We start from the raw sequence: 53,720 nt of genomic DNA on the forward strand, positions 1-53,720 counted from the left end.
TGCAGCCGCGCGAGGTGGTGAGATACGCGCTCGGTACCGGCAGGCCGCGTCGGCGGATCGCGGCGATAATGTCGCGGGCGGGATGCGGCAGCGTGTCGAGATCGGCCGGCGTCGCGCGGGGATGTTTGACAATGCCGCCATCGGAGCGCCGCACGAGCGAGGGAACCGCGTCCAGCGCGCGGCGCCCCTCGATCGCGTCGGCCAGCCGCGCCATCGCCGCTTCGCCTTCGCCCTCGACGACGGCGTCGATGAACGGAAAGGTCTGAAGCAGCAGCGCCGAGATCGCCGAGGCCAGCGGCCCGCCGAAGACGACGAAGGTTTCCGGCCGCACTCGCTTCAGGGTTCGCGCGGCGGTCAGCGCGCTCTTCAATTGCAGATCGTAGAGCAGTGAGAAGCCGGCAAGGTCGGGCGCGAAGGCGGCGAGCCGGTCGATCAAGGCCGCGTCGTCGAGGCCTTCATTGCCGGCGCCGATGACGGCCACCTGGCGGCCGTCCCGGCGCAGGGTCGCCGCCAGATACTCGATGCCCAGAAACTCGCGCGACAGGGTGTAGTCGGTGCCGAAGGTGACGATGTCCCGGCAGATCTCCGCGTAGCTGCGCAGCATCCGCTCGCGGTGTTCGCGGTCGGGATCGTCGGTGAAGGGGTCCTCGCGCGGCCCGACGAGGGCGACCCGAAGTGGGGCGCCGGCCATCTAGGCCGTCGCGGCGCCGACCAGCGGCGTCGCCAGTTCGTCGCGGTGCCGGGCGAGATAGCCGGCCCACAGCCGCACCGAGGCGAGGGCGGGGTCCATCAGCGCTTCATCCGGCACGTCGATGTTCAGCTCGGTCTCGACATTGAGGATGAACTCCAGATAATCGACGGACGTCATCCCGATCACACCGAAACTGTCGGTGCGCAGATCAGCGTCCCGCCGGACCATCTCGTTCGCAGCGCAGAGACTTTCGAGGATTTGCGCCAGTTGCTCCTCCAGCTCGCGCGCCGCGATCCCGTCCTGACTGGTTTCCATGCCGCTCACCCCTTCCTCGGAAACATCCAGGTAGATGCTATCTCTGGTTGCTTCAATATACAACCGGAGGTAGCGTAGCGGCATGAGACCTGCGGTTCGATGATTGCGGTTCAGACCGATCGCCTCCGGCGCGCCTGGGGCCGTTCGATGCTGCGCGAATTCGCGGCCAAGCAGCAGATCGTCGATCGGGATCATGTCTTTTCGGATCTGATATCGGAGCGCGACGGTCGGCAACTCGGCGTCCTCGCCGTTGCCTGCGAGGCGCTGGCCGGCGGATGCTTCGATGCGCGCGCCCTGGCGCGTCTGCTACTGGACGAGGAGACACGCTTGGATATCTGCGCGGAACGGCTTGCCCAGGCGGCGCCGGGCGCCGGGGCGGAGCTGGCCGGCATGGCACTGGCGCTGGTCTATCTGCCCTTCCCGATCCCCGACACATTCGCCACCCTGGCGTTCGAGCCCCTTGATCTACGCCAAGTGGCCAGACGCGTCGACCCTGATCGTCGCCTGTCGCCGCGCACCCGGCTCTTCTTCGCCGATCGGCTGATGCGCAACCGCACCGTGCACGGATTGCTCGCGGCGACGGGCGCCGCGGTGGCGCTGTACGAGAACGGCGGCGTAGGCGACGCGGCTTTCGACGTCAGGCCGGAGCGGCTGCGGCGGTTGGCGGATTTCGCTGTGGCGCTGGCCAACCGTCCGGCCCTGTTCGCGGCGATGCTGCGGGCCTGCGACGAGGGCGACTGGCAACGGGTCGACGAACTCTGCCGCCATGTCGCGGGCGATACCGGGCGCGAGGGCGTCGATGGCGCCCGCCCGCCCTGGCTCGCCGATTGTCTTCTGCTGACATTGCTGCCGACCTGCGACACGATCGACGCGGCGGCGCGGCTTCTTGCCGTTTGGGCCGGTTCGGCGGTCTACCGCTCGGCCGTTGCGGCCAGGGGTGACGCGGCGCCCGATCCGGACAGCCCCGATCTGACCGGCGCAGCAAATCTCGCGGCGGCCTCGGCGGGTGCCTGATGCGCCTGCATCCGGGCGGCCTTCAGTTCGATCAGCCTTTGCCGCGCCGCCGGCGCGGCAAAGAGCGGCATGACCGCCAGTTCCTCCAGATCGATCGCGCCGTCGAGATAGAGGTTGAGGACATCCGCCTGGCTGAAGCAGCTGCGGCAGACCGGCACCCGCGGCGGGTCCCGTTGCATCAGATCGTAGAGCTTGTGCTCGCCGATCACCGCGCTTGCGGCGCCGATCCCGTCCCGCCGGACATTGGCGATCTCCGCCGTCCAGCCGACCGGGCAGGGGGTGATCGCGCCGGTGTCGAACAATTGCACGGCGGCGGCCGTCAGATGGCAGCGGTGACGGCGAATGCCGTTCTCGCCATCGAGAAAATCCGCCAGCCGGTGATAGTAGGCGGCGGGGCCGAGCACGGGGGCGAAATCGCCGGGCAGGGCTCTTAAGACCTCTGCGAACGCCCGCCGCGCTTCCCGACCGAACAGCCGACCGGCATGGATGCCGCGCACCGGGATCGGGATCAGCACCACCCGGCAGGTCAGCGTCGTCAGGAACGCAAGAAAGTCGCAAAGATGCGCCGCGTTGGCGTCGCTGACCACCATGGTGATCTCCAGCGGCCGGCCGATGGCCGCGATCGCCTCCAGCGCCGCCATCACCCGTTCGCCGAGCCGGGGCGAGCGCCAGCGCATGGCGTTCATCTCCGGCGTGTGGCCGTCGAGCGAGAGGTTGAAGCCGACATTGCCGAGACCGGACAGGCGCGCGACGATCGCCGGCGTCAGTTCGGTGCCATTGGTCAGCACCTGGACATGGGCGTAGCGCGCCGAAAGCTCGGCGATGAGATCGGCGGCATTGGCCAGCAGGAAGAGTTCGCCGCCGCTGACCTTGATCACCGGCGCGTCGATATGTTCGCGAAGACCGTCGAGCATGGCGAGGACTTCCGCGATCGCGATCGCCGCGCCGCGTCGCCTGGTCGACGCCGCGGTGGCGTCGCCGAAATCGCCCGCGTCGGCGACGCTGGTGCAATAGCTGCACTTCAGGTTGCACCAGTTCCCGGCGACAATCAGGTCGTGATAGAGGAACCGCTTCATGCCCGGCCTCCCGTCGTCGCCGGGCAGGATGGCACGGGCCTTGATTGACTGCAACCTTGGGTTACATGTCAGTCCAGCGCGCGTCCCGGCGTATCGGGGCCGGAATTCGGCGCGATGTCCATCTCGTAGACGATGTGCTTTTCCTCGAAGCCCGCCAGCCGGTAGAGCGCGCGCATCGCGTCGTTGGAGCTGGCCGTGCGTCCGACGATGCGCGTGTAGCCGGCCTCCCGGCAATGGTCGAGGACGGCGCGCAAGAGCGCGATCGCGGCGGTGGGGCCGGCCCGCTTGCCATCCACATACATCGAGCGGAAGTCGGCGTAAGTGTCGCCGGTGATGAAGTTCTGGCGCGGCGCGACCCAGACCCAGCCGACGAGACGTTCATCCTGCTCGGCCACCTTGGTCCAGTCGCCGCCATATTTGATCAGCTTGGTCAGCTTCTTGCGGTAGTGCGCCGGATCGGTCACCGCCTCGTCGGCGAAGGATTTCACGGCGATGGCGGCCTCGAAGCCGGCGACCGTTTCGACATCCGAGAGACGAAAATCGCGCAGGACGAGGCCGCTCGGTGCGGCTGCGGCGGGTGGACGGTCGGCCATGGCGGGGGCGCTCCGGTCGTCGAGTGGGGCCGCGCGACGGCCGCGCGCGGGTGGTGGCGCGGGGTTGCAGCCCGCATAGCGCGTGACTATAGCGAGCCGAGCGAATTGAACAGGGCCGATGGCGGCGCTGGCGTTCGCCCTCGCAATCATAAGGTGCAATCATGCGAATACGCCAAGTCCTCGCCGACATGCGCGACTGTTCGGCCGCGATCGAGGACGAACTGGCGCTGCGCGACGCCGCGCTCGCCGGGGCGAAAGCCGGTGGCGCGACGATCATTGGCGAGCATGCGCAGCGTTATGTCCCGCACGGCATCACGCTGGTGGTGTTCCTGGCCGAGTCGCACATCATGCTGACCACCTGGCCGGAATATAAAATGGTGCTGGTCGACGTGCTCCTGTGCAATCCGGACATGTCCGAGGATGCGACGATCGACGAGATCGCGCGGCTTCTGTGCCCGGACGGGCTGGTCGAGCGCAGCTACGTCACGCGGCAGATCGAGCCGCTAGAGAAATGACCGTTCACCGCGATGCCGACGGATAGCCACGCCTGGTGGTCGTTCGCGCCGGCCGCCGCGCCGCCGGATGCCGCAGCCATCCGCGAGGCGGCCGAGGCCGGGCGCGGCGCCCTGTCGCGGGTCCTGCGCGAGGCGCGTCATCGTCTTGGCACCGCCCGTGCCGCGACCCTGCTCCGTGATGCCGGCGTCGGCGCCGCGCTGCGGCCGGTGCGGCTCTTTCTCGTCACCTCCTATCAGCCGCGCGCCATCGACGACGCGCTGCGCCTTGCCTTCGCGATCGCCGGCTTCGATCTCGAGACTGTCGCCGTCGAGGGGCTGGCCGAGGCCGCCGGCCGGGCGCTGGACGCGGCCGGGCAGGGGCGCTTCGACGGCGCCATCCTCTCCATCGCCGCGACCGGCACAAAAACCGTTCACGACGAAACCGCGCGAGTCGCGGCAAGCCTCGCCGAGGTCCTGCAGTGCCCGGTCGCGATCATCGGCGACGCCAAGGCCGGGACGGACGACGCCGCCGAGGGCGTTTTCCACAGTCCGGTCGCGCCGGACCTTGCCGGCAACGCGCCGCTGTTCGACACGCGCTTTGCCGCCAGCCTCGGCACCATCCCGTCAGAGCGCGGCGCCGAGGCCATTGCCGATACCGCCGCCGGCGTTGCCGCCCGGATCATGGGCACCGCGCCGAAGCTGCTGATCACCGATCTCGACGATACGCTGTGGCGCGGCGTTGCGGGCGAAAATGGCGATCTGGCGCTGCACGCGGCTTACGCGGCGGCGCTCGCCAGCCTCTCGGAGCGCGGTCTGGTGCTCGCGGCGGCAAGCCGCAACGAGGCCGAGGTCGCGCGGGAAGCGCTGGCCGATCTCGCCCGTGACGCGCCGTCCGGCGTTCCGCGCTTTTCCGCCCTGGCGGTCGACTGGGCCGACAAGGCGGATCTGGTCGCGGCCCTTCTCGACCAGCTTGGGCTGGCGGCCGAACACACGCTGTTTGTCGACGACGACCCGGTCAATTGCGCGCTTGTCGCGGCGCGGTTTCCGGCGATGGACGTCCGGCGCTTCGCCGACCCGGATGGCTTCGCGGCGATGCTCTTGGCAGATCCGCTGCTCGCCGCCGGCGAACGGCCGGTGCCCTTGGAAACCCGTGCCGCGCTCTATCAGCGCCGCGCCGACGTGGAACGACTGCGCGCCGCCGAACCCGACGCGGCGGCGTTTCTGGAACGCCTCGAGACCCGGCTCACCATCCTGCCGCTCGATGCCGCGAGCCGCCCCCGCGCGGCGGAACTGGCGCGGCGGGTCAACCAGTTCGTGCTCACCGCCGAGCGGCCCAACGAGATGGAACTTTCCCGGCGAAGCAATGCCCTCGACTTTCTCGTCAGGCTCGACGATGTGTTCGGCGGCCACGGCATCGTCGGGCTGGTGCTCGCCGACCGCGACGGCGAGGCGGTCGTCATCCGCAATCTCTATCTCTCCTGCCGGGCCTTGCAGCGGCGGGTCGAGACGGCGATGCTCGCGGTGCTTTGCCGGCGCGCGGCGGCGGTGGGCGCGCGGCGCATTATCGGGGTGGTCGAGCAGATGGAGCGCAATCGTCCGGCGCGGGGGCTGTTCGCCGAGGCCGGTTTCCGCCAGGACGGCGGCCGCTGGGTGCTCGATGTCGACCCGGCGGCCGGAACGCCCGGCGTGGCGGCTCCCCCGGGGCTGACGATCGACGATCGCACGGAGGGATCATGAGACGAGGGACGAGGCCATCATGACGACCCTGACCGACAGCGACATCGAATCCCGCGTCGCCGCGCTCGTCGCCGACGTGCTGGGCGTTGATCCGGGCGCGATCACGCCGGCGACCCGCGCCGAGGAGATCGGGGCCTGGGATTCCTTCGCCCTGGTGCGCATCGTCTTCGCGCTGGAGGCCGAATACGGTGTCCGCCTGACCATGGCCGAGATCGAGGCGATCGACGGGGTTCCGGCGCTGGTGGCAGCGGTGCGGCGGGGCGCGGGCGCCGGCGCCGGCGCATAGGGAGGCGGACGACATCACCCGCCTTCGTCATCCTCGGCCGCAGGCCGGGGATCCATGCCAAGTCGTTGCCGCCGCCAGGTCGGTCCCGGGAACGCGCGTCTCTTCCGTCACCGGAGCGGTCGCCACGCACGCGGAGGCATGGATCCCCGCGCGGAGCGCGAGGATGACGAAGCGTCGGGGCCCACGCTTTTCCTTCCACGAGAAAGAGGGCGCGCGTCATCGCCCGCACCGCTTCTGCGGCCGGTCGCTCAATCTCCAACGCTGGCGTCTCCTCCTTCCTTCTTCGATTCTCTGTCCCCTCCTTAAGCTTCGCCTTGCGGCTCGCTGAGGGGCCCCTGATGCCGCTCTCACGAGCGGCGGGACGCCGGAGGCGAACCCTCCGACTGTTTTACGTCATGCGGTCCGCCTCCGGCATCCCGCGCGGCGTTTGACCAACCCTTCGACACGGGCGCCCTTGCCTTGGGTGGGCTCCCGTGCGCTGCCGGCTCTTCGGCCCTTGCGGGGCCTCAAGCGGACCGATCCGCAGACCCCTCATTAGTGGGGGACGGTCCGGCGGAGCAAAGGGCCGTCCGGGCCGGGCCTTCTCCGGAAGAAGCCCCGTCGCGGACACCGCACCGCCGGCCCCCAAACGATCCCGGTGATCATTCGCGCCCGTTCCGTGGGCCGGCGGTGAGGCAAGTATGCGGGAGGGGGGGAGAGGGGGGATAAGTTTTTGGGGGGAGGCGGATTTGGGCCGAAAGGAGACTGTCCGGTTTTAGTCGGCCTGGGTACAGAAGCGGACGTTCTAACCTTGCCAATCGCGTTTTTGGTCGGCGGCATCCTCAATCGTAAAGCACCCCCAACACCTGACGCGCGGACACCATTAACGGGACGCCTTGTTCGCCTTCGATTGCTTCTGTCGCGATTACGATCGATGCGCCGAGACCGCCGATCGTTTCGAACTGACGGAGGTGAGCGAGGTTGCCTGGGAGGCGCGCGCCGACGCGTTTGAACAGGCTCGTACCGTCGGCGAGCGCGATCGCTACCAGCCGACCTTCCCAGAGGTCGAGATCTGTTGCGGTCAGTTCGGCACCACCCAGAACGATCTGGCCAGGCAGTGCCCGCGGCACCGCGCTTTCCTCTCGGACGCGATAGGCGGTTTTGATCCGTGTGAGCTCGGGAGCCCTCTCGACCGCCGTCGCCTCGCCGCCGCCAACCGGTGGCGGCATCGCAGTAAAGATCGCACCGACAATGCGGTGCAGGCGCACCTTGCTTTCGTCATAGGTCATCGTTGGCCGACGGTGGCGCGGATCTGGCATCTGCGCAGACAAGGAGACGCCCAGCGTGCCGGACGATTTAGCCATGCGGCGGGCCAGCACCTGTCCGCGATATATCGCGATTACTAAGTTCTGGTCGCGGCCGGGATAGGGCTCAGCCTCGACGATGGCGACTGCACCAGCCGGGATGGCGAAGCCGAGGCTCTCGCCGCGGATGTAGTATAGCGCTTTGCCATCGAACCAGTTGCCGTCGAGTTGCTCCGTGTCAACCTCTTGCGAGCCGCCGACGGGCGCCGTCCCGACGAATGCCGCGATATCTGGGCAGATTGGCACCGCAATCGTTGGTAGCTCCATCGAGGGCAGCGCAACGACGTTGTCGTTGGCGGGACCGGCCGGCGCGAGCGGCTCGCGCCAACGGTGCAGGCGGAACTGCTCATGAACCTTCTCGATCGAACCACGCAGTCGGACGAGATCAGCATCGACATGCTTCACGTCCATGTAGGTCAGCGATGCTTTGTCGTGATGCGAGGTATTGAGGACTTGGCGCGGTGCCGCACCTTCGGCCAGCCCCGGATCGTCCACAAACCGCTTAAGAACAGGGTTGGTGAACAGCTCGCCACTGCCGTTGGTGATCAACCCACGCAATCGATCGACCAGCGGGAACAGCGTCAGCAAGCGCGTCGCGGTGGCATGGGCGGGTTCCGCGAGATCGTCGAACAGGTCGCCGAGCCGCGCTTCGAGAAACACGCGCATGTCGGATGCATAGGTCTGCGCCTCCGACGCACCGTCTTCGACAGCCAGAAAATCCTGTCGTCGCCGATCGACTTCCTCTATCGCGGGCGACAGGCCGAGCGTCGGACGCACGGTATTAACCGGATGCACCGACATATGCTCGACGCGATCGCCGGCACGGCATTGGGCGACGAGTGACCGGGCGAACCGCCGATCGTGCGTGGTGACCAGCAGTTGCGCGCCGGCTGTCGTAACGCTCGCCAGCCCATGTGCGAGCCGCTGACGATTGTCGTCGTCGAGTAGTTCCTGGGGGTCGTCAAGCACCAGAAGTGCAAGTCCTCCGCGCGTCGCCAGGACATGCTCGCGAAATGCGAGGAAAAAGCCGAGCAGCGCACCGCGCAGCGCCGAGGCGTTGGAGATGTGTTGGGCAGGCGCGGTAACACCATCACGTCCAACGGTCAGTTCCAGCACGCCACGCGCGTTCATGCCGGTACCGGTCAGGTCCGGCGCGAAGATTGTCGCGTTGCGATAGATCGATCCGCGCCAGTACTCCGAACGGTCGTGAAGCGTCCGACGCAATGAATCGACCTGCGTCTGTGCAAGGTTGCCGAGCGGAACGAGCAGATCGAGCGCCCTTGCTGCGCGCCCACAGGCGCCGATGCGCGTTGTCTTGGCGGCATGGTTGCCGCGCGCCGTCTCCATACGCCGGGCCTGTTCGATCGACGCATTCAGTGGCGCCGCGCCGGCGACGATCCGTTGCAGCGTGGATAAGCGGGCACCAATCGCTCGAGCTGCGTCAGTGACGCCGTCCTCGCCAAGACTGACGGCTTGAACGAAGCTGTTGATCGCCTCACCGTTCGCGGCGTGCCATTCGGCGAAGGCAAGCGCACGCACTGTGCGGTCAATCATCTGCTGAAGCCGCGCGGCAGCGGTTGCCAGCGCGGCAGGCAGCGGGCGGACGGCGGGTTCGGTGAAGGTGGGAAGGTCCGCTATCCGCTCGTCGATCAGCTTGATTGCGTCCGGTTGCAGGGCGACGAGAACGCCATGAAAGGGTTCGGTCGCAAACAACTCTTCCGCCAGGCCTGTCCGCAACATCGTGGCTGGCGTAGCCGGCAGATCGCCGCGAGCCTCTTTGCCGATCGCGGCCGGCAGTTCTTGGATGAGATGCCCGCACCAGTGCGCCGACCATTCCGCGATAGTGCGCGCGATTACTTCGCGGTCGCGCGCAGCATCCGCGAGGTGATCGGAAACCGGGTTGCCGGACACCGGATCACAGGCACCATGGAGTTGGCCGATACAGACGGGACAGGTGCCGTCGTCGACGTGCGCATGGTCATGCATCCACGTGGAAACCTTGGCGTAGAGCTGGAAACGGCGCGCGCGATCGGGATCGCTCGCCAGCTGTGCGAGGGTAATGGCCTCGGCCTCTACCCGCGCCAGCAGAGCGACCACTGCGGCGACATCATCGGTGTCCGCCGAGATCGATGACAGTCGGGCGATCGATGGCAGATCCCACACAGTCTTCAGCCGCTCGGTTGCAGGCAGGATGCTCGCTTCAAGGTCATCGCGCGCCTGTTTGTTCTCGGGGTCAAACCCGTCACCCAGAACTTCCTGCGCACTCTTAAGCGCCGCCGCCTTCCGACCAACGAAATGTGTGCCAATCGCACCAATCCGGTCTATGGCTTGCGCATCGGTCACCGCAGGCGCGTCACCTTCAAATGCGATCGCCGGTGTCTCGGCAATAACGGCGGCGAGATCGTCGACAGCTTGCTGATACTGGGCGGCGATTTCATCGCGCTGGGATTCGAGCTCCGGTGTCGCTGTCTTCCTGATCCGGATCGCCATTTTCCCGGCATGCGTCGCGAGATCGACTAGGTCCGAAAGTCCGGTCAAGCGCGCCACGGCTTCACCAAGTTGCGATGCCGAGCCTACCACCAGAAACGGCAGCATTGCGGGCATCGTCGTGGCGATCCGCCACGCGATTGGGTCGATGCCGACTGCGTCGAGGTCGGGGGGCGTCTCATTGAGCTTTCCGCGCGCTGACCGAGTTTGGCTGCGCCGGAGCGGGGGCAGTGGCGTGCCGTCGTCATCGGCGAAGATAACCTCAACCCAACTGTCCGCCGGGATGGGTTGCCCGTTGGGTGGCAGTTCGGTCGATTTGGGCGGCATCGGCGTGATGGCCGACATCGGATGAGTGCTAACACTCCCATCGTCCGTCGTAATCTCGCACGCAAAATCGAGAGGCCCTTCCTCGGGTGCGCGCTGCGAGCGGATTAGATAACCGGTGAGGCACCAGACCAGAGCATTCGCGATCGAGGTCTTGCCAGACCCATTGACGCCCTCGAGCAATGTGATCGGCTTGCTAGGTTCGAACACGAACGAGGCGGGCGGCTCAGTCACGCGGCCATAGGCGTGCAGCCCGGCAAAACGGTGCGCTTCGACCCGAACCAGCCGCAGCACCGGGGCTTGCGAGACAGATCCAGCATCGGCGGCGGCGGTGAGGGCGGGAGGTGGCGTGCCGATCGTGTTGATGACCGCCTCGGTATCTCCGGCCGATAGATTGCCCTGCCACTTGCCCCGGTTGCTACGATACCAGTCAAGTACGGCGCGGGCGTCATCCGACGCAATTGTCAGTTGCTGGCCACCGCCAAGCGCCACGGCTCGGTCGCCAATAAGGTCGGCGAGCAAGGCATCGGTCGTCAGAAGATGAATATCGCGCGGAGCGCCGGTATCGTCGGCCATAACGTCCCCTTACTTGCGGGGACATTCTCGCCGCTAAAATGATGGTCGTCCAGACCCCGACGGTGAACCAATGTCCGCCTTCGGGCAGCCCCGTGGCAACGCTGAATGGCAAAGATGGGCGCTTTCCTGTCTGTTGCGGCGTCAATCCCGAATGACCGCCCTCCACCCCCTCACCCCCCACTCCGCCCCTTCCTGCCGCCGCGCTGGCGCTCGAAGCTGTGGGCGCCGCATTGCGGGCAGCCGGCCTCCTTCAGCGCCTCGATCGTCGTGACGGCCTGATCGGCGCCGACGGGCGTCAGCGTGCTGCAGGCCTTGCAGCGATAGCGGCGCAGGCGCGGGCGGAGCTCGCCTGTATAGATCGCGCCGTCAAAACGCTGGCCGGCCAGCGGCGCGGCGGTGCGGCTGGTGGTCTCCAGCTCGATCAACTGCCCGACCGAGCCGAGGATCGACGCGCCGCCATAGCGGTTGAAGGACGGGCGCATGCGCAGGACGGCGAGGCCGAGCTCGGTCAGCCGCGCCTGCAGATCGAGCCGGTCGTCGGGGGAAAGATCGGCATAGGAGAGAAACAGCTTCAGGCCGGGGCCGGCGGCCAGCGCCTCGATGCCGCGCGCAACGAACAGCGCCATGCCGGGCAGCGTATAGGGCGGGTCGGTCGCGACGACGTCGAAGCCGCCGCGCAGCGCCTCGGGGACGGGATCGCGCATGTCGTGGGCGATGCGCTCGAAGGCAAAGGCGATGCGGGCGGCGCCGCGTGTGAGATGGGCAAGGCGCGCGGGGTCGATCTCCAGGACGGTCAATCGTCGCGGCGGGGCGGCGAGGGCGCCGGCAACGAGGCCGATGGCGATCGACAGGGAATCATCGTCGCCGAGTAAAAGGATGCGCCGGCCGGCGAGCGCGCCCGCCTGGTGCATGGCGAAAGCGCGCCGGAGCGCCGTCTCGGCGGTGCAGGGCGCCTGATCGAGCGTGACGTCGATTTTCGGCCCGTCGGCGAGATGGGCCTGCATCGCCGGCAGCAGCGGCGCCAGCACGGGATTGAGCGTGTCGCCGGCATCATCGTCCGGGCGAAGGCGCGGCGGACGGGGCGAGCGGCCGGCTTCGGCGGGTTCGGGTTGCGACGCTTCGAGGCCGAGCTGTTCGCGGGCGAAGAGGCGTCCGGTGGCCGACAGCGCCACGCCCTGGCCGCGCTCCAGCAGCTTCAGTGTTTCCAGCTCGCGGCGGATCGCGCTGACCACGGGCAGCGGCATGCGCACCAGCCGCGCCAGATCGCGCAGCGCCAGCGGGCCGTCGCTCGCCACGATCCGCAGGACCGTCGCGACGCCCTCGCGGCCTTCGCGCAAGCTCGTCGCCTTGGCGACATCGGCGAGGAGGTCGCCGGCGGGCGGGGCGGGATCGGCTTGGGGGTGATCGTCAGAAGTCATGGGGCCATAGAGCCGAGCGCGGCGTGTCTGTCCATGGTTGCGGCGTGTCTCCCTGTCCCGCAATGGCGGAAAACCCGTTCCGCCGCGCCGTTTTCGCCCGCGACGAGAACCGCGTGGCGGGCGCAGAGCGCGATCTGCGGGCCGCGCAGCCGGGTGCGGAACACCCGCAGCGCCGAGAGTTTGGCGGCAAGGGCCGGGGGGCCTAATGCGCGGAGGGCCGGGGCGAAGCCGGCCGGCGCGTCCGGACCAGGCATGTTCGCCGCCGCATAGGGCAGATCCTCGTAGAATTGCGTGGTCTCGGGGGCCAGCGCGCCGTCGGCGAGGAGGTCGCCGACGGCAAGCCGCACCAGCAGATGGTCGAGATGGCCGCCGATGCCGGAAGGGGCGAAGAGCCGGGCATCGCTCGTCGCCGGCTCCCGCGAAGCGAGGGCCAGGATGCGGGCCGCGAGGCCGGCGATCTCCCGGCATAGCTTTGTCTCCGCCCTGACCCGCGCTCGCGTCCAGCCGAGCGCGCGGGCGAGCGGCAGGCGGTGGCGATCCTGCGCGCCGGCAAGGCCGCCATCGCGGCTCTCATAGCCGAGGATACGACCGGCCAGCCGGTCCTCTGCCTTGGCGAGTTCGGCGAGGATGGAAGCCGGCGCCCGCAACCCGCTCTGGTAGGACTGGTCGGAGAAGATGTTGCAGACGATGCGGCGGCGTCCGTCGCCGCGCCGGTGGGCAAGCGTGCCGCCGAGCGACAGGGCCGCGTCGTCGACATGCGGCGACAGGATGAGGTCGATTCCGGCGCCGGGGTTGGCGGCGACCGGCGGCGGCAGCACGATGGCAAGGCCGCTTCGGACGAGATCGGCAAGCGCGCGCTCCGCGCCGGCGGGGGTTGCGGGCAGGTCGCCGAGGGGGGTCTCCGCCGTCAACAGCCGGGCCAGCGCGGCCATGTCGGAATCAAGAGGCAGCGGCCTTCCGCCGGCGGTGATGACGCCGTCGGGCACGGGCGAAAAATGCGGCAGCAGGAGAGCGGTCGTGCCGGGCGCATTGGGCGTCGCGGGGTCGGTGCCGGTCATTTGATCCAGGCCGGGCAAGCGATCCGCCGCGCCTTGCCCGAGATCACCGCGGCTCCGAGCGCCGCCCGGTCCGGCTTGCCGGCGGCGGTGCGGGGAAAGCGCTTCAGCGTCGCGATCTTGTGCGGCATCGGCCCGCCCCCTTCGGCGATCGTTGCTGCCAGCTGGTCGGGCGCGATGCCGTCGCCCTCGCAGACCAGCACCAGATAGTCGCGGTCGGGCGCCGATGGCGCCTGGAGAACCAGGGTGACCGCGTCGGTGACGCCGGGAGCCGCCCGGGCGGCGTTGGCCAGGCGGTCGCCATCGATGCTCCGGCCGTTGACCTTCAGTCGGGCGTCGCGCCGGCCGAGCAGGCGGATTGTCCCGTCCGGCAGGCGGTAGGCGTTGTCGCCGCTCCGCCAGATGGAAAGCGGCGGCTCCCTGTTGGCGAGCACCGCGTGGCCGAGGTCGAGGACGAGTTCGGCCGTCTGGTTGGTCAAAGGGCTGAGGACGCGGACGCCGTCGAAGGGCCGGCCGATGACGCCTTCGGGCAGCGCCTCGGCTTCGCCGAATGTCGCGCCGGTTTCGCTGCAGCCGTAATTGCGGCCGAGCGGGCAGCCGAACGCGGCCACGAAATCGTCCGACAAGGCATCGGAGACGGGACCGGCCCCGGCGATCGCCAGCCCCAGCCCTGAAATGGCCGGCAGGTCGATCCGGCGGGCGGCCGCGACGAGCAGCCGCGCCATCGGGGCGGTGAGGATGACGGCCGCGTAACGACCGGCGAGAAGGGCGCGCGCCAGACGTCGGGCGTTGAACACCGGCGGCACGGCGATGGTCGCGCCCGACGCGGCCAGGCCCAGCAAAGCGCCGAAACCGAAGGAATGGCCGATCGGAGCGGCGACGAGTGCGTGTTCGCCCGCCCGTAAGCCGTAGCGGGCGCGGTAGCGCGCAGCCTCGTCGAGCAGGCTTTTGATGCTGCGGGGCGCGAGCTTCGGCGCGCCGGTCGAGCCCGAGGTCAAATGGATGATGGCGGCCGGATCGGGGTCTTTGGGTCGAATGCGCGAAGCGTGTTCGCCGAGCAGCACCCGTCGCTCGCCGTTCCAGCGCCAGTCGATCTGGTCCGTCAACGCGGCGCTTATCGGGCTTGCGCTAGTAGGCGCGATCAGCGGGACGGCGCCGACATCCCAGAGACCGAAGATCTTCCACAGGAGCGGCAGGCCGGTATCACCCGATAGAAGCACCCTGGCGCCGGGTTCCAGCCGATGCCCGCGCGCTTCCTGTGCCGCGAATGCCGCCGCCGTCGCGCTTGAAGCCAGAGCCTGCAAGCTGGCGAAGCCGACGACCGCGCCGCCATCCTCCTCGAAACGGGTCTCGCTGAAGGTGTCCGACAATTCCGTGAAGCCGGCTTCCGGGCGACCCATCGGGGGGTTACGCCGGAACGGCGGATCGGGCGGGCGCCGCGTTTGCCGGTGCTCCAGTTCTCAGCGAGGCGATCGCCGCCGCGATGTCGGCGAGCAGCGTTTCGTCGCCGAGCAGCAGCGTATGCGAGAACCAGATGACCGAACCGGCCGCCGCGTCGGCGACCGGTGTCGGCAAGGAGGCATAGTCGGGCCGCGAACCGGCAACGCTGGCAAGTTTTTCGAGCGCGTTCGGCGCGAACATGCCGGTCCGGTGCACCGGCGGAAAACAGCGGAAGGCCGGGATCCCCATCGCCCGCAATTCGGCCGACAGCACGCCCGCGTCGCGGCCGCCGAAATCGGCCGGGTCGAACCAGGCCAGCACCATGTAGCGGCCGTGCCGCTCGACATAGGGTCGGGTCGCCAGCGGTCGGAGCCCGGCTTCGGCGAGCCGCGTCTCGAAGAACGGCGCCATGAGGTCGCGCCGCGCCATCTCGTCCGGCAGGCGGCGAAGCTGGCCGAGGAGGAGGGCGGTCTGTAACTCGGTCAGCCGCATGTTGGTGGCCGGCATCACATGGCGATAATCCGTGTCGCCTTTCGGCCTTCCGCAGGAATGCAGCGCGAAGCTCACAGCCGCGACATCGGCGCGGTTGGTGACCAGCGCGCCGCCTTCGCCGCAGGTCATCAGCTTGCCGGACTGGAAGCTGAAGATCGCCGCGTCGCCGATCGTGCCGAGCGCCTGACCGAAGGCGCGGGCGCCGTGGGCATGGGCGGCGTCCTCGACGACCGACAGGCCGTGGCGGCGGGCGATCGCCATGATCTCGAGCATTTCCGCCGCCTGACCGGCCATATGCACCGGCACGATCGCTCGGGTGCGCGGGCCGATCGCCGCTTCGATCAGGGCCACATCCATATTGAGCGTGTCGGGCTCGACGTCGACCGGGATCGGCCAGGCGCCGAGTCTGAGGACCGCCGAGGCCGTGGCGATAAAGGTCGTGGCCGGCACGATGACCTCGTCGCCGGCGCCGATTCCGAGAGCGGCGAGGGCGAGTTCGAGCGCCGCCGTGCCGTGGGAGACCGCGCGGACATGGCGGATATCGAGAAAGTCGGCGAAAGCAGTTTCGAAGCGGTCGCCGACATCGCCATTGCCGCGCCACCAGCGCCGCGATCGCAGCACATCGATCAGCGCGGCTTCGTCCGCTTCCTCGAAGCGGGGCCAGGCCGGGATACGGGAGGCGAAATCGGCGTGCATCGATACCTCGATAAAACCAAAGGTAGTATTATGGAGGCGGTCGTGCGCGTCAAGCGAGTACTCGGGAGAAGACCGAAACCCGCGTCGCGCCGATGAGCGCGGCATCGGCGCCGTGCGGATGCCGGATCGGCGGCGGCCGCCCGCCGCCGGTGGTGAATCGCTCGGCACAGAGATCGAACAAGGGCGACAGGCCGAGGCCGCCGCCGATCACCAGCCGGTGCGGATCGAACAGCCGGGCGAGGGTCGCCAGTGCCTCGGCCAAAGCGTCGGCGGCGCGGTCCAGAACCGGATCGCGGATCGATGCAGGCAGTGCGAAGATGTCGAAGACATCCGCGTCGGACTGGCCCAGCATGCGGTGCAAGGCGCGGCCGGACGCCGCCGCCTGCAGGCAGCCGATCTCGCCGCAGGCGCAGACGAGGCCGCTGGCGGCGGGAACCTTGATATGCCCGACCGCCATCGCCGCGCCGCTCCGGCCGGTCAGGAGCCGGCCGCCGACGACCGCGCCGCCGCCGATCCCGGTGCCGATCGCGAAGACGACGGTGGTCTCGCGCGCCGTGTCCGGCGTGCCCACGGGATGCGCGGCGAGGGCGGCGGCCGCGGCGTCGTCGAGGATGCGGAAATCGACCTGCCCGACAAGGTCGGGAGGTAGGATCGTCTCGCCCTCATAAGCCGGGCGGTTCGGCCAGCGGATCACCCGACCCGCCGCGTCGCAATGGGGCGCCGCCGCGATGGCGAGCCGTGCCGGCCGCGCGGCCGCTTCCCATGCGTCGGCGATCGCGCGGGCACAACCCGGCGCGCCAGACGGCGTCGGGATCGTGCCGATCCGGCTGCGGATATCGTCGTTCGGGCCGACCAGCGCCGCGCGCAGCCCCGTGCCCCCGAGGTCGACGGCGAGGACCGCGCTCATCGCAGCGCCGTTGCGATCGCATCGCCGAGTCGGGCGGCACAATCGAGGTCTGGTTGCTCTTGCCATCCGGCGGCGGCGCGGCGCTGAAATGCCTCCAGCATCGCCGCAAAACCTGCGACGTGAAGAGCGGGGCCGGGCATGAAATCCGAAATCTCCGGCGCTTCGCCGCGTCGCTTCAGGGTGACGCGCTGGTGCGGGGTCCGGCGTTCTCCGGAGAAGCCGAACAGGCCGTCGAGCCGGCAGACGCCGTCCTCGCCGATCGCGTCGAGCCGGACGAGGTCGCCCGGCGTCTCGTCGCGCCAGCGAACGGAAAGACGAACGGTGCAGTCCGCGACGCGCCCCTCTGCTTCGAAGCGGTCGGCGGGGCCAAAAGCGCTGGGCGAGAGTTCTGGCGCCGTCCCATCGTACCATGCGGCGGGCGCGGCATGTCCCGTGCGGGTTTGGCGCGCGAAACGGATGGCCAGCCCGTCGGTGCGCCAGCCAAGCGCGGCGCCGGCCAGATCGACAAGGTGCGAGCCGAGATCGGCGAAGACGCCGGTCCAGCCGGGCGAATCTGCCAGGTGCCAGGCGGTCGCCGGGACGCCGCGATGGCGATGCCAGGTCAGGTCGAGGCCTCGGAGCGGGCCGATCTCTGCCGCGCCCTCCAGCCAGCGTCGGACGTCGGCGCGGTGACGGCAGGCGACCCCGGCGGCAAGCGCTGCCCCGCCGCGACGGGCGGCGGCCGTCAGTCGCGCCCGGTCGGCGTCGCCGCGCAGGACCGGCTTTTCAACGAGGCAAGCGAGGCCGGCCTCAAGAAACGCTTCCGCGTCGTCGACATGGCAGGGGTTCGGCGAGGCGACGACGACGACCTCGACCGGTGCCGCCAACAGAGCCTCGCGCGTCGACACCAGCGCGGCCTCGGGAAACAGCTCCTTAACCGTCGCTCTCGCCGCCGGGTCGGGTTCGAGCACGGCCGCGACGACGATCCGACCGCCAAGCGCTTCCAGCGCCGGCCGGTAGCAGTTGCGAACCACCCAGCCGGCGCCGCAAAAACCCATCCGAAGCGGGGCCGTCGCGCTCACAGGGCCGCCAGCGCCGCTTCGGGGCGTCCGGCGAGATCCGCGACGATCTCCCGGATGTCGACGCTCCCGTCGTCATCGAAGGTCACGCGGCGGAACATTTCGAACAGCACAAAATCCGATTTGTCGTCGAAGAGCCCGCCGAATTCGGAGCACTGGAGAGCGCGATCGGGGATGGCGCGGTCACCCAGTGCGCGAAACCGGTTGAGGTGACCGCGCGCGGCCTCGGGCATCATCAGCTTGGGACGCGAGACGATGGCGCGGGCGCGCTCGCCATAGCGGCGGGTGGCGAAGCGGCGCAGGATCGCCTTGCCGGATGCGCCCGGCGGTCCGACGATCACCGACGGTGGCAGCGTCCCCAGCGCTTGCCCGAGATCGTCATCGAGATAGGGCACCCGCATTTCGACCGAGGCGGCCATGGAGAGCCGGTCGACCGGTTGCAGATGGCCGCGCTCCAGAGGATCGGCGCGATCGTGGACAAGCAGGGCATCGCGCAGGGTGCCGGTGGCCTGCGCTCCGCGGAGCGCCTCGATCCGGGTGTACACGCCGTCCCGTGGTGCGAACCCGGCGCGCGATACCCGCCGAAGCGCGGCCTCGATGGCGCCGAGCGACCGTTCCGGCGTCCGATAAGCCGGATAACCACCCATGAGTTCGTCCGCGCCCTCGCCATTCAGGCAGCAGCGGGCGGTCAGACCGATCCGATGGCAGAGGGGCGCGAAGAGCGGCCCGGCGGCGCGGTCGGGCTGCTCGACGGCGCGCAGGGTTGCCGGGATCGCCGCCAGAAACGCTTCGAACGACACATCGAGGAATTCATGCTCGGCGCCGAGCAATCGGGCCAGCCTTTCGGCGGCGATCGCGTCGGGATGGTCCGCGTCCTCGGCGACGGTGAAGGTCCGTGGTGGATGGCCGGTCAGCTCCGCCATGACCAGCGCCAGCACCGCGGAGTCGAGCCCGCCAGACAGGCTGACGACGATCTCGGTATCGGCGGCGAGGTGGCGGCGAACCGCCGCGATCAGAGCGGCTTCGAAACGCTCGTCCGCCTCGGCTTCGTCCATACGCTCATCAGCACACGCGGTCGCGGCGCGCGTCTGGTGGGCGAAGGACCGTTGCGGCCCGACCTGGACGTGGCCCTGCCATGTCACCGCCATCATATGTCCCGGGCGCAGCTCGGTGATGCCTTCGAAAAAGGTCGCGCCGTCGATCGGGGTCCCGAGAACCGCGAAATCCGCAAGGGTGGTTATGTCGAGGCGCGGCCGTTGCGACAGCGCGCTGGCGATCGCCCTGGCCTCGGAGGCGAAGAGGAAGCGGTCGGCCTGCGCGTCGCAATGGAAGGCAAGCGGCTTGATGCCGTGCCGGTCGCGAAGGAGCAGGAGCCGGTCGGGAAAGCTCACGGCAATCGCAAACATGCCGGAGAGCCGCGCCGGCGCGGCCTCGCCCCAAGCAGCGAAGGCCGCGAGCACGACCTCCGTGTCGCAATGGCCGCGAAAGCGATGGCCGCGCCGGCTCAATTCGTCGCGGAGTTCGGCCGCGTTGGTAATCTCGCCGTTGAAGACGACACTGATGCCGGTTTCGGCATGTTGCATCGGCTGCGCGCCGTCTCGCGGAGCAATGATGGCCAGGCGCGCCGCGCCGATGGCGACCCTTCCGTCGACCACCTGACGGCATGTATCGGGGCCCCGATGGCGCATCACCGCCAGCAGATCCCGGCAGTCCGGCGCGTCGGCGAAGGAGATGCACCCCGCGATCGCGCACATGGCGGCTCAGCCCGTCCGTCGGCAGGCGGCGATCGCCGCCGCGCCCTCGCGGAGCGCGGCGCCATAGCCCGAGCGGTGGGAATTCTCGCCCATCCGCCGCGCGTGAACGGCGGGCAGGCGATGAAACGGCAAGGCCGGATAGCGGTGATGTTCGAGATGGTAATTGTCGTAATTGACCAGATAGCTCCACAGGGCCGGGGCGCGATAGGAACGGGTGTTTTGCGTCAAATCGCGGGACGCGGGATCGCGGCCGAGGCGGTCCGGCGCGGTCATCAGGAAGTGCAGCGGCGGTGCGATCAGGAAGGCCGGGACCAGCCATCCGAGGACGAGGAGTCGCGGCGCGAAAATGCCGCCGGTGACGATCAGGGCGATGGCGAGCGCTGCGAGCGCCAGATGCTCGGTCCGTGCCCGCGCGCGAGACTTGGCGCCGAACGGGCCAGGACACCCGCCCCGCGCCAGAACGAACGTCGCCCGCAGGAACATGGGCAAGCGCGCAGGTTCGAAGACATGGAGGACGAGGGCGCGTCGGTCCGCGAAATCCCGGCAGCTTCGGTCGAAGACGTCGGCCGGCGTGCCGACATGGCGGTGGTGATGGAGATGGCGGACACGGGTGTCGGTGAAGCTCGCCAGCATCGGCGCGCCGAGCAGTGATCCGGCAAGGCGGTTGGCGGTTTCGCCGCGCAGGAAAATGCCGTGCAGCGCCTCGTGCTGAAGTTCGAGGCCGTGGGCGTAAAGGACCGCGAGGCCGAGGGTGGCGGCGAAGGATAGCGGGCCGTCATTCGTGCCGACCGACCAAACCAGCGCTGCGACAGCGACGAGGAAGCCGGCGAGCTTGTCGAGCGACAGGGCATAGGCGGGCGCGAAGTCCGTCACGGGCGGGTCGGAAGAAACGGTCATGGCGTCACTTCCTCGGGTTGCGCCGGCAATGGACGCGAGAAGATCGACAATTCGCCCTGTGCCTGGAACATCGCGGCAAGTGTCATCGGCGCGGGGCCGCTGAACCGGCCGCAATCGAGTGTGGCGCGGGGCCGGCCCTCGGCATCGGCCGGCCAGGGCTCGACCTCCGTCGTGAACGGCTCGCAGCGCCGGACGACCAGCGACCCGAGCCAGCCACCCGCCCGCGGCCGTTCGCCCCGGAGGCGCCAGTCGGCGGCCGTGTCGAGATGCGCGAAGAAGCGTGGCGCTGGCGGCGTGTCGGCCGCGCCCTCGCAGCGCCGGCAGATCGTCAACAAGCGTTGCCCGACAGTTGCAGAGCCCTCGAGCGTGAGACGGGACGAAGGGCTGCCGCAATGGGGGCAGGGCCGCTCGCATTGCGTCGAGGCCTTGCTTGCCCGCACCCAGACGCCTTCGAGGCCTCCCTTGGCCAGGGCGTCCGTCAGACCGGCGAAGGCGGATCGGCGCGATGCCTCGTCGCCGTGCGGCGAGGTCAGCTTGGCGAGTGCGGCCAACACCGCTTCGTCCGGGGCGGCGGCGACGGGGGAGAGAGGCGGCCGCGAGGGACGCCGTGACGGAACCGCTGCCGCAGGCGTTGCCGCGATGACGCTCGCGTCCGCTCCGGCCCCGTTGATCAGAGCCGGCTTGGGCGCGATGCGCAGCAGGGGATCGCCGAACAGCACGAACCGGTGGCCGGAGGCGAGGGCTTGCGGCGAGCGATTGTAGGCCGCGACCGCGTCCCCGATCGGCATGCCGCGCAGCAGCGCGGCGGTCAGCCGGTCGATCGACGCCGGCGCGGCGACGACGATGCTGGCGGTCGTCACCAGCGCGCCGAGCGCCGGTGAGGCGGCGAGACGCAAGCCGGCGCCATAGGTCCGGTCGATGAAGCCCTCGCGGGACGGCCAGCCGAGGCAGGTGTTCCAGATCATCGCCCGTGCCCGGACGGCGGCGGGATGCAACGTCGCTTCGGCGAAGGCGGGTGTTTCGCGGCCGACATGGAGGCGGTGACAGTGACCGCTCACCCGGCAGGTCGGCTTGCGGGGCCTGTCCTCGGCGGCAAAGGCCGCGTCGACGGGGCACAGCACGAGCGGCCCGAGATCGCCGTCGATGCCGTCGCCATGGCCGGTCACCGAGACGAGGCTGTCGCCTCGGCCAAGCAGCCGCCGCAAATGAGCCGCGTCCGACGTGCGGCCGCACAGGGCGAAGTCCGGCGTCTCGACGACGCCCATGGGAAGCTGGGGGCAAAGCTCGAGGCGAAACGGGGTATTGCCCAAGGGTCTGCGCAGCGCCGCCGCGCTCGCGGCCGCCTTCGCGCCGAGTTCCTCCAGGCTGCGGCCGACCAGGAAGCCGGCGACAGAGCCGGCGCCCGGTGCGGTCGCGGCGTCCACGAGCTCGTCGGTCAGGTCGTCGGCAAGCGTGACGATGACCGCACCCCCGCCCAGACGATGCGGGGTCGACGATGAAAGAGGGCGAAAGGCCCGTCCCGTCGCCTTGGCATAGGCTTCGGCAATCGGACGCGTGGCCGAGCCGATCGCATGGCAGACGGCGGCACGGCTCGCGGCACCCTGCTCGCAGTTGACCCGAGAGGCACCGGACGCGAGAACCTGAAGCATCCCGCCGTCCGCCCGCTGCCTACCAGTGCAGGGAGTCGGGCGCCGTCAGATCAATGCCGGAACGCGCCAGATCGGCACGGACCCGCGCGAGTTCGGCCTCGGCCATGTGCAGCTTTTCCAGCCCCGTGTGGAACTTTTCCAGCCCGCCGAGATGGGCTTTCTGCTGTTCGGGAGACATGCTTTCAAAGGAGCTTGTCGCGTTTCCGGTCATGGCTTCATTCCTTCTGCGGATAGATTACGGATGATCGCAAAGGGTCGATTTGCAACCGACGAGTGCGTCCGAGCGGCGGGGCGCTCTCGCCGCCTACCAGTGCAGCGAGTCATTCACCGTCAGATCGGTGCCTGAGCGAGCAAGATCGGCCCGCACGCGCGCCAGATTCGCTTCCGCCTTGTGCAGTCTTTCGAGCCCCTTGTGGAACCGATCGAGCCCATCGCGACGCGCATTCCGGTCGTCGGGACTAAGGTCCTGGTCCGGCGACAGGCTGGCGCCTTTCACATAATTTCCCATGCTTCACTCTCCGTCCGGAGTGTTGCGCCTCAAGATTGAAACAACAAAAATAATACACTTAAAAAGTGTATATTCAAGCCGTCGAGGTGCTTTGGTGTCGGAATTTTTCCTCTCGACTCCTTCAGCCCTCGCTTTTCGCCTCGCCATGGGCAAAATTATGGGAGACTGACTTTTTCTCCTACCGAGCGATTCATGCGCAAGCCAAGCGGCATTGTTGCCGGTATCCTCCTCACCATCCTGTCCGGCCTTGCCCTCGCCACCATGGATACGGGGGCGAAGTACCTGACCGGGCGGTTGCCGGTGCTGGAGGTCGTCTGGGCACGATACTTCTTCCACGCGATGCTGATGACCGCATGGCTGGCCAAGACCCGTGGAACGACCTTCCTGAAGACCCGGCGTCCGCTGCTGCAACTGACGCGAGGCGGGGCGCTGCTCACCGCCACCGCCATGATGTATCTCGGCCTGTCCAAGATTCCGCTGGCCGACGCGACGGCGGTCATGTTCTTCGCGCCGGTGCTGGTGACGGTGCTGTCGGTTGTTTTCCTGGGCGAAAGGATCGGCCTTCCGCGGATCGCGGCGGTGCTGGCCGGGTTCGGCGGCGTCCTGCTGATCGTGCGGCCGGGCTTTGCCGATACCGATCCCTATCTGCTGCTGCCGCTCGGCGCGGCTATAGTGGTCTCGGTCTATTTCCTGTTGACCCGCGCCCTGGCCGGGCCGGAAGAGAACGCCGCGACGCTGTTCCACACGACCGCGGCGGGGGCGGTCATCCTCAGCCTCGTGGTTCCCTTCGTTTGGGAGCCCCCATCGGTCGCCGATTTCGCGCTCATGGTCGGCATCGGCACGCTCGGCGCGCTCGGCCATTTCTGTTTGGTGTCAGGCTTCGCCTACGCCTCGGCATCGACGCTGACGCCGTTCCTTTACGCCCAGGTTCTGTTCGCCGGCATCTACAGTGTCGTGCTGATCGGCGATCCGTTGCGGCCGACCCTCGTCATCGGCGCGGCGATCCTGATTGCCAGCGGCCTGACCATCTGGTGGCGGGAGAACCGTCGCAAGGCGTAACGCGGCATGGGCAGGCGGTTGTGCCGCACGCCGCCCTCAGGCGATGGTCTGGCCGGTCTTCCGCCAGTCGGCGAGGAAGACCTCCAGGCCAATGCCGTCGAATGCCGTCGAAGCTCAGCGCGAGATGCGAAGACTGGAAACCTCCTCGGTGATAGCCCCGAAAGCAGCGATCAGCTGATCCTTGTTCTTGGCGTCGTAGTAAAGCTTTGTCGTCGGATCACGCAGGCCGTAGGACGCGCAGCCCTCGAGCAACGTCTTGACCGAGCTGCCGTCTGTCACGTCGAACGCGATCGTGAAGATCACGATACCGTCGGTGCCATCCGGCTTGCGCCCGTCGTCCTTGGCGTTCTTGCAGACCTTTTCGGTCATCTCGTTCATGGCCTCGACGTAGCGGCTGTCGCTCGAATTCTTGATGGTTCGCGTGGTGGCGTCGAACATGCGTCCGGGTCTACCGATTCCCCCCGACCAGACCTGGCCGTAGCCATAGGCGCCCCATCGCGACCTGTTGACGTTGGATGCGCCGCCATAGGTGTTTTCGCCGTCCGTCATCACCACGAGAACCTTGAGATTGTCCTTGGCATCCTTCGGCTTGCCTTCGACGAATGGCGCGCCGGGCGAGACGACGCGCCAGCCCCAGGCGATGCCTTCGGGAATGTTGGTCATTCCGGTCGGGCTCATCTTGTCGAGCGCGCCGTCAACCACCGTCTGGGTTGCCGTCAGCGGCGTGATCGGCGTCGTCGTGCATCCCTCGTTCGGCCCGTTCGAACTGCGGTTGGATTGGGTCGAGCCGACATATTTCATCATGTCCCGCTGCCAGGCGATCGACTGGGAATCCGAGCCCCAACGCCCGTCGCTGTCATCTCTCAGGTAATCGTTCTTGCTGCCGCCCCATCCGCCCCAGTCATATTCATCCGGCGCGAACATCGGCACGAACAGCGAGGCGCCCGATTTGGGCTCGGCGTCGGTGACGGCCAGTCCCTCCGGCCGTGCCTCGACGCAGCCGGCCCACCCCTCCGGAAACCGACGCGCGCCGAATGTATAACCGTCGCGGGTCGGAACGATAATGCGCGCATTGTCGAACAACCACTGACGGGTCAGGATTTCGCCTGTGTCCCTGCGGTACCAGCGGTCGCCGCGCTTTTCCGTCATGGCCACGCCATTAACCCTGACGCTCGCCCAATCGAAGTTCTCGTGATGGATCGGAGAGTCGCCAAAACGGTCCATCCAGGACGCAGTGACGTTCGCCGGCCCGACATTGACCGACGCCGAGAACGGCACAAGGCCGATCTTGACCGGCGGCTTGCCTGAGGCCGTTTCGTTCACCTTCATCAGTGAGGCGGTCAGGTCCTTTGCCGCTGTCTTGAGCGTGTCGATCTTTCGCGTGCCGTCGACGCTGGAGCCCATCGATCCGGAATTGTCGAGAACCAGCGCCATCTCGATGGACAGGTTCTCGAGGACGACCTCACTCGTGCTGGCGATAGGGAAGTTGCGCCAGTCGACCGTCTCGTTGGTGACGAATGCGAGGAGATCGCCGAACCATGTGGGCTGCTGGCGCGTGGCGGACACCTTGAGAACCCTGTCACCGCCGATCAGCTGAACGCCGTCATAGCTGAACTGGGTATAGGACTGCGTGTCTTCTCCGGCGTTGTGAAAGAAATAACCTTCGGCCACCTTGGCCAGAAAGGCCGGATCCTGAGACTGGGCATACTCCTTCGCGGCGGCGAGTGCCGCGGTGTCGGCGGATTGTTGCAGATTGCGTTCGGCGCTGTAAATCGTGCTCAGATCGACGGCCGCGGCCATAGCTGTCGCCAGAACAGGCAAGGTCAGGCCAAAAATCATCGCGACGTTGCCCCGCCGATCGAGCCATAGGACTGGAGGTTTGAATCGGGTCCGCATCGTGTTTCCTACCGTTTATCCGATTGGAAGATAAAAATGAAAATTTACACTGGATATTTTAGTTTTCAATTTGTCCAGACAATAGATTTACTGATGCGCGGTCGAAATGTGTAAGATTTCTTGATTTTTATGCCTGAAAAAGATTTCGTGTAGTCAAGTAGGGGCTGGTAGTCGTAGGTGACATCCGCCACGACGAGGTAGCTCGTCGCGCCGAAATCGAGTTTGGACGGGACGGGATAGGGCGCGCCAGCCGTCAGCGCGGTGCCGGAACTGGCTTGCGACCAGTCGATCGTGCCTTGTCCCTTTTCGTCGACGGTGACGGTGGTGACGACGATCTGCAGACCGTCCGGCGAAAACGGGGCCATGACGGCGCTCGAAATATTGAAGATGTTGTCGATCGCCGTCTGGTTCATCACGCGGTTGCGGGCGACGAGATTACCGACCGTTTCCGCCGTCGTCTCGACCTTGCGGCTGGCGTCGAGTGCCTTCGACGCTTCGAAGCCGCCGAGATAGAGCAGCAACATGACCGGAAGGATCAACGCGAATTCGAGCGCGGCGACACCGCTTCGGTTCGAGACGAAGGCGTGGAGAGCCGACTTGAAGGAAATTTGAATGGTTCGGAAGCCTATGCGCATCGTGTCCTCAGGAGCAGTTGGATTTGCTGCTCTTCAAGTCCCCGAAGGGTTCGTTCATGAACGCCGTGATCGAAAACAGGATATCGTTGCCATTTGTGTCGGAAGCGATTTCGTGAAGAAACGAGGCCACCCACGGCCATTCGTAGAACGCGCGCAGCACGGTGATCGAGTTCGCGCTGCCCGGATCGAAACAGAAATTCTTGTCGTCAACGGTTTTCAGCTGCAGGGGAATGTCGGTCGGGATATTGCCGAATGCGGGAAAAGTACGAAGGTCGATCTTGAGCTTGTCGCATGACAGCATGAAGTCGACCTTGTCGCAGATCTTCGTGCGAAACAGCTTGTCATCGATATCCGATTGCTGGATCTGGCCGGTCAGGACTTGCCGCGCGACGTTATCTACCGCGGTGTCGAGCAACATGCCGGCCGCCGAAATCGCGAAGGTTTCGATGATCGCGAACATCAGCATGAAGAACGGCGCGGCGACCATGGCGAATTCCACCGCCGTCGCGCCGGATCGATCGCGCGAAAATCCGGGACGCGAGCGAACGGCGGCAAAGATGGCGGACCGGTAGGTCACGTTGCGGAAGTCTCCGTTATTTCTCAATCGCCCATTATCCGCACGCTTTGTTACTTTTCTCTGATTTCGGCGGAACAAATTGCGAGGAATGCGATCAGGACCGACAATCGGGGGGCGTCTTGCAGGCGGCGTATTGCCTTTATGACGCTGGCTGGTAGAGCTTTGAGCCTAGTCCGAGGCAACGCGGCGCGGGCTCGTGGGGCCTTTTGGCCGGGCCAGTGCCGGTTCCCGTTCAGCCTGGTAGCGGTGCTGGATGCGCGCCTCTTGTGTCGATCAGCCGAAGGGTTTCCATGTTTCCCAAGCCTGTCGCCGTCGCCGCTCCCAACAGTCTCGAATTCGAAACCCGGCCCTTGGTGAAGCCTACCGGCTTTCGCGAGTATGACGCGCGCTGGTGGCTCGGGCGGCCAGGCGATCCAAAGGCTCCCGAGCTGAACCTCATGGGCGTGACGGCGCTGGGGCTTGGACTGGCGACGCTGATCGCCGAGCGCGGCATCGCGCGTGATATCGTCGTCGGCCATGACTTTCGCGAATACAGCCTGGCGATCAAGACGGCGCTGACGGCCGGTCTGATGGCCGGCGGCGCCAAGGTGCACGACATCGGCCTGGCGCTCTCGCCGATGGCCTATTTCGCCCAGTTCGCGCTGGACTGCCAATCGGTCGCCATGGTCACCGCGTCGCATAACGAAAATGGCTGGACCGGCGTCAAGATGGGCTGCGACCGTCCGCTGACCTTCGGTCCGGACGAGATGGCCCGCTTGCGCGACATCGTCCTGTCGGGGGATTTCAAGAGCGAGGCTGGCGGTTCGTACCGTTTCGTCGAAGATTTCGCCAAGGCGTATGCCGACGACCTCGTCGCGGGCCATGCGATCAAACGCAGGCTCAAGGTGATCGCGGCCTGCGGCAACGGCACGGCCGGGGCCTTCGCGCCGGAAATCCTGCGGCGGATCGGCTGCAAGGTGACCGAGCTCGATACCGCGCTCGACCATTCCTTCCCGCGCTACAATCCGAATCCGGAGGACATGGAAATGCTCCATGCGATCCGCGACGCGGTGCTGGCGCACGGCGCCGACGTCGGCTTCGGCTTCGACGGCGATGGCGACCGCTGCGGCATCGTCGACAATGAAGGCCGGGAGATCTTCGCTGACAAGATCGGCGTGATGCTGGCGCGGGATCTGTCCTCGATCTATCCGAACGCGCAATTCGTCGTCGACGTGAAGTCGACCGGCCTGTTCATGACCGACCCTGTCCTGAACGAGCGGGGCGCCAAGACCGACTACTGGAAGACCGGTCATTCCTATATCAAGCGCCGGGTGAACGAGCTGTCGGCAATCGCCGGCTTCGAGAAATCCGGGCATTTCTTCTTCAATACGCCGATCGGCCGCGGCTATGACGACGGCCTGATGACCGCGATCGCCGTCGCGGAAATGCTGGATCGCAACCCCGAGAACTCGATGGCGGATCTCTACCGCGCGCTGCCGCTGACCTACGGCTCGCCGACCATGTCGCCGCATTGCCCCGATGAGGTGAAATACGGGGTCGTCGATCGTGTCATCGCCGACATCGAGGCGATGCGCGCCGCCGGGGAACCGCTCGCCGGCCAGCCGATCGCCGATGTCGTCACGGTCAACGGCATCCGGGTGACGGCGGAAGACGGGACCTGGGGGCTGGTGCGGGCCTCGTCCAACAAGCCGGAACTCGTCGTCGTGGTCGAGAGCCCGGTGTCCGAGGCGCGCAAGCGCGAGATGTTCGCGGCGGTCGACGCGATCCTGCGGCGAAACGGAGAGGTCGGTGCCTATAACCAGACGCTTTGATAGGCCGACGCGCACGGTGCGCCGGCGGGCGTTTGTGCGCGGTGAGCCGGCATTGCAGCAGGCGCGGGGCCGAAGATGACAGCCAGCGTCGATACAGGCCTTCTCGTGGCCGCCGTTCGCGCCGGCATGGCCGCGATCGTCGAGCGCGGACCCGGTCCGGCGGGCGTCGACTACAAGGACGATGCTTCGCCGGTAACCGAAGCCGATCGGGCGGCTGAGCATGCCATTACGGCGCTCATCGAAGCCGCCTGTTCCGTCCCCATCCTTGCCGAGGAACGCTTTTCCGCCGGCGAGATTCCGGCGGTCGGGCGGGCCTTCCTGCTGGTCGACCCTCTCGACGGCACCAAGAGCTATATCGCCGGCAAGCCCGACTACACCGTCAATGTCGCGCTGATCGAGGACGGGATGCCGGTCTTTGGTTGTGTCGGCGTCCCGGCGACCGGGGAACTCTATTGTGGCGGGAGGGACAGGTCCGCGACGGTCGAGCGCGACGGCGTCTTGCTGACGCTGCGGGGCCGCCGACCCGGTCCGCGGCTGGATGTCGTCGCCAGCCGCGATCACCTGTCAGATGCGACGCGGCACTACATCGCCGGACTCGACCTCGGCCAGAGGCGGTCAGTCGGCTCGTCGCTGAAATTCTGTCTTCTGGCCGAGGGAGGCGCTGACATCTATCCATGCCTCGGTCGCACCATGCAGTGGGATACGGCGGCGGGTGACGCGGTGCTGCGCGCCGCCGGCGGCCTGACCGCTAGGCTCGACGGCTCGCCCCTTCGCTATGGCCGCACCGGCCGACCGGACGAGGACATTTTCGCTAATCCGCACTTCATCGCCGTCGCCGATCCGCAGGTGCTCGCCCGGCCGGGCGTGATCTTGCGAACGGGTTCCTGATCAGTAGGCGCCCTCGGTCTTCAACAGGCTGATCGGCGTCATCATCAGGATGTAGAGGTCGAGCAGGATCGACCAGTTCTCGATATAGTAGAGATCGTGCTCGAAGCGCTTCTGCAGCTTGTCGGGCTGGTCGATCTCGCCGCGCCAGCCCTTGATCTGCGCCCATCCGGTGATTCCGGGCTTCACCTTGTGGCGGCCGAAATAGCCCTCGACGATCTCGACGAAGGTCTCGTTGCCGCTCGATATCGCGTGGACAGCGTGCGGGCGCGGCCCGACCAGCGAGAGCTCGCCGCGCAGAACGTTGATCAGCTGCGGCAGCTCGTCGATCGAGGTCCGGCGGATGAACCGCCCGACCCGTGTCACGCGCTTGTCGTTCCTGGTCACGATCTGCCTGGCGAGCGGATCGGACATTTCATGGAAGAGCGATCGGAACTTGAAGATCTCGACGATCTGATTGTTGAAGCCGTGACGCTTCTGGCGGAACAGGACCGGTCCCTTCGAATCCAGCTTGATGGCGATGGCGGTGGCGAGGAACACCGGCGAGAGAAGGATCAACGCGAGCGTGGCGAAGCACAGGTCGAAAACCCGTTTGGCGATCCAGTCCCAGTCGGCCAGAGGCCGGTCGAAGACGTCGATGAGCGGAACCTGGCCAACGAAGGAATAGGTGCGCGGGCGAAACCGCAGCTGCGCCGAGTGCGCCGACAGGCGGATGTCGAGCGGCAGCACCCACAATTGCTTGAGGAGCGACAGAACGCGTTTTTCGGCCGAGAGCGGCAGCGTGACGATCAGCATGTCGATCCGGGTCAGCCGGCCGAATTCGACCAGTTCGGCAATGGTGCCCAGCTTGGGATAGCCGGCGACGATCGGCGGCGATCGGTCGTTGTCGCGGTCGTCGAAGATACCGCAGATGCGGATGTCACTGTCCGGCTGGATTTCCAGGCTGCGGATCAGTGTCTCGGCTCCCTTGCCGCCGCCGACGATGACGGCGCGTCGCTCCATACGACCGTTGCGGGCCCAGCGGCGGATATTGGCGCGCAGCACGAGCCGGGCGAGAGCCAGGGCGGCCGAGCCCCCGACGAACCAGGTTCCGAACCAGACGCGGGAATAGGCGGCATCGTTGTAGAGAAAGAACAGCATGACGCTGAGCAGCGAGAGCGCCAAGCCCCATGCCGCGACGATGCGCCAGATCTGCATGAAGCGGCCCTTGAGGAGGCTCAACTCGTAGCCGCCCGCAAGGTTGATCGCAAAGACGCCGACGGCCGCTCCGGCGAAAGACAGCACGATGTAGGGGATGCGGAGAGGGTTGGCGACGCCAACATACTGGACGAAGATCAGCAGGCCGATGCTGGCGAGGAGGACGAATTCGATCCCCCGCCAGACGCCCGACAGCATCCGCGGTGTGATGAAATCGTCCTGATACTGCCTGGCGGCGCGTGCCGCGAAGGCGTTGATCTCGACTGGCGCGGTCGAGGCCGGTGACGGAAAGGCCCGCACCACTTCACGATCGAAAGGCAGACCGCTCTCGAAATTCGCCATCCTGTCTCGCTTCTCGCTCGGTCGGTCCGCGTTCTCACCCAGGCGGTGCCACGTGTCGGCGACCATAGGGCGAAAGGGCTAAGATTTGCTTGAGCGGATCGAGGGCATTCGAGCGAAGGGGCGGGTACGCGTGACTTCCATCCGCTTCCGGTCGGACTGCTTCTCGGTCGGCTAGAACCACCGTTCGCGGATATAGAGCGTGTCGCCCGGCAGGATCGGATCGGAGGTCAGAACCCGGCCGGTGAGGACGCGTCCGCCGACCTGGCGGGTGACGTCGATCGATCCCTGCTCGCCCCGTGGTGTGAAGCCGCCGGCGATGGCCACCGCGTTCTGGACGGTCATGCCGGGGACATAGGTGTATTGACCCCCGGTGGTCACCTCGCCCATGATGAAGAACGGACGGTACTGTTCCACCTGGACGGTGATATCGGGATCCTTGAGATAGCCGTTCCGCAGCCGATCGGCCAACTCACCCTCCAGCTGCTTGGTCGTGCGGCCGCGCGCCGGCACCGATCCGACGAGCGGGAAGGCGACATAGCCCGCCTTGTCGACAGGGTAGGTGCTGGTCAGTCCGTTTTGCTCGAACACCGTGACCCGCACGATATCCCCGCTGTCGAGGTGGTATGGCCTGTTCAATGCGGCGTGAAAGGCCGGCGGCACGGGCTTGTAGGATGCGCAGCCCGCAAGCAGCGTGAGGGTGGTGGCGATCAGGGCCAGCGTTGGTTTGAACATGGCTGCTTTCCCGTGGCGATCCCATGCCGGCGGGCAGGGCGGCGTCTTGTGCGATGTTATAGGGTCGTTAGGGTTAACCGTCGGTAAAGCGGCCGACCTGACCTTTCCCCAGGCGTCGCGCGCACGCCTTAACCGCGCGGTTACCGGGACGGATCAGGATGGGATCGATGCCGTTCATCCGGAGTGAGAAGTTGCGCCAATCGCCGCCGTTGTCGTCTTCGACATCGCAATGCCGCCGCCTCGCGACGGATGGCGCCGCTTTGCTCGTCTCGCGCGACAGTCGGTCAAGGCGAGCGAAGCGATGAGCGGCGGGTTGTCCGGCTTCGGCACGGCGCTGGGCGGTCTTTTCGGGCGCAGGGGGCCGTCTCGGCGCTCACCGGCGGCGACGGCCCGCGAAGGGACCGAAACCGGCGGCGGCGGGAATTCGCGGCGCGGCGCCGTCGATGCCGAGGCTCCCGCGTGTTCCGTCACGGCGGGCGAGGGGGTCACGGCCGGAGAGCTAGTTGCCGGGGTTCATCACGGGGATATCCGTCGATTGGTCGTTGTGTCGACCTGGAGCGACCGACGGCGGAGTGGCGGCGTCGAGATCGTCCGGCGTCTGACGGCAAGCGGGCTCACCTGCGTGCTGATCGATCTGACCGGCGAGGATCATGTCGCCACGGCGATGGGTCTGCGGCCAGATTGCGAAGGCTTCGCCACCCTTGCGGAGGGTCTTTCGTCGCTGACCGATGTCATTCACCGCGATCACTTCACCCGCGCCCATGTGGTTCCCTCCGCCGGCTACAAGATAAGGTCGACGGACCCGGTCGAGCAGGCGGATCTGCGCCTGTTCCTGGCAGCCTTCGCCGAAGCCTATGAATGCACCGTGACCGAATTCGACAGGAACGCGGTGGACCGCCTGCCGGTCATTCTCGACGAGGAGACCGCGCTCGTTGTCGCCGGACCGCCGGGCGTGGACGTCCGCTCCGGCGATCTCGTCCATGCGCTCGGCGCGATCGGGATCGAGGATCTGCTGTTCATGGAATCGACTGGCCCCTCGACGGGCGCAGGCGCATAGGCGGGTGAACCGGCGCTATCGACGCGGTGCCGACTCCATCCACTTGATGACGACCATCGCCGGAACCACCCACAGAATCCCGCTGAACAGGAAATAGGCGAGATGGACCCAGCCGCTCGACTCGGCCAGGTACAGGGTGGCGAAAGCGGTGGCCAAGATGGCGTAGACGACGACGAGCGTCAGCAGGATGATCGCCCCGACGAGTTTCTTGATCCTGACCGACATGTCACGTCTTTCCAACTTGCGGCCCGACGAGGGGAGATGTTCCCGGGCGATGGGTTTCTCTATGGCGGTTTCGCCCAGGTATTTCCAGCGGGGCGGCCGCGACCTTGCCGCCCTTGATTGCGCCGGACTTTCGGTGCAATGGCATGCGGCATGACGACCCTGGCCCAGTTTGACAGCGCGCCGTTCGCGGCGAACCCCATCATGCGCAATCGGGCGGCCATCCGCCTGTGGCTCTATACGGTCGCGGCGCTGGTCTTCGCGCTGGTTCTGGTGGGCGGCGCCACCCGTTTGACCGATTCCGGCCTGTCGATCACCGAATGGAAGCCGATCCACGGGATCATTCCGCCCCTGTCGGCGGCGGAATGGCAGGAGGAGTTCGAGCTTTACAAACGCATTCCCCAGTATCAGGAAATCAATCGGGGCATGAGCCTCGATGACTTCACGACAATCTTCTGGTGGGAGTGGGCGCATCGCTTCCTGGCCCGGGCGGTCGGCTTCGTCTTCGCGGTGCCGCTCGCCTTCTTCTGGCTGACCGGCCGCATCGAGCCGTTCCTGAAGCCGAGGCTCCTGGGTATTCTCGGTCTTGGCGCGCTACAGGGGGGTGTCGGCTGGTGGATGGTGGCGTCGGGCCTCAGCGTCAGGACCGATGTCAGCCAGTACCGGCTGGCGACGCATCTGATCATCGCCTGCCTGATCTTCGCGGCGACGATCTGGGTGGCGCGAGGCCTCGCCCCCAAACGCTACGAGACGCCGCCGTCGCGCGCTTCCGCGACGGTCGCCGGTGTCATCGTGCTCGCCAGCCTGGCGCAGATCTATCTGGGCGCGCTGGTGGCGGGGCTGAACGCCGGCTTCACCTTCAACACCTGGCCACTGATGGACGGCGCGCTGGTTCCGGACGGTCTTTTCGTCATGCAGCCGGCATGGCGCAATTTCTTCGAGAACGTCATGACGGTGCAGTTCATCCACCGGATGGGAGCCTATGTCCTCCTCGCCATCGTCGCGCTCCATACCGTCGCCGCGGTCACGCAGGCGCCGGGGACACGCCATGCCAGACGCGCTGTCGTGCTGTTCGTGCTGGTGCTGGCGCAAGCGGCCATCGGCGTCGTGACGCTGCTGCTCGCCGTGCCGATCAGCTGGGGTTTGATCCACCAGGCGGGCGGCATGGTGGTTCTGGCCGCCGCCGTCGTCCATGCGCGGGCACTGGTCGGCGAATATCGAGAGCCGGCGATATCGAATTGATATGGGTCGCTTCGCGGAGCGTTAACCGGCAGCGTGTCAAGGTTCATCGAGGTGATCGAGGTGAACCGTGATGGATGTCGCGATACAGTCGAATGGAGACCGCCTTTCAAAGGCTGAACTGGTCAGTGCCTTGAGCTACGCGCTCGATCTGACCGAAGGCCAGCCGGAAGGTCATAGCGTCCGTTGCTGCTGGATCGGAATGAATGTCGGGCGAGAGCTCGGCCTGTCCGACGGCGAGATGAGCGATCTCTATTACACGCTCTTGCTCAAGGATATCGGTTGCAGCAGCAATGCCGCGCGCATCTGCCAGCTGTTTTTGACCGACGACATCGCGTTCAAGCGCGACATCAAGATCGTTGACGACAGCCTGCCGCAGATGCTTCGTTTCGTCCTCAAGCATACCGGGTTGAAGGCCAATCTCGCCGAGCGATTCCGGACCATGGTCATCGCTTTGGCCCAGGGCGAGAAGGTCGGCCGCGAACTGATCGAGACCCGCTGCCATCGCGGTGCCGACATCGTCCGGCAGATGCGGTTCTCCGAAGCCGTGGCCGGCGGCATTCTCGATCTCGACGAGCACTGGGACGGGAACGGGCAGCCGCAGAGGCTGAGCGGCACTGCTATTTCCCTGTTCGGACGTATCGCTTTGCTTGCCCAGGTCGTCGACGTCTTCCGTACGAGCGCCGACGCAAACTTCGCTGTCAGGGAAGTCGAAAAGCGCAGCGGACGGTGGTTCGATCCGGAACTCGTCGCGGCATTCGGTAAGGTGGCGGTGCGAAAAAACTTCTGGTCGACCCTCGCATCGCCCGAAATCGAGCCGATCGTCATCAGCCTTGCGCCAGGGAACGATGCCGAAGCGATCGACGAGGATTTCCTCGACAATATCGCGGAGGCCTTTGCCCAGGTCGTCGATTCCAAGAGCCCCTTCACGCATGGTCATAGCGAGCGTGTGGCGCTGTTCACCGATCTCATCGCGGTGGAACTCGGTTTCGACGCCGAGCACAGGCGCTATCTGAAACGCGTGGCGCTGCTACACGACATCGGCAAGCTCGGCGTCTCCAACCAGGTGTTGGACAAGCCGGGGAAACTGGACGACGCGGAATGGGCGGCCGTCAAACGCCATCCCGCCTTCAGCGAAGAGATCCTGGCCCGCGTCAGCGTGTTTCAGGATCTTGCGCGGATCGCGGGTGCCCACCACGAGCGGTTGGACGGCAAGGGCTATCCGCGCGGCTTGAAGGGCGACGCGATCTGTTTCGATACCCGCATCCTGACGACCGCGGACATCTTCGACGCCATGACGGCGGATAGGCCCTATCGCAAGGCGATGCCCGTGTCGAAAGCGCTCGACATCATGCGCGAAGGGGTCGGGACGGCCACCGACGCCCGCTGCTTCCAGGCGCTGGAGGCGGTGGTGGCAAACTTCGACGCGGTTCTGGCGCCGCATCGCGATTGAGACAAGGCGGTCACCGGTCGAGGATTTCAAGCCTCTAGGGAAACAGCGGCAACTGCTCGATGCCCGTCGTCTCGTCGATCCCGTAGGCGACGTTGAAGTTCTGGATGGCTTGGCCGGCCGAGCCCTTCACCAGATTGTCGAGGGTTGAGATCACGATCGCCCGCCCGGGAATGCGGTCCGGCACGACATTGACGACCACGTAGTTCGAGCCGCGCACCATTTGCGTCCGCGGCAGGACATCTTCGTCTGCCACCGTCACGAAGGGTTCGCCGGCATAGGTCTCGAGGAGATGATGACGCAGATCGCGCGCGCTCGCCCCATCCGCCAGCCGGACGTAGCTGGTGCAGAGTTCTCCCCGGCTCATCGGGATGAGATGCGGCGTGAAATTGACCCGCAGATCAGGAACGCCGGCTGCGGTGCCGATTTCCTGTTCGATCTCGGCCATGTGCCGATGCTTGCCGACGGCGTAGGGTGAAAGGCCTTCGCCCGCCTCGCAGAACAGCGTGTTCTCCTTCAGGCTCCGCCCGGCGCCCGAAACGCCCGACTTGGCGTCGATGACGATGTCCGACGCGTCGATCATCGCCGCCTTGGCGAGCGGAACGAGAGCCAGGAGCACGGCGGTCGGATAGCAGCCGGGGCAGGCGATCAACCGGGCCTCGCGAATGGCGTCGCGATAAAGCTCGGTCAGACCATAGACCGCTTCGCCCTGAATGTCGGTCGCCATATGGTCGAGCCCATACCACTCCTTGTAGACGGCCGGGTCGCGCAGCCGGAAATCGGCCGACATGTCGATGATCTTCGTCTGCGGGTGCTTTTCGAAGATCTCCTTGGTGATCGCCTGGGTCGTGCCGTGGGGAAGGCCGCAGAATACCGCGTCGACCTCGTTCCAGGGCGCGTCCTCGATAGTCACCAGATCGGGCAGCTCGATATGCGAAAGATGCTGGAAAACATCGCGCATCGGCTTGCCGGCGTGACTGTTGGCCGTGAGGACGGCGATTTCCATCGCCGGATGGCGGGCGGCCAGACGCACCAGGTCCGCGCCGGTATAGCCGCTCGCGCCGAGCACGCCGATCCTGATCTTGTCGGCCATCCTGACTCCCCTCGATGTTTTCACGCGCCCGTTCGCGCGCGGAACCGCGCATTTGGGTTGCCGGGACGGTTTAGCTGATTCGACCGTCGCGTCCAGACCCTGAACCGACGTCAACGGCAAGCGAGGAAAGAGAAATCGCCGGGCGCGGTCAGGCGGCGAGCGCGGCCGCCAGCTTCTCGACGATGAAGTCCTGCGTCTCCTCGGTGAGATAGGCGTGCATCGGCAGGCTGAGGACGTCCCGTGACAGCGCGTCCGACACCTTCAGTTCGCCATCGACGACCGGAAAGGACTGGTAGGCGGTCTGGCGATGCAGCGGTTTGGGATAATAGATCGCCGTCGGCACGCCGTCCTCTCGCAGGCTTGCCGCAACCGCCGCCCGATCGACCCCCTCAGGCAGGCGAACGGTATATTGGGCCCATGTCGAAGTGGCGTCGCGCAGAAGCCTCTGCGGCATGACGAGGTTGGAGAGTTTTTGCGAATAGCGCGACGCGATGCGTCCGCGCGCCGCGATCTCGTCCGGGAAAATCGCCAGCTTTTCCAACAGGATGGCCGCCTGAAGCGTATCCATCCGGCCGTTCATGCCGATGCGGATATTGTCGTATTTGTCCTCGAAATTCTGGCCATGGACCCGCAGCGACGCCATGATCGCGGCAAGCTCCTCGTCGTCGGTCTGGACGGCGCCGCCGTCGCCGTAACACCCGAGTGGCTTGGCCGGGAAGAAGCTGGTCGACACGACATGCGACCACTTGCTGGACAGTTCGCCGTCGATGGTGCCGCCATAGCCCTGCGCGGCATCGGATATGAGCTTCAGCCCGTGCGCGTCGGCGATCTGCCGGATCGCCGGATAGTCCGCCGGCTGGCCGAACAGATCGACCGCGATGATCGCCCTCGGGACGAGGTCGTCCGCCGCGTTCGCCTCGGCGATGGCGGCCTTGAGGCTTGCCGGGTCCATGTTGAAAGTCTGCGGATCGACATCGACGAAATAGGGCGTCGCACCAAGCCAGGCGACCACTTCGGCGGTCGAGGCGAAAGTGAAGCTCGGGCAGAACACGGCATCGCCGGGCCGGATGCCCCAGGCCATCAGCGGCAGCGCCAGCGCGTCGGTGCCCGAGGCGCAGGACAGCGTGTGCGCCATCTGACCGAAGCGCGACAACTCTGCTTCCAATTCGCGTATCTCGGGACCCATGACAAAGGCGCCGTGATCGAGCACGGCGGCCATGCGCCGGTCGATCTTATCGCGAATCCTGTCGCGCTGGGTGGCGAGATCGATGAAGGGAATGTTTGCGGTCATGGGGCCTGATCTGAAAAGGAATCGCCCGTCGACCGGGCGTTCGCGGTGGTGACCGAAAAGCCGGTGACAGGCCATTCAAGATTCATGTCAGCGTCTTACGCAGGACTTCGTTCGTATGACGACGGAAATTCGGCGAAGCGATGACCGCTGCCGCCCGGGTCATCGCGCGTGCTGATCCGCCAGGATGCCGAGGAGATACATCGCGACGGTGGCGCCGGCGATCGCCGTGACGTCGCCCTGATCATAGGGGGGCGACACTTCGACGACGTCGGCGCCGACGATCGGAAGCTTCCTCAAATGATGCAGGACGGCGAGCATTTTGGCGCTGGAAGGCCCCCCGGCGACGGGGGTGCCGGTTCCCGGCGCGAAGGCCGCGTCGAGGCAGTCGATGTCGAAAGTCAGGTAGACATTCGCCCCCCGCGTCCGCTCATAAATGCGCTCGGCGATCGCCGCGCTTGTCATCTCCTCGACCGCGTCGCCGTAAAGGATTTCGATGCCGCAATCTTCCGGCGCATGGGTGCGGATGCCGATCTGGATCGATGTCGCCGGGTCGATCAGTTCCGCCTCGACGGCCGCCTTGACGAAGGAGCCGTGATCGACCCGCATTCCGCCGTCGAGCCCGGCGGCCACCGGCCAGGTATCCTGATGGGCGTCGAACTGGACCAGCGACAATTTGCCGTGGCGCGCGACATGAGACTGAAGCAGCGGAAAGGTGATCGAGTGATCGCCGCCCAAGGTCAACAGGAAACCGGTCTTCTCAAGCAGCGAAGCGGCTTCCGTGCGGATCGCGGCGTGGGCGGTTTCCGGCAGGCGATAGTCGAGGCGGCAGTCGCCATAGTCGACGGCGCGCATCGTCTCGAACAGGTCGCGGTGGAAGGGGTATTGCGGGTCGTTGTCGAAGATCGCGGAGGCGCGGCGCAGCGCCTGTGGGCCGAAGCGGGCGCCGGGCCTGTTCGATACCGCCGAATCGAACGGCACCCCCCAGATCGCAACGTCGGTTCCCTGGACCGCTTTGGTGAACCGCCGCCGCATGAAGGACAACGCGCCGGCATAGGTCGGGTCGCCGGCGGCGCCGGTCAAGGCGCCATCCGAAAATGCGTGGTCGATGCTGTTGCCGGCCATACGGTTCCTCTCTCAGGAACTGACAAGGGCGGCGCGCGCCCGTCGCGGCACCATCCCACTCGGCTGGCGATATGGGGTCGCGGTCGGCGAATGCGAGGCCGAAGCTGCCAGAACCCTCGGCCTGAGACGGCGCTCTCGCCCACATGATGCAACACGGCGTCAGGGTTCGGCGGTCATCCGGCTGGTGAAGCGGAGGCCGACCACGGCGATCCACGCCAGCAGCCAGGCCTGCTTTTCCCGGTCGAAGAAGAAGCTTTCCAGCGCCGCGTTCAGCAGCATGAAGCCTAGCACCATGACAAAGAAATCGGCGAGGCGCTGGTTTTCGGGGTCCGGCCGGCACCGCGCATAGTCGATGAGTGGAAAAACCAGCATGACGAGAAGTACGATGGCGACTGCCGGCCAGCCAAGCTCCAGAACCACATCCAGGTAGCTGTTGTGGGCGTTGGCGGCGCCGCGCATGTCCCAGCTGAGCTCGAACGGCTTCTCCGAGTATTCGACGCCGGCCGAGCCCCAGAAACTTTCGTAGCCATGTCCGGTCCAGGGCAGGGGGGCGGCGAGGTCCAGCGCAAACTTCCACAGATCGGTGCGGCCGGTGAAGGTCGTTCCGGGAATCAGCCCGTGCAGGAGGTCGCCGAAGATAGGGACGATCACGGCGCCCACGGTCAACGCCAGCAGTCCGGCGACAGCCGCCAACAATGCGAGGGCGGTGCGCCCGCGTCCGACCAGCCGGGGCCCCAGCAGCGCCAGCAGGACCACTGCGGGGGCCAGAGCGAGCGACGTCTTCGAGCCGGTCTTGAAGAGGAAAAGCAGCGCTAGCGCGGTCAGCGTCAGACCGATCGTGGTGCGTCCGCTACGCAGCAGGTAGATGCCCGCGAAGACGATCATCGCCATCACCGGGCCGGCGATGTTCTTGTGGGCATAGATGCCGCGCCACAGGCCGGCATGCTCGGCTTCCACTTCCGCGGCGGTGTGGATCGCGCGGGCAGGAAGGGCGAAGATGCCGGCATAGCTGAGCGCCAGTACCGCGGCGCAGGCGAATATCAGAGCCGCCCGGAAGCCCCGGACATCGGGCGGCAGGGTCAGCACGCCGGTGGCCGCCAGCATCGTCGCCATCGTGAAGAACATCGCCCGAATGCCCTGCTCCGGCCAGCCGGCGCCCCAGAGCGACAGCGGCAGGGGCAGCAGCAGCAGAACCCACCACGGATTGAGGAGTGCCTTCAGCATGCGAGGATCGGTGACCACGACATGCGTGGCGAGAACGAAGGCGGCGAGCAGCGAATAGCCGTAGCGATTTAGCAGGACGCTGTCGGTGCGGGAAATCTCGGGTGGAAAGGGATTGAAGGAAATCAGCAGTGCCGCCAGCACTCCCGCCGCGGCCCAGATCCGGGCCAGCCGGAGGAGATCGGCCTTGGTGTCCTGCCGGTGACGGCGAGCGACGGACGGTTCGAAGCTGGTTTGTATCGACACGATGCCTTTTGGATCCCACTCTTTGACAGGCGCGATGCCTCGTGTTTCCAGAGTGTTATGGGTCAGCCGGGCGCTTCGGCCAAACCTTTCGTCAAGGCTTGGTTAAGCATAAAGATTAGCGCAATCTTTTACGGCCTCGCCGTTCCGGCCAACAAAAAAGCCGCCGGGCGGACCCGGCGGCTAGCTTTGCTGATAAGGGACGACGCGCCGTCGCCGGAGCGCTTGATCAGCGCTTGGAGAACTGGAACGACCGGCGGGCCTTCGCCTTGCCGTATTTCTTGCGCTCGACCGTACGCGAGTCACGAGTCAGGAAGCCGCCCTTCTTCAGAACCGAGCGCAGGCCCGGCTCGTAATAGGTCAGCGCCTTGGAAATGCCGTGGCGCACCGCGCCGGCCTGTCCCGAAAGACCGCCGCCGGCGACCGTCGCGATGATGTCGAACTGGCCGTCGCGGCTGGCCGCGACGATCGGCTGGCGCAGCACCATCTGCAGCACGGGACGGGCGAAATAGGTGGCGAAATCACGCTCGTTGATGGTGATCTTGCCGGTGCCGGGCTTGACCCAGACGCGGGCGACTGCGTCCTTGCGCTTGCCGGTGGCGTAGGCGCGGCCATGCTGGTCGAGTTTCTGGACGTGAACCGGAGCTTCCGGCTGCACCGCGGCTTCGGCCGAGCCGAGTTCTTCGAGCGAAGAGAGCTGGGACATTATGCGGCCCTCGAATTCTTGGAGTTCATGGCCCGGACGTCGAGCGTCTCGGGGTTCTGCGCTTCGTGCGGATGCGTGGCACCGGCATAAACGCGCAGGTTCTTCAACTGCTGGCGCCCAAGCGGGCCGCGCGGCAGCATGCGCTCGATCGCCTTTTCGACGACGCGCTCGGGAAAGCGCCCCTCGAGGATCTCGCGCGCCTTGCGCTGTTTGATGCCACCGGGATAGCCGGTGTGCCAGTAATACGTCTTGTTGGCGTATTTCTTGCCGGTCAGGACGATCTTGTCGGCATTGACGATGATGATGTTGTCGCCATCGTCGACATGCGGGGTGAAGGTCGGCTTATGCTTGCCACGAAGGCGAAGCGCGACGAGGGAAGCGAGGCGGCCGACGACGAGCCCTTCGGCGTCGATCAGAATCCACTTCTTCTCCACCGTCTCGGTCTTCTGCGAGAAGGTTTTCATGGGTTGCCCCTGGGTGTTGGTGAGCATCGAGGCAAACCTTCGCAGGCCGCCCTAAGAAAAGAGCGACCCACGGCCGCTCCTCATGGGGCGTGACATACGGCGCGACGAAGCTGCTGTCAACGCGAAAACGCATCGGCTGATGATCCCGTAAGCCCTGATAGGCAGGGGCTCAAGCATTGACGGTATCATACTACCGGGTCCTTTTCTTGTTCGGCTCCCGCTGGGCGCGGCGGAATCGAATAGGTGGCGACCGCATGGGCGAGAACGTCGTCGCCGCCCGCGTCATGGCCTTCGTTGGTCATCGCCTCCTCGACCACGGCGAGGCGCCGGCCGAGCTTGAGGATGCGGGCGCTGCCGACCAGGGGACCGGGCTCGGGCTTGCGCAGAAAATTGATCGACAGATTCGTCGTGACCGCGTGCGCGACCGGGCCGATATGAGCCAGCACCGCGACATAGGCCGCCACATCGGCGAGCGTGAACAGGGTCGGGCCGGAGACGGTGCCGCCGGGCCGAAGGTGGCGATCGCCGGCCAGCAGCCGCATCGCCACGAGGCCGGGCTTCACCGCGACGATCGAGAAGCCGCCATCGCGGCCGCCGAGCTGCGGAAACTCGCTTTCCAGGAATGCATCGAGCTCCTGGACAGTCATGACTGGTTGCAACCGGCGTCTCCCCTCGGGTGTCGTTCGTTTGGCGTCCTTCCGATGGCACGAAGCGGCGCCATGATCTAGATAGGGCGAGGCTACGGCCGGCCGATGCGCCACCATGCGAACGAGGAGCGGACATGGCAGACATTTTCGAACTCAACGATACCCGGACGCATCCGGTGGACGTCCAGCGCGCGCCGGGGCTGACCCGGATCGTGTTGTCGAGCCCACCGGCGAATGCGCTGTCGATGGCCATGATGGAGGCGATCCTGTCGGCCTTGCGGGATGCGGCGGCTGACAAGACCAACCGCGTCGTTATCATCGCCGCCGAGGGCAAGCTCTTCTCGGCCGGGCACGATCTGAAGGAACTTACCGCAAGGCGCGGCGACGCCGATCGCGGCCGCGCTTTCTTCGCGGCGACCATGCGCAAATGTTCCGAACTGATGCAGGCGATCGTCCGCCATCCGACGCCGGTGATCGCAGAGGGTGCCGGCCTCGCGACGGCCGCCGGCTGCCAGCTCGTTGCCTCCTGCGATCTCGCCATCGCCTCCGAGGAGGCGCATTTCTGCACGCCGGGCGTCAATATCGGCTTGTTCTGCTCGACGCCGATGGTGGCGCTGTCGCGCAACCTTTCCCGCAAGCACGCCATGGAAATGCTCTTGACCGGCGAGACGATCGACGCGCGCACCGCGCGTGAATTCGGCCTGATCAACCGGGTCGTGCCGCCGGAATATCTCGGCACCATCGTCGGCAAATACGCCACGACCATCGCGTCGAAATCGCCGGTGACGGTGAAGATCGGCAAGGAGGCCTTCTACAGGCAGGCGGAGATGGGGCTCGCCGACGCCTACGACTATGCCGCCAGCGTCATGACCGAAAACATGCTGGCCAGGGACGCCGAAGAGGGGATCGGGGCATTTCTCGAAAAGCGCAAACCGGAATGGAAAGGCGAATGAGCGCCGCCCCGCTCGCCTATCCCGACGCGACGATCCGCGACGTTCTCGACGGGGTGAAGACCATCGCACTGGTCGGCGCCAGCGCCAAGGCCGTGCGGCCCTCCTATTTCGTGCTGAAATACCTGCTGGCGAAGGGCTACCGGGTCATTCCAGTCAATCCGGGCCTCGCCGGGCAGGATCTGCTCGGCCAGCGCTGCTACGCAGATCTTTCGAGCATTCCCGAGCCGATCGACATGGTCGACATCTTTCGCGGCGCCGACGCCGTGCCGGGGATCGTCGATGAGGCTCTTTCGCTCAATCCTTTGCCGAAGGTGATCTGGATGCAGCTCGGCATCCGCCATGAGGAAGCCGCGGCGAAGGCGGAAGCCGCCGGACTTACCGTCATCATGGATCGGTGCCCGAAGATCGAATATGCGCGCCTGTCCGGCGAGATCGGCTGGAACGGCATCAATTCGCGGGTGCTTTCGTCGAAAAAGCCGGTGATGGGCAAGGGCTATCAGAGTTTTGGACTGAATCCGCGGCGATAAGATGCGGGAAAGGGCTGGTCGCCGGGAGCGGAGACCGGTGCGGGTCTAGGCCGCCAATTTGCGCGCCACTGTCTCGAGCGCCTTGCTCATGGAGCCGGTTGCGTAAGGCTTGGCGAAAAACTGGCCGTTTTCCGGAAGCTCGTCTTCCTGGACCCGACGGTAGCCCGACGCGACGATTATGGCCACAGGTGGCCAGCCGTCGCTGACCGCCCGGGCGAGTTGCAGGCCATTCATGGAGCCCGGCATATCCACATCGGTAAACAGCAGCCGGATTTCCGGGTGGGCGTTCATCAGGCGCATCGCCTGACCCGCGTCCCGAGCTCCATAGACGAGGAAGCCGGCACCTTCCGCCAGATCCATCGCGTCCATCAGCAACAGCGGGTTATCCTCGACCACCACAGCCGCATATTTGATGCCTTGCGAAACGCCGGCCATTCAATTTCCAAACGCAATATGCCGGTTTAAGCTTATCCGGTTTCCAAACTCAATATGCCGGTTCCAGGGTGAGTTCACCCTGCAGCACAAACCGGCACCCCTCGGCCGGAAATGTCAGCGTCGCCTCCCCATCAAAGTACGGCGCGACGATTCGTTCCAACAATTTGGAGCCAAATCCGGCTCGTGTCGGTAAAGCTACGGGTGGCCCGCCTGTCTCGATCCAGTCGAGGCGGAACTTGCCGCTCTCCGAGACCGACCAGACGATCCCGAGCCGGCCGCTGGAGTTGGCGAGCGCGCCGTACTTGGCGGCATTGGTCGCCAGTTCATGGATGGCCAGCGACAAGCCGAGCGCCTGTTGGGACGTCAGCATCAGGTCCGGACCAGCAATGGTAATTCGTCCCTCTCCCGTCCGATGGGCATTCAGGGAGTGGGTGACGACATGCTCGATCCGCGCGCCCGTCCAATGGGTTTGCGTCAGGATATCCTGCGCGTCGGCCAGGGCACGGATCCGGTCGAAGATCGCTTCCTCGGCGTCCTCGATCGGCGTCGCCCGGAAGGTCTGGCGTATGATCGACTGGACCATCGCCAGGGAATTCTTCATGCGATGGGAAAGTTCCCGCGTCGCCGTCGCGCGCTGCTCGTCGAGCTGATGCTGCTGGGTGCGATCACGAAGCATCTTCAGGTAGCCGACATGCACGTCGGCCTCGTCGAGAAGCCGCATCATCTCGCCCGATGCCCAGAAATGCGAGCCGTCCTTGCGAAGATGCCAGCGCTCGTCGGGGCCGCGGCCGGACTCGCGCGCCGCGAGCATCTCCTGCTCGGCGATGTTCTCTTCCTTGTCGCCATCGGTAAAGAAGACGTCGGCGGCCTGGCCCAGCATATCCTTCTCGGTCCAGCCGAAAATGTTCTCGGCACCCACATTCCAGGATGTGACATTGCCATCGAGATCGAGGGTAATGATGCCAAAGTCCAGCGCGCTGTTGACGATCTGGCGGTTCCGGGCATCGAGCACTTGCGCCTGTTTCAGCCAGCGATCGCGTTCGGCGACCGACCTGCGCAAATCCAGCTGGGTCATCGCTTGCCTGGCGATCAGGCGCAATGTGCGGATCTGATGCTCATCGAGTTCGCGGGGCTCGTAATCGAGGACGCACAAGGTGCCGATCGGCAGACCCTCCGCGGTCTTCAACAGAGCCCCTGCGTAAAATCGCAGGCCCGGCTCGCCGGCGACAAGCGGGTTGCCCCGGAAACGCGGATCCGCCGCGGCATCCGGAACGATCATCAGATCCTCGGCCAGAATCGCATGGCCGCAGAAGGAAGTCTCGAGCGGCGTCTCGCGTACGCCCAACCCGACTTCGGCCTTGAAGAACTGCCGGTCGGTATCGACCAGATTGACGACCGCGATCGGGGTCGAGCATACCTCTGACGCCAGTTGCGCCAGGTCGTCGAAATCCGCCTCTCGTGGCGTATCGAGAACGTTATACGCGTGGAGAGCGGCGGATCGCCGGGACTCTTCCTGGTGACGATCCGGTCGTACGATCTGATCCTTAACCACAGCGCTTCTCTGAGGGGTAGACGGTGCTAATCTATAGAAGGCCGAAGGGTGATTGCCTACCCCGCCCAACCGTTCCTTCAGGCAATGGGGAAAGGATAGTGATTTTTGGCCTGTCGCCCACGAGTTGCGACCGGTGGCGTCCCGCTTCGGACCAGCTGGGGCGGCGACCATCACATTTCGGCAATTCGGATTCTCGCCTTGCTCGATTGGCTGCGCGCGCCGGAAAACCGGTTGACGCTTCCCTCGCGGCGCTCGGCGCGCCGTGCTATGGCCTCGCCGGCACGATGTCGGGAGCCGGCCGAACAACGACCGCCGGCGAGATAAGCAGGGAGCATGAGAATGAGCGGACCGGGGTTCGAGACACTAGCCATCCATGCCGGCGCCCAGCCGGATCCGTCGACGGGCGCCCGCGCGACCCCGATCTACCAGACCACCTCCTTCGTCTTCGACGATGTCGACCATGCCGCGTCGCTGTTCGGGCTGCAGCAGTTCGGCAACATCTACACCCGCATCATGAATCCGACCCAGGCCGTGCTCGAGGAACGCGTCGCCGCCCTCGAAGGCGGCACCGCGGCCCTGGCGGTGGCGTCGGGGCACGCCGCCCAGCTCATCGTCTTCCAGGCGCTGATGCAGCCGGGCGACGAGTTCGTTGCCTCGCGCAAGCTCTATGGCGGCTCGATCAACCAGTTCGGCCATGCCTTCAAGTCCTTCGACTGGCGGGTCAAATGGGCCGACCCGGACGATGTGGCGAGTTTCGAGGCGGTGATCACCGACAAGACCCGCGCGATCTTCATCGAATCCTTCGCCAATCCCGCCGGCGCCGTGGTCGATATCGCCGCAGTTGCGGCGATCGCCCAGAAGCACGGCATCCCGCTGATCGTCGATAACACGATGGCGACCCCGTATCTGTGCCGGCCGATCGAGCACGGGGCCGACATCGTCATCCATTCGCTGACCAAATTCATGGGCGGACACGGCAACTCGATGGGTGGCGCCATCGTCGATGCCGGCACCTTCGACTGGTCGGCGAGCGACCGCTATCCGATGCTGTCGCAGCCGCGAGCAGAGTATAACGGCATCGTCCTGCACGAGACCTTCGGCAATTTCGCCTTCGCCATCGCGTGCCGTGTGCTCGGCCTGCGCGACCTCGGCCCGGCGATCTCGCCGTTCAACGCCTTCATGATCCTCACCGGCATCGAGACGCTGCCGCTGAGGATGCAGCGCCATTGCGAAAACGCGCTCAAGGTGGCCGAGCACCTGAAAGGCCACGACAAGGTGAGCTGGGTGTCCTACGCGGGTCTCGAAGACGATCCGAACCACGCGATGATGAAGAAATACGCGCCGAACGGGGCGGGGGCCGTCTTCACCTTCGGGCTGAAGGGCGGCTTCGAGGCGGGCGTCGCCTTCGTCGAGGCGCTGGAGCTATTCTCCCATCTCGCCAATATCGGCGATACCCGCTCGCTGGTGATTCACCCGGCGTCGACGACCCACAAGCAGCTCGCCGACGAGCAGAAGACCGCCGCCGGCGCCGGGCCCGATGTGGTGCGGCTGTCGGTCGGGATCGAGAATGTCGCCGACATCATCGCCGATCTCGATCAGGCGCTCGCCAAGACCTGACGCCGCCGCTGGTTTCGAGCCTGGACCTGAAACGGCCGCCCATGAGGCGGCCGTTTCGGCTTTCTCGTCCATGGCGGAACGAGCGCCACCGCCGCGCATTCCTGCCGGTCCGATAGTCTTTTGTTCCTGCAAGGATCCGATATGGCCGACCATTTCCTGAAATTCGACAAGGACGGTATCGCCGTCGAGGCCGGAGCGCCGGTCAAGGAGAAAATCAAGAGCGGTCGCCCCACCAACAAGACCTGGAACATCGAGGACGATGGTAACGGCCTTTACGCCGGCATCTGGGAATCCACCGCCGGCGAGTGGGAGATCGAGTATACGGAATGGGAGTTCTTCCACATTCTGCAAGGCGTATCGGTCTTGACCGAAGATGGCGGCGTGCCGGTCAAGCTCGTCGCCGGCGACAGCTTCGTCATCCGCCCCGGCTTCAAGGGCCGCTGGAAGGTCGTCGAGCCGACCAGGAAGCACTACGTCATCAAGGTTTGAGGCGAAGGATGGGGCAGCAAGCTCGCCTGTCCGTGGGCGGTGGCGATTGAACGGAAAAGGGCCCGCGCTATGGCGAACCCTTTTTTGCCGTTGTCGTCGACGGGGAAAGCGCCGTTACTTCTCGTCCATTTTCCGGAACGCCTCGAGCGTGTCCTCATCCGGCTCGCGCTTGGCCTCCGCCTGGGTTGTGCGCTGGTTGTGTTGATCAACCTGGTTCTTCGCCTGCAACGCATTGTCGCCCATCCGTTCGGAGGCGATCTGGTCCTCGCTGAGGATAGCCGGATCCGTCGTTCCAGCGGGCATGTCGCCACCTTCTGGCGCGGTCTTGCGATGGTTGTCCTGGGTCATTGTCGTCTCCTTTGCAATCGATGGTCGCGGCGTCTCAGCGTTCGATCTCGATCAGGATTTCGTTGCGCTTCATGAAGCCGGGCGTCCAGGGCGGATTGTAGAAGGCGTATTCGGGATCGCTCTTCTGCTTCAAATTGTTGTCGGCAAGATAATTGTAGAGACTCATCAGGTGCTTGCTGGCGAGCGTCGCATTGAAGTTGCCGGAAAAGCGGATGGCCGCGATGCGACGGGCCTGGACTTCCTTGAGAGCGACATCGCCGTTGCCGGGTTCGGGAAGGCTGGCCAGGGTGAATTTCTTCGGCATCACGAAACGCACGGCCCAGCCCTTGGTCCGGCCGTTGCCTTCGGCCAGCTGCTGGGTCACGGGTGTGGTCATCTTGATTTTCTTGCCGGGGCGCGTGCGGGCGAAAATATAGTCGGCCAGCGTCTGGAAGCCCGCGCGGCGCGCCTTCTCATGATAACCACCCTTGACGGTCTCGGCGACGATCATCGCATCATAGTCGCGGATTTCGATCGGCCCGTCCTCGCGGACCACGTCATAGTCGGGTTCCTCGGTGTGTTCCTGCACCTTCTTGGTGACGAAATAGGCGGTGCCGACAACGGCAACCGCCCCGCCCACCACGAGGAGCGCGGTCAACTCCGGCCGGTCGCGCAGATAATCGATGCCGCGCTGGGTCTGCGCGCCACGGCGAAAACTCGTCGCGCGGGGCAGCCGGAACTCGGGAAGATGCCTGCGACCCTCGCTCAGATAGCCGCGCGCGCCCTCGATCCCTTCGCCAGCCTCGTCGCGAAGCGAACGCATGTGGCGGCGGGCCTCCGAGCCCGATGGTATCGACAGGGCGGTCAAAAATTCCGGCATGTAGCGTGACAGGCCCGTCGGCTCGGCGTGAAACGGCAGGTGCCGCGAGATCGATCGCCGCATGCGTTCGGCCCGCGATGGCCGGGGATCGAAACGGTCGACGACCCGCCCCTCGAGCTCTTCAATGCGTTCGCCGATATCGGCCAGGGCGTCGGAAATGCGATCGTAGGCGGTGGGCTTGTCGCGAAACATGGGCTGGGACTCCTGCGGTCGTCTGTTGGGCTGCGCCGACTCTAGCTCCGGGCATCTAGGTCATGCCGATCGGGCGGTGGCGCAAGAGCATTCGCTGCGTTAACGCCATCATGCACGGTTGGTTGCGTCTGCTAACGACTTTGCCGCCTGTGTGAAAGTGCCCGGCGGAATGTCGGCGCGACCGCCGCGTGGCAGGTGGTTTATTTTCGCAAGCAGTGCAACCAAACCGGTGCTAACGCATTTGCAGGACATCGGGTTTTTCATGACCTGATACTCCAGCCAAAATTCGGGCGGCCATGTGCCGCCCATTTTTTTGCCTGCCGCCGCCGGCCGGTCCGTGTGCCGTCGCCCGTCATTGCGGCCGACCGCGTCTCCGTGACAACCTCAAGATCGATCGGCCTGGCGTGACGGAGCATCGAGGATCGTGCCGAGACCCCGGTCCAGGCGGGTCGGTTCGACCGCCGCGAAGCCACCTTCCGCGGTGGCGGCGAAAAACGCGAGCCCATCACTGTCCCGATCGATCACCACGGCCGAGAGACGGCCGGTGAACACGGCACCGGTATCCATCGAGATGCGATTCTCGGTGACGACCGGACGTCCGCCTTTCTGCGGCTGATGGCCATGCACGACCACGTGGCTGAGCCGCCCCACATGATTGAGGAAGGGCGCGCGGATCCACAGGCAGTCGTGTGGGTCCTGCCAGTCGACCGGCCGGCGTGGATCGATCCCGGCATGGACGAAGACGAAGCTGCCCTCTACCGTGATCGTCGCGGCGCGGGACAGGAGTTCCCAATGCTCCGGTCGATCCCGCAGGATGCGGTGTCGGATGGCGTCGAGATCGCGGTCCGCCGTGGCGCCATAGGAGGCGAGGGTGGCGGCGCCGCCCTGATCGAGCCAATTGTCGGTCGCGTCGCCATCGAGTTCATCTTTGAGAAACTGCAGCAGCCACCAATCGTGATTGCCGAGCAGCAACCGGGAATTCGGATGAGCCTTGATTGCGTCGCCGACGAGATCGAGGGCGCCGCGGCTGTCGGGTCCCCGGTCGACGATGTCGCCGAGGAAGACGATCTCCATGATTGCCTTCCGGCTTGCCGCGACGGTCTCGAGCCCCTGAAGAAGCGTCGACAGCAGCCCAGCCGTACCGTGTACGTCGCCGATGGCCGCGATCACGGATGGATAAGGCGACATGGCGGATACTCCGTTAATGAGGCGAGCTATGTTTTCCGGTGGGCGTTAATCGGCTCGAAAGCAGACCAGCCTACATTGGTGTCACTCCACCCCGGATTGCGGATAAGGCTCTGTCAACTCTTCGAGACACTGGATCGCGGACGTGTTCTTTTTCAAGCCGTCGAACAACTTCCGTCTGAATCCGTCGGAGCGGGCCTATGGGCTGGCCGGACTGGGCCTGGGCACCCTGTTCGCCGTCACCGGCCTGTTGATCGATATGCAGGTGCGTCGCTGGCAGGGGCTTGCCCCCGGCCTTGGTGCAACCTTTACCGCCACGGCGATGCACGTCATGGCGCTGTCGGCGCCGCTCGTGATGGGGCGGATATTTCTGGAGATCGGTCGCCGCCAGAGCAAGCTGGAGGATCGTCTTCGGCAAATGCATCAGAGCGAGGCGTTGACGCGTGAGCAGGCCCATTGCGATGCCGTGACGGGCCTGTTCAACCGCTCCTACCTCACCAGACGGCTGGAGGAGGGGATCGCGAGCCGGCTGTGGCAGAAGCGCGGCGCGCTTCTCTACATGCTCGACCTCGACAAGTTCAAGAAGATCAACGACACCTTCGGTCATCGCGCCGGCGACGTGGTCCTGATCGAAGTAGGCCGGCGATTGCGCGAAGCGTGTATCGGCGACGATATTCCTGTGCGGCTCGGTGGCGACGAATTCCTGGTCGTGCACTTTCCACGACCCGGCGAGAGCGCCGAGGATTTCGCGAAAACCCTGATCGAGAGCATCGGACAGACCATCGACTTCGAGAATGTGCCGCTGACGCCCGGACTCAGCATCGGTGTCGCGCGTGTCGGCGAGGATGGCCGGACATGGTCCGACGCCATGCGTTCGGCTGATATCGCGCTCTATCGAGCCAAGTCGAGATATGCCAACGCGTTCGAGATCTATCGGCCCGAGATGCGACGTGCCAAGGATGCGGAGGCCGAACTCGTCGGTGAGATGAAGCGTGGCCTCGATCGAAACGAATTCGTGCTGCAATTCCAGCCGATCATCGCGGCACGCGGTGGCGGCATCCGAAGTTTCGAGGCTCTTGTCCGCTGGAACCATCCGCGGCGGGGCCAGCTGGCACCCGCCGAGTTCATCCCGGCGGCGGAAAATTCAGGGCTCATCTTCCACCTGGGTAACCGGGTGCTGCTCGATGCATGCGCGGCGGCGGCCAGTTGGACGGCCCCGGTCGGCGTCGCGGTGAACCTGTCGCCGATCCAGTTCCAGGACGGGCAATTGGCAATGCGGGTGCGCGAGGCATTGGAGGCGAGCGGCCTTGCGCCTCATCGCCTTGATCTCGAGGTCACGGAGTCGCTCCTGCTCGACCCGACCCCGACCGTCATTCGCATGATCGCCGAACTTCGCGCGCTCGGCGTCAAGATCACCATGGACGATTTCGGAACCGGCTTCTCCAGTCTCGGCAATCTCAGGCGGTTTCGCTTCGATCGCCTGAAGATCGATCGCTCCTTCACCGAGGAACTGGCATCGGGCGAGGAGACGGCCGAGATCGTGCGCACCATCGTTCGCCTGGCGGCGACGCTGCGCATGGAGACGGTGCTAGAAGGGGTCGAGAACGAGCGCCAGGAGGTCTTCGCCAAGCTCGAGGGTCTCGACGAAGTGCAAGGCTTCTTTTATGCCAAGCCGATGAACGGCGACGCCGTCAACCGGCTTCTGGCCGAGCGTGCCGAAGGTACGCGTCCGGCCGACGAAAATGCGGCCTGAGCCGTCATCCGGCGTATCGCGGCAGCTCCCTCAAAAGGCCCAGGTGCGCGCCTTCGAGATCAGGAAGTCGCGGAAAACCTTGAGCTTCGCGGCGTTGCGCATCTGCTCGGGGTAGCAGAGATAGGTGTCGAATGTCGGCATCTCCATCTCCGGCAGCACCTGCACCAGCTTGGCCCGCTTGTCGATCATGTAGTCCGGCAGCAGCGCCACGCCGATCCCGCTCTCGATGGCCGAGCGTATGGCGATCAGATTGTTGATCTGCAGGATCGGGTGGCGCGCCTTGCCCTCGGGAAGGCCGACCGTTTCGAGCGTGTTCAGGTTGCGCAGATAGTTCGGAGCCGGTTCGCCGAAGGTGATGATCCGGTGCTTGTCGAGATCCTCGATCGTTTCCAGCGGCCCGAAGCGCGCCAGGTAGGACGGCGCGGCGTAGACGTGAAGATGCACGGTGAACAGGCGGCGCTGGATCAGATCGGGCTGCTGCGGCTGCCGCAGGCGGATCGCCGCGTCCGCCTTGCGCATGGTCAGGTCGATCTCCTCATTGTCGAAGACCAATTGCAGCTCGAGTTCGGGGTAAAGCTCGAGGAACTCCTTCGAGCGTTCGGTCAGCCAGCCGGAGCCGAGGCCGACTGTCGTCGTCACGCGCAGCTTGCCGGTCGGTTTCTCGCGGGTTTCGGTGAGCTGCATGCGCACCTGTTCCAGCCGCTTGAGAACGTCGTTGGCGGTCTGAAACAACAGCTCGCCCTGTTCCGACAGCACCAGGCCGCGCGCGTGCCGGTGAAACAGCGGCGCGCCGATCTCGTGCTCCAGAGCGGCGACCTGCCGGCTGATCGCCGACTGGCTGAGGTTGAGAGCGTCGGCGGCGTGGGTAAACGAGCCGGCTTCCGCGGCCGCGTGGAAAATCCGCAGTTTGTCCCAGTCGAGCGCCATGGGGTATCATCTCCAGACGGCTGTGGAGCGAGACGACCTAAGGCGCCCGCCCGCTGCCGCTATTCCGCCGCTTGGCTTTCGGTGTCGAGCGCCTGGGCGGCGAGCCATTTCTCGGCTTCGAGGGCGGCCATGCAACCGAGACCGGCGGCGGTCACTGCTTGGCGATAGACCTCGTCAGCGACGT

50 protein-coding genes and 1 pseudogene are annotated in these 53,720 nt (G+C 66.0%); 15 read left to right on the top strand and 36 right to left on the bottom strand.

The annotated features are described in order from the left end of the window. On the bottom strand, positions 1–691 hold a 691-nt coding region (locus MJ956_RS07475), incomplete at its 3' end, for a B12-binding domain-containing radical SAM protein (protein ID WP_253963858.1). After that, complete coding sequence (locus tag MJ956_RS07480) at positions 692–1,201, bottom strand: acyl carrier protein (protein ID WP_253963859.1); 510 nt, start codon at positions 1,199–1,201, stop codon at positions 692–694. It lies immediately after the preceding gene. Here MJ956_RS07480 and MJ956_RS07485 point away from each other — a divergent pair. Then, positions 1,154–2,020, top strand: coding sequence for a hypothetical protein (locus MJ956_RS07485; RefSeq protein ID WP_253963860.1), 867 nt, complete (start codon positions 1,154–1,156; stop codon positions 2,018–2,020). The two genes, MJ956_RS07480 and MJ956_RS07485, sit on opposite strands and share 48 nt — an antisense overlap. Here the strand turns inward: MJ956_RS07485 and MJ956_RS07490 are convergent. Together MJ956_RS07490 and MJ956_RS07495 are read right to left on the bottom strand one after the other, a co-directional pair. Then, the gene (locus MJ956_RS07490) at positions 1,918–3,096 is read right to left on the bottom strand and encodes a radical SAM protein (protein WP_253963861.1); all 1,179 of its coding nucleotides are present in this window, start codon (positions 3,094–3,096) and stop codon (positions 1,918–1,920) included. The two genes, MJ956_RS07485 and MJ956_RS07490, sit on opposite strands and share 103 nt — an antisense overlap. 68 nt (positions 3,097–3,164) lie before the next feature. Continuing rightward, a complete protein-coding gene (locus tag MJ956_RS07495; protein ID WP_253963862.1) occupies positions 3,165–3,689 on the bottom strand; it encodes a GNAT family N-acetyltransferase in 525 nt (174 codons plus the stop codon). 161 nt (positions 3,690–3,850) lie between these two features. Here MJ956_RS07495 and MJ956_RS07500 point away from each other — a divergent pair, with 161 nt between their 5' ends. From MJ956_RS07500 to MJ956_RS07510, 3 genes are read left to right on the top strand one after another with little or no spacing between them, the layout of a single operon-like run. Continuing rightward, entirely contained in the window at positions 3,851–4,204 is a 354-nt protein-coding gene (locus MJ956_RS07500; RefSeq protein ID WP_253963863.1) for an S-adenosylmethionine decarboxylase family protein, read from the top strand. A 12-nt stretch (positions 4,205–4,216) separates the two neighbouring features. Next, positions 4,217–5,920, top strand: a complete 1,704-nt coding sequence (locus MJ956_RS07505; protein WP_253963864.1) for an HAD-IIIC family phosphatase — start codon at positions 4,217–4,219, stop codon at positions 5,918–5,920. 19 nt (positions 5,921–5,939) lie between these two features. Continuing rightward, positions 5,940–6,206, top strand: a complete 267-nt coding sequence (locus tag MJ956_RS07510; RefSeq protein ID WP_253963865.1) for an acyl carrier protein — start codon at positions 5,940–5,942, stop codon at positions 6,204–6,206. Between the two features lie 821 nt (positions 6,207–7,027). On the opposite strand, the gene MJ956_RS07515 is transcribed toward MJ956_RS07510, so the two are convergent. The 12 genes from MJ956_RS07515 to MJ956_RS07570 form a co-directional block, all read right to left on the bottom strand. After that, positions 7,028–10,936, bottom strand: coding sequence for an ATP-binding protein (locus MJ956_RS07515; RefSeq protein WP_253963866.1), 3,909 nt, complete (start codon positions 10,934–10,936; stop codon positions 7,028–7,030). 170 nt (positions 10,937–11,106) lie between these two features. Continuing rightward, positions 11,107–12,354, bottom strand: coding sequence for a bis-aminopropyl spermidine synthase family protein (locus MJ956_RS07520; protein ID WP_253963867.1), 1,248 nt, complete (start codon positions 12,352–12,354; stop codon positions 11,107–11,109). Beyond that, positions 12,351–13,412, bottom strand: a complete 1,062-nt coding sequence (locus MJ956_RS07525; RefSeq protein ID WP_253963868.1) for a PIG-L deacetylase family protein — start codon at positions 13,410–13,412, stop codon at positions 12,351–12,353. The genes MJ956_RS07520 and MJ956_RS07525 overlap by 4 nt, the downstream gene beginning before the upstream one ends. Continuing rightward, complete coding sequence (locus MJ956_RS07530) at positions 13,409–14,809, bottom strand: AMP-binding protein (RefSeq protein WP_253963869.1); 1,401 nt, start codon at positions 14,807–14,809, stop codon at positions 13,409–13,411. The genes MJ956_RS07525 and MJ956_RS07530 overlap by 4 nt, the downstream gene beginning before the upstream one ends. 7 nt (positions 14,810–14,816) lie before the next feature. Beyond that, a complete protein-coding gene (locus MJ956_RS07535) occupies positions 14,817–16,037 on the bottom strand; it encodes a DegT/DnrJ/EryC1/StrS family aminotransferase (RefSeq protein WP_253963870.1) in 1,221 nt (406 codons plus the stop codon). A 49-nt stretch (positions 16,038–16,086) separates the two neighbouring features. Further along, complete coding sequence (locus tag MJ956_RS07540; RefSeq protein WP_253963871.1) at positions 16,087–16,944, bottom strand: ROK family protein; 858 nt, start codon at positions 16,942–16,944, stop codon at positions 16,087–16,089. Further along, complete coding sequence (locus MJ956_RS07545) at positions 16,941–18,005, bottom strand: Gfo/Idh/MocA family oxidoreductase (protein ID WP_253963872.1); 1,065 nt, start codon at positions 18,003–18,005, stop codon at positions 16,941–16,943. The genes MJ956_RS07540 and MJ956_RS07545 overlap by 4 nt, the downstream gene beginning before the upstream one ends. Continuing rightward, on the bottom strand, positions 18,002–19,756 hold the full coding sequence (gene asnB / locus MJ956_RS07550) for an asparagine synthase (glutamine-hydrolyzing) (RefSeq protein WP_253963873.1): 1,755 nt from the start codon (positions 19,754–19,756) through the stop codon (positions 18,002–18,004). Before asnB ends, MJ956_RS07545 begins: the two co-directional genes overlap by 4 nt. Positions 19,757–19,762: 6 nt before the next feature. Then, on the bottom strand, positions 19,763–20,653 hold the full coding sequence (locus tag MJ956_RS07555) for a fatty acid desaturase family protein (RefSeq protein ID WP_253963874.1): 891 nt from the start codon (positions 20,651–20,653) through the stop codon (positions 19,763–19,765). Then, complete coding sequence (locus tag MJ956_RS07560) at positions 20,650–22,302, bottom strand: hypothetical protein (protein ID WP_253963875.1); 1,653 nt, start codon at positions 22,300–22,302, stop codon at positions 20,650–20,652. The genes MJ956_RS07555 and MJ956_RS07560 overlap by 4 nt, the downstream gene beginning before the upstream one ends. Before the next feature lie 19 nt (positions 22,303–22,321). Beyond that, a complete protein-coding gene (locus MJ956_RS07565) occupies positions 22,322–22,513 on the bottom strand; it encodes a hypothetical protein (RefSeq protein WP_253963876.1) in 192 nt (63 codons plus the stop codon). Between the two features lie 93 nt (positions 22,514–22,606). Further along, positions 22,607–22,810: a hypothetical protein gene (locus tag MJ956_RS07570; protein ID WP_253963877.1), complete on the bottom strand. Its 204-nt coding sequence runs from the start codon at positions 22,808–22,810 to the stop codon at positions 22,607–22,609. A gap of 192 nt (positions 22,811–23,002) precedes the next feature. Here MJ956_RS07570 and MJ956_RS07575 point away from each other — a divergent pair, with 192 nt between their 5' ends. Further along, the gene (locus MJ956_RS07575) at positions 23,003–23,869 is read left to right on the top strand and encodes a DMT family transporter (protein ID WP_253963878.1); all 867 of its coding nucleotides are present in this window, start codon (positions 23,003–23,005) and stop codon (positions 23,867–23,869) included. A 114-nt stretch (positions 23,870–23,983) separates the two neighbouring features. On the opposite strand, the gene MJ956_RS07580 is transcribed toward MJ956_RS07575, so the two are convergent. The 3 genes from MJ956_RS07580 to MJ956_RS07590 all read right to left on the bottom strand — a co-directional run bounded on the left by MJ956_RS07580 (position 23,984) and on the right by MJ956_RS07590 (position 27,004). Next, complete coding sequence (locus MJ956_RS07580; protein ID WP_256477772.1) at positions 23,984–25,765, bottom strand: pilus assembly protein TadG-related protein; 1,782 nt, start codon at positions 25,763–25,765, stop codon at positions 23,984–23,986. 65 nt (positions 25,766–25,830) lie between these two features. Next, positions 25,831–26,400, bottom strand: coding sequence for a TadE/TadG family type IV pilus assembly protein (locus tag MJ956_RS07585; protein WP_253963880.1), 570 nt, complete (start codon positions 26,398–26,400; stop codon positions 25,831–25,833). 7 nt (positions 26,401–26,407) lie between these two features. Further along, the gene (locus tag MJ956_RS07590; protein ID WP_253963881.1) at positions 26,408–27,004 is read right to left on the bottom strand and encodes a TadE/TadG family type IV pilus assembly protein; all 597 of its coding nucleotides are present in this window, start codon (positions 27,002–27,004) and stop codon (positions 26,408–26,410) included. 263 nt (positions 27,005–27,267) lie between these two features. Between MJ956_RS07590 and MJ956_RS07595 the strand changes: the two genes are divergently transcribed. After that, positions 27,268–28,788 (top strand): phosphomannomutase/phosphoglucomutase, encoded by a 1,521-nt coding sequence (locus tag MJ956_RS07595; protein ID WP_253963882.1) that lies wholly within the window; start codon positions 27,268–27,270, stop codon positions 28,786–28,788. 75 nt (positions 28,789–28,863) lie between these two features. Next, entirely contained in the window at positions 28,864–29,676 is an 813-nt protein-coding gene (locus tag MJ956_RS07600; protein ID WP_253963883.1) for a 3'(2'),5'-bisphosphate nucleotidase CysQ family protein, read from the top strand. Here the strand turns inward: MJ956_RS07600 and MJ956_RS07605 are convergent, their stop codons facing one another. Further along, on the bottom strand, positions 29,677–31,212 hold the full coding sequence (locus MJ956_RS07605) for an undecaprenyl-phosphate glucose phosphotransferase (protein WP_253963884.1): 1,536 nt from the start codon (positions 31,210–31,212) through the stop codon (positions 29,677–29,679). 171 nt (positions 31,213–31,383) lie between these two features. Continuing rightward, positions 31,384–31,944, bottom strand: coding sequence for a polysaccharide biosynthesis/export family protein (locus MJ956_RS07610; protein ID WP_253963885.1), 561 nt, complete (start codon positions 31,942–31,944; stop codon positions 31,384–31,386). 301 nt (positions 31,945–32,245) lie between these two features. Here MJ956_RS07610 and MJ956_RS07615 point away from each other — a divergent pair, with 301 nt between their 5' ends. After that, positions 32,246–33,001 (top strand): hypothetical protein, encoded by a 756-nt coding sequence (locus MJ956_RS07615; protein ID WP_253963886.1) that lies wholly within the window; start codon positions 32,246–32,248, stop codon positions 32,999–33,001. Between the two features lie 15 nt (positions 33,002–33,016). On the opposite strand, the gene MJ956_RS07620 is transcribed toward MJ956_RS07615, so the two are convergent. Then, complete coding sequence (locus MJ956_RS07620; RefSeq protein ID WP_253963887.1) at positions 33,017–33,226, bottom strand: DUF2842 domain-containing protein; 210 nt, start codon at positions 33,224–33,226, stop codon at positions 33,017–33,019. A 150-nt stretch (positions 33,227–33,376) separates the two neighbouring features. Here MJ956_RS07620 and MJ956_RS07625 point away from each other — a divergent pair, with 150 nt between their 5' ends. Together MJ956_RS07625 and MJ956_RS07630 are read left to right on the top strand one after the other, a co-directional pair. Continuing rightward, positions 33,377–34,465 (top strand): COX15/CtaA family protein, encoded by a 1,089-nt coding sequence (locus MJ956_RS07625; RefSeq protein WP_423724815.1) that lies wholly within the window; start codon positions 33,377–33,379, stop codon positions 34,463–34,465. A 70-nt stretch (positions 34,466–34,535) separates the two neighbouring features. Next, entirely contained in the window at positions 34,536–35,915 is a 1,380-nt protein-coding gene (locus MJ956_RS07630; RefSeq protein ID WP_253963888.1) for an HD-GYP domain-containing protein, read from the top strand. Between the two features lie 34 nt (positions 35,916–35,949). On the opposite strand, the gene argC is transcribed toward MJ956_RS07630, so the two are convergent. The 7 genes from argC to MJ956_RS07665 form a co-directional block, all read right to left on the bottom strand. Beyond that, positions 35,950–37,005 carry an N-acetyl-gamma-glutamyl-phosphate reductase gene (gene argC / locus MJ956_RS07635; RefSeq protein ID WP_253963889.1) on the bottom strand — a complete coding sequence of 352 codons (1,056 nt, stop codon included), beginning with the start codon at positions 37,003–37,005 and terminating at the stop codon, positions 35,950–35,952. Positions 37,006–37,153: 148 nt separating this feature from the next. Next, the gene (locus MJ956_RS07640) at positions 37,154–38,296 is read right to left on the bottom strand and encodes a DegT/DnrJ/EryC1/StrS family aminotransferase (RefSeq protein ID WP_253963890.1); all 1,143 of its coding nucleotides are present in this window, start codon (positions 38,294–38,296) and stop codon (positions 37,154–37,156) included. Between the two features lie 159 nt (positions 38,297–38,455). Then, entirely contained in the window at positions 38,456–39,418 is a 963-nt protein-coding gene (gene speB / locus MJ956_RS07645) for an agmatinase (protein WP_253963891.1), read from the bottom strand. 159 nt (positions 39,419–39,577) lie between these two features. After that, complete coding sequence (locus MJ956_RS18895) at positions 39,578–40,885, bottom strand: O-antigen ligase family protein (protein WP_253963892.1); 1,308 nt, start codon at positions 40,883–40,885, stop codon at positions 39,578–39,580. A gap of 226 nt (positions 40,886–41,111) precedes the next feature. Next, entirely contained in the window at positions 41,112–41,588 is a 477-nt protein-coding gene (gene rpsI / locus MJ956_RS07655; RefSeq protein WP_253963893.1) for a 30S ribosomal protein S9, read from the bottom strand. Further along, positions 41,588–42,052 carry a 50S ribosomal protein L13 gene (gene rplM / locus MJ956_RS07660; RefSeq protein ID WP_253963894.1) on the bottom strand — a complete coding sequence of 155 codons (465 nt, stop codon included), beginning with the start codon at positions 42,050–42,052 and terminating at the stop codon, positions 41,588–41,590. Before rplM ends, rpsI begins: the two co-directional genes overlap by 1 nt. 185 nt (positions 42,053–42,237) lie before the next feature. Further along, positions 42,238–42,699 carry a PaaI family thioesterase gene (locus tag MJ956_RS07665; protein ID WP_253963907.1) on the bottom strand — a complete coding sequence of 154 codons (462 nt, stop codon included), beginning with the start codon at positions 42,697–42,699 and terminating at the stop codon, positions 42,238–42,240. Between the two features lie 134 nt (positions 42,700–42,833). Here MJ956_RS07665 and MJ956_RS07670 point away from each other — a divergent pair, with 134 nt between their 5' ends. Together MJ956_RS07670 and MJ956_RS07675 are read left to right on the top strand one after the other, a co-directional pair. Beyond that, the gene (locus tag MJ956_RS07670; RefSeq protein WP_253963895.1) at positions 42,834–43,652 is read left to right on the top strand and encodes an enoyl-CoA hydratase; all 819 of its coding nucleotides are present in this window, start codon (positions 42,834–42,836) and stop codon (positions 43,650–43,652) included. Further along, positions 43,649–44,179, top strand: a complete 531-nt coding sequence (locus MJ956_RS07675) for a CoA-binding protein (RefSeq protein WP_253963896.1) — start codon at positions 43,649–43,651, stop codon at positions 44,177–44,179. Before MJ956_RS07670 ends, MJ956_RS07675 begins: the two co-directional genes overlap by 4 nt. 45 nt (positions 44,180–44,224) lie before the next feature. Here MJ956_RS07675 and MJ956_RS07680 read toward each other — a convergent pair whose 3' ends face one another. Beyond that, on the bottom strand, positions 44,225–44,614 hold the full coding sequence (locus tag MJ956_RS07680; RefSeq protein ID WP_253963897.1) for a response regulator: 390 nt from the start codon (positions 44,612–44,614) through the stop codon (positions 44,225–44,227). A 49-nt stretch (positions 44,615–44,663) separates the two neighbouring features. Next, complete coding sequence (locus MJ956_RS07685) at positions 44,664–46,166, bottom strand: sensor histidine kinase (protein ID WP_253963898.1); 1,503 nt, start codon at positions 46,164–46,166, stop codon at positions 44,664–44,666. Between the two features lie 333 nt (positions 46,167–46,499). Between MJ956_RS07685 and MJ956_RS07690 the strand changes: the two genes are divergently transcribed. Both MJ956_RS07690 and MJ956_RS07695 read left to right on the top strand, forming a co-directional pair. Further along, complete coding sequence (locus MJ956_RS07690; protein WP_253963899.1) at positions 46,500–47,783, top strand: O-acetylhomoserine aminocarboxypropyltransferase; 1,284 nt, start codon at positions 46,500–46,502, stop codon at positions 47,781–47,783. Between the two features lie 141 nt (positions 47,784–47,924). Beyond that, a complete protein-coding gene (locus MJ956_RS07695; RefSeq protein WP_253963900.1) occupies positions 47,925–48,272 on the top strand; it encodes a cupin domain-containing protein in 348 nt (115 codons plus the stop codon). A gap of 114 nt (positions 48,273–48,386) precedes the next feature. On the opposite strand, the gene MJ956_RS07700 is transcribed toward MJ956_RS07695, so the two are convergent. From MJ956_RS07700 to MJ956_RS07710, 3 genes are all read right to left on the bottom strand, one after another. After that, positions 48,387–48,620, bottom strand: a complete 234-nt coding sequence (locus tag MJ956_RS07700) for a hypothetical protein (protein WP_253963901.1) — start codon at positions 48,618–48,620, stop codon at positions 48,387–48,389. A gap of 34 nt (positions 48,621–48,654) precedes the next feature. Beyond that, complete coding sequence (locus MJ956_RS07705; protein ID WP_253963902.1) at positions 48,655–49,671, bottom strand: SOUL family heme-binding protein; 1,017 nt, start codon at positions 49,669–49,671, stop codon at positions 48,655–48,657. Between the two features lie 384 nt (positions 49,672–50,055). After that, a complete protein-coding gene (locus MJ956_RS07710) occupies positions 50,056–50,859 on the bottom strand; it encodes a metallophosphoesterase (protein WP_253963903.1) in 804 nt (267 codons plus the stop codon). 142 nt (positions 50,860–51,001) lie between these two features. Between MJ956_RS07710 and MJ956_RS07715 the strand changes: the two genes are divergently transcribed. Next, on the top strand, positions 51,002–52,609 hold the full coding sequence (locus tag MJ956_RS07715) for a putative bifunctional diguanylate cyclase/phosphodiesterase (RefSeq protein WP_253963904.1): 1,608 nt from the start codon (positions 51,002–51,004) through the stop codon (positions 52,607–52,609). A gap of 30 nt (positions 52,610–52,639) precedes the next feature. On the opposite strand, the gene MJ956_RS07720 is transcribed toward MJ956_RS07715, so the two are convergent. Next, positions 52,640–53,536, bottom strand: a complete 897-nt coding sequence (locus tag MJ956_RS07720) for a LysR family transcriptional regulator (RefSeq protein WP_253963905.1) — start codon at positions 53,534–53,536, stop codon at positions 52,640–52,642. Positions 53,537–53,595: 59 nt separating this feature from the next. Continuing rightward, positions 53,596–53,720 (bottom strand): annotated as a pseudogene (locus MJ956_RS07725) (thioredoxin-disulfide reductase); the annotation flags it as partial.

This window comes from Aurantimonas marianensis (assembly GCF_024195285.1).
Classification (GTDB): Bacteria; Pseudomonadota; Alphaproteobacteria; order Rhizobiales; family Rhizobiaceae; genus Aurantimonas; species Aurantimonas marianensis.

Coding starts and splice junctions, on each gene's coding strand:
- MJ956_RS07485 (WP_253963860.1), top strand. CDS start 1,154: ATGCTGCGCGAATTCGCGGCCAAGCAGCAGATCGTCGATCGGGATCAT.
- MJ956_RS07480 (WP_253963859.1), bottom strand. CDS start 1,201: ATGATCCCGATCGACGATCTGCTGCTTGGCCGCGAATTCGCGCAGCAT.
- MJ956_RS07490 (WP_253963861.1), bottom strand. CDS start 3,096: ATGAAGCGGTTCCTCTATCACGACCTGATTGTCGCCGGGAACTGGTGC.
- MJ956_RS07495 (WP_253963862.1), bottom strand. CDS start 3,689: ATGGCCGACCGTCCACCCGCCGCAGCCGCACCGAGCGGCCTCGTCCTG.
- MJ956_RS07500 (WP_253963863.1), top strand. CDS start 3,851: ATGCGAATACGCCAAGTCCTCGCCGACATGCGCGACTGTTCGGCCGCG.
- MJ956_RS07505 (WP_253963864.1), top strand. CDS start 4,217: ATGCCGACGGATAGCCACGCCTGGTGGTCGTTCGCGCCGGCCGCCGCG.
- MJ956_RS07510 (WP_253963865.1), top strand. CDS start 5,940: ATGACGACCCTGACCGACAGCGACATCGAATCCCGCGTCGCCGCGCTC.
- MJ956_RS07515 (WP_253963866.1), bottom strand. CDS start 10,936: ATGGCCGACGATACCGGCGCTCCGCGCGATATTCATCTTCTGACGACC.
- MJ956_RS07520 (WP_253963867.1), bottom strand. CDS start 12,354: ATGACTTCTGACGATCACCCCCAAGCCGATCCCGCCCCGCCCGCCGGC.
- MJ956_RS07525 (WP_253963868.1), bottom strand. CDS start 13,412: ATGACCGGCACCGACCCCGCGACGCCCAATGCGCCCGGCACGACCGCT.
- MJ956_RS07530 (WP_253963869.1), bottom strand. CDS start 14,809: ATGGGTCGCCCGGAAGCCGGCTTCACGGAATTGTCGGACACCTTCAGC.
- MJ956_RS07535 (WP_253963870.1), bottom strand. CDS start 16,037: ATGCACGCCGATTTCGCCTCCCGTATCCCGGCCTGGCCCCGCTTCGAG.
- MJ956_RS07540 (WP_253963871.1), bottom strand. CDS start 16,944: ATGAGCGCGGTCCTCGCCGTCGACCTCGGGGGCACGGGGCTGCGCGCG.
- asnB (WP_253963873.1), bottom strand. CDS start 19,756: ATGTGCGCGATCGCGGGGTGCATCTCCTTCGCCGACGCGCCGGACTGC.
- MJ956_RS07555 (WP_253963874.1), bottom strand. CDS start 20,653: ATGACCGTTTCTTCCGACCCGCCCGTGACGGACTTCGCGCCCGCCTAT.
- MJ956_RS07560 (WP_253963875.1), bottom strand. CDS start 22,302: ATGCTTCAGGTTCTCGCGTCCGGTGCCTCTCGGGTCAACTGCGAGCAG.
- MJ956_RS07565 (WP_253963876.1), bottom strand. CDS start 22,513: ATGACCGGAAACGCGACAAGCTCCTTTGAAAGCATGTCTCCCGAACAG.
- MJ956_RS07570 (WP_253963877.1), bottom strand. CDS start 22,810: ATGGGAAATTATGTGAAAGGCGCCAGCCTGTCGCCGGACCAGGACCTT.
- MJ956_RS07575 (WP_253963878.1), top strand. CDS start 23,003: ATGCGCAAGCCAAGCGGCATTGTTGCCGGTATCCTCCTCACCATCCTG.
- MJ956_RS07580 (WP_256477772.1), bottom strand. CDS start 25,765: ATGCGGACCCGATTCAAACCTCCAGTCCTATGGCTCGATCGGCGGGGC.
- MJ956_RS07585 (WP_253963880.1), bottom strand. CDS start 26,400: ATGCGCATAGGCTTCCGAACCATTCAAATTTCCTTCAAGTCGGCTCTC.
- MJ956_RS07595 (WP_253963882.1), top strand. CDS start 27,268: ATGTTTCCCAAGCCTGTCGCCGTCGCCGCTCCCAACAGTCTCGAATTC.
- MJ956_RS07600 (WP_253963883.1), top strand. CDS start 28,864: ATGACAGCCAGCGTCGATACAGGCCTTCTCGTGGCCGCCGTTCGCGCC.
- MJ956_RS07605 (WP_253963884.1), bottom strand. CDS start 31,212: ATGGCGAATTTCGAGAGCGGTCTGCCTTTCGATCGTGAAGTGGTGCGG.
- MJ956_RS07610 (WP_253963885.1), bottom strand. CDS start 31,944: ATGTTCAAACCAACGCTGGCCCTGATCGCCACCACCCTCACGCTGCTT.
- MJ956_RS07615 (WP_253963886.1), top strand. CDS start 32,246: ATGAGCGGCGGGTTGTCCGGCTTCGGCACGGCGCTGGGCGGTCTTTTC.
- MJ956_RS07620 (WP_253963887.1), bottom strand. CDS start 33,226: ATGTCGGTCAGGATCAAGAAACTCGTCGGGGCGATCATCCTGCTGACG.
- MJ956_RS07625 (WP_423724815.1), top strand. CDS start 33,377: ATGACGACCCTGGCCCAGTTTGACAGCGCGCCGTTCGCGGCGAACCCC.
- MJ956_RS07630 (WP_253963888.1), top strand. CDS start 34,536: ATGGATGTCGCGATACAGTCGAATGGAGACCGCCTTTCAAAGGCTGAA.
- argC (WP_253963889.1), bottom strand. CDS start 37,005: ATGGCCGACAAGATCAGGATCGGCGTGCTCGGCGCGAGCGGCTATACC.
- MJ956_RS07640 (WP_253963890.1), bottom strand. CDS start 38,296: ATGACCGCAAACATTCCCTTCATCGATCTCGCCACCCAGCGCGACAGG.
- speB (WP_253963891.1), bottom strand. CDS start 39,418: ATGGCCGGCAACAGCATCGACCACGCATTTTCGGATGGCGCCTTGACC.
- rpsI (WP_253963893.1), bottom strand. CDS start 41,588: ATGTCCCAGCTCTCTTCGCTCGAAGAACTCGGCTCGGCCGAAGCCGCG.
- rplM (WP_253963894.1), bottom strand. CDS start 42,052: ATGAAAACCTTCTCGCAGAAGACCGAGACGGTGGAGAAGAAGTGGATT.
- MJ956_RS07665 (WP_253963907.1), bottom strand. CDS start 42,699: ATGACTGTCCAGGAGCTCGATGCATTCCTGGAAAGCGAGTTTCCGCAG.
- MJ956_RS07670 (WP_253963895.1), top strand. CDS start 42,834: ATGGCAGACATTTTCGAACTCAACGATACCCGGACGCATCCGGTGGAC.
- MJ956_RS07675 (WP_253963896.1), top strand. CDS start 43,649: ATGAGCGCCGCCCCGCTCGCCTATCCCGACGCGACGATCCGCGACGTT.
- MJ956_RS07680 (WP_253963897.1), bottom strand. CDS start 44,614: ATGGCCGGCGTTTCGCAAGGCATCAAATATGCGGCTGTGGTGGTCGAG.
- MJ956_RS07690 (WP_253963899.1), top strand. CDS start 46,500: ATGAGAATGAGCGGACCGGGGTTCGAGACACTAGCCATCCATGCCGGC.
- MJ956_RS07695 (WP_253963900.1), top strand. CDS start 47,925: ATGGCCGACCATTTCCTGAAATTCGACAAGGACGGTATCGCCGTCGAG.
- MJ956_RS07700 (WP_253963901.1), bottom strand. CDS start 48,620: ATGACCCAGGACAACCATCGCAAGACCGCGCCAGAAGGTGGCGACATG.
- MJ956_RS07705 (WP_253963902.1), bottom strand. CDS start 49,671: ATGTTTCGCGACAAGCCCACCGCCTACGATCGCATTTCCGACGCCCTG.
- MJ956_RS07710 (WP_253963903.1), bottom strand. CDS start 50,859: ATGTCGCCTTATCCATCCGTGATCGCGGCCATCGGCGACGTACACGGT.
- MJ956_RS07720 (WP_253963905.1), bottom strand. CDS start 53,536: ATGGCGCTCGACTGGGACAAACTGCGGATTTTCCACGCGGCCGCGGAA.